Annotated in this window: 47 protein-coding genes (1 of these 47 cut by a window edge); 27 read left to right on the forward strand and 20 right to left on the reverse strand. The window is 69.1% G+C overall.

All coding sequences use genetic code 11. The features are described from left to right. Positions 1-157 carry the 5' end (the start) of a magnesium transporter CorA family protein gene (locus ACFY36_RS18880; RefSeq protein WP_499747255.1) on the reverse strand. It extends 833 nt beyond the left edge of the window, so only the first 157 of its 990 coding nucleotides appear in the window; the start codon lies at positions 155-157; its stop codon lies beyond the left edge, outside the window. A gap of 47 nt (positions 158-204) precedes the next feature. Here ACFY36_RS18880 and ACFY36_RS18885 point away from each other — a divergent pair, with 47 nt between their 5' ends. From ACFY36_RS18885 to ACFY36_RS18905, 5 genes are all read left to right on the forward strand, one after another. Further along, the gene (locus ACFY36_RS18885; RefSeq protein WP_499747256.1) at positions 205-903 is read left to right on the forward strand and encodes a nicotinamide mononucleotide transporter family protein; all 699 of its coding nucleotides are present in this window, start codon (positions 205-207) and stop codon (positions 901-903) included. Between the two features lie 43 nt (positions 904-946). Beyond that, positions 947-1,258: a hypothetical protein gene (locus tag ACFY36_RS18890; RefSeq protein ID WP_499747257.1), complete on the forward strand. Its 312-nt coding sequence runs from the start codon at positions 947-949 to the stop codon at positions 1,256-1,258. Next, positions 1,255-2,070, forward strand: a complete 816-nt coding sequence (locus ACFY36_RS18895; protein WP_499747258.1) for a hypothetical protein — start codon at positions 1,255-1,257, stop codon at positions 2,068-2,070. The genes ACFY36_RS18890 and ACFY36_RS18895 overlap by 4 nt, the downstream gene beginning before the upstream one ends. A gap of 85 nt (positions 2,071-2,155) precedes the next feature. After that, positions 2,156-3,646, forward strand: coding sequence for a DUF222 domain-containing protein (locus ACFY36_RS18900; RefSeq protein WP_499747259.1), 1,491 nt, complete (start codon positions 2,156-2,158; stop codon positions 3,644-3,646). After that, the gene (locus ACFY36_RS18905; protein ID WP_499747260.1) at positions 3,609-5,132 is read left to right on the forward strand and encodes a recombinase family protein; all 1,524 of its coding nucleotides are present in this window, start codon (positions 3,609-3,611) and stop codon (positions 5,130-5,132) included. Before ACFY36_RS18900 ends, ACFY36_RS18905 begins: the two co-directional genes overlap by 38 nt. Positions 5,133-5,754: 622 nt before the next feature. Here ACFY36_RS18905 and ACFY36_RS18910 read toward each other — a convergent pair. Further along, positions 5,755-6,669 (reverse strand): replication-relaxation family protein, encoded by a 915-nt coding sequence (locus ACFY36_RS18910; RefSeq protein WP_499747261.1) that lies wholly within the window; start codon positions 6,667-6,669, stop codon positions 5,755-5,757. Positions 6,670-7,674: 1,005 nt separating this feature from the next. On the opposite strand from ACFY36_RS18910, the gene ACFY36_RS18915 reads away from it, so the two are divergent. The 7 genes from ACFY36_RS18915 to ACFY36_RS18945 all read left to right on the forward strand — a co-directional run bounded on the left by ACFY36_RS18915 (position 7,675) and on the right by ACFY36_RS18945 (position 15,280). Further along, the gene (locus ACFY36_RS18915) at positions 7,675-7,917 is read left to right on the forward strand and encodes a GntR family transcriptional regulator (RefSeq protein ID WP_499747262.1); all 243 of its coding nucleotides are present in this window, start codon (positions 7,675-7,677) and stop codon (positions 7,915-7,917) included. Between the two features lie 387 nt (positions 7,918-8,304). Beyond that, complete coding sequence (locus tag ACFY36_RS18920; RefSeq protein WP_499747263.1) at positions 8,305-10,128, forward strand: KAP family P-loop NTPase fold protein; 1,824 nt, start codon at positions 8,305-8,307, stop codon at positions 10,126-10,128. A gap of 250 nt (positions 10,129-10,378) precedes the next feature. After that, positions 10,379-10,921, forward strand: a complete 543-nt coding sequence (gene qatB, locus ACFY36_RS18925; protein ID WP_499747264.1) for a Qat anti-phage system associated protein QatB — start codon at positions 10,379-10,381, stop codon at positions 10,919-10,921. A gap of 89 nt (positions 10,922-11,010) precedes the next feature. Continuing rightward, positions 11,011-12,195: a Qat anti-phage system QueC-like protein QatC gene (qatC, locus tag ACFY36_RS18930; protein ID WP_499747265.1), complete on the forward strand. Its 1,185-nt coding sequence runs from the start codon at positions 11,011-11,013 to the stop codon at positions 12,193-12,195. Further along, entirely contained in the window at positions 12,192-12,929 is a 738-nt protein-coding gene (gene qatD / locus ACFY36_RS18935) for a Qat anti-phage system TatD family nuclease QatD (protein ID WP_499747266.1), read from the forward strand. The genes qatC and qatD overlap by 4 nt, the downstream gene beginning before the upstream one ends. A gap of 529 nt (positions 12,930-13,458) precedes the next feature. Next, the gene (locus ACFY36_RS18940) at positions 13,459-14,766 is read left to right on the forward strand and encodes an HAD family hydrolase (RefSeq protein ID WP_499747267.1); all 1,308 of its coding nucleotides are present in this window, start codon (positions 13,459-13,461) and stop codon (positions 14,764-14,766) included. A gap of 274 nt (positions 14,767-15,040) precedes the next feature. Next, positions 15,041-15,280, forward strand: a complete 240-nt coding sequence (locus ACFY36_RS18945; RefSeq protein WP_499747268.1) for an HNH endonuclease signature motif containing protein — start codon at positions 15,041-15,043, stop codon at positions 15,278-15,280. 81 nt (positions 15,281-15,361) lie between these two features. On the opposite strand, the gene ACFY36_RS18950 is transcribed toward ACFY36_RS18945, so the two are convergent. Then, positions 15,362-17,224, reverse strand: coding sequence for a caspase family protein (locus ACFY36_RS18950; RefSeq protein ID WP_499747269.1), 1,863 nt, complete (start codon positions 17,222-17,224; stop codon positions 15,362-15,364). Further along, positions 17,221-18,540 carry a hypothetical protein gene (locus tag ACFY36_RS18955; protein ID WP_499747270.1) on the reverse strand — a complete coding sequence of 440 codons (1,320 nt, stop codon included), beginning with the start codon at positions 18,538-18,540 and terminating at the stop codon, positions 17,221-17,223. The genes ACFY36_RS18950 and ACFY36_RS18955 overlap by 4 nt, the downstream gene beginning before the upstream one ends. A gap of 222 nt (positions 18,541-18,762) precedes the next feature. On the opposite strand from ACFY36_RS18955, the gene ACFY36_RS18960 reads away from it, so the two are divergent. From ACFY36_RS18960 to thrS, 3 genes are all read left to right on the forward strand, one after another. Beyond that, positions 18,763-19,119 carry a hypothetical protein gene (locus ACFY36_RS18960; protein WP_499747271.1) on the forward strand — a complete coding sequence of 119 codons (357 nt, stop codon included), beginning with the start codon at positions 18,763-18,765 and terminating at the stop codon, positions 19,117-19,119. A 410-nt stretch (positions 19,120-19,529) separates the two neighbouring features. Beyond that, positions 19,530-20,597, forward strand: a complete 1,068-nt coding sequence (locus tag ACFY36_RS18965; protein WP_499747272.1) for a hypothetical protein — start codon at positions 19,530-19,532, stop codon at positions 20,595-20,597. A gap of 379 nt (positions 20,598-20,976) precedes the next feature. Then, positions 20,977-23,031 carry a threonine--tRNA ligase gene (thrS, locus tag ACFY36_RS18970; RefSeq protein WP_499747273.1) on the forward strand — a complete coding sequence of 685 codons (2,055 nt, stop codon included), beginning with the start codon at positions 20,977-20,979 and terminating at the stop codon, positions 23,029-23,031. Here thrS and ACFY36_RS18975 read toward each other — a convergent pair. Then, positions 23,007-23,255 (reverse strand): SCO4226 family nickel-binding protein, encoded by a 249-nt coding sequence (locus ACFY36_RS18975; RefSeq protein ID WP_498690453.1) that lies wholly within the window; start codon positions 23,253-23,255, stop codon positions 23,007-23,009. The two genes, thrS and ACFY36_RS18975, sit on opposite strands and share 25 nt — an antisense overlap. 82 nt (positions 23,256-23,337) lie before the next feature. Between ACFY36_RS18975 and ACFY36_RS18980 the strand changes: the two genes are divergently transcribed. Further along, positions 23,338-26,154 carry an ATP-binding protein gene (locus ACFY36_RS18980; protein WP_499747274.1) on the forward strand — a complete coding sequence of 939 codons (2,817 nt, stop codon included), beginning with the start codon at positions 23,338-23,340 and terminating at the stop codon, positions 26,152-26,154. Positions 26,155-26,427: 273 nt separating this feature from the next. On the opposite strand, the gene gap is transcribed toward ACFY36_RS18980, so the two are convergent. Next, the gene (gene gap, locus ACFY36_RS18985; RefSeq protein ID WP_499747275.1) at positions 26,428-27,429 is read right to left on the reverse strand and encodes a type I glyceraldehyde-3-phosphate dehydrogenase; all 1,002 of its coding nucleotides are present in this window, start codon (positions 27,427-27,429) and stop codon (positions 26,428-26,430) included. A 64-nt stretch (positions 27,430-27,493) separates the two neighbouring features. Beyond that, positions 27,494-28,456, reverse strand: coding sequence for a GlxA family transcriptional regulator (locus ACFY36_RS18990; protein ID WP_499747276.1), 963 nt, complete (start codon positions 28,454-28,456; stop codon positions 27,494-27,496). A 27-nt stretch (positions 28,457-28,483) separates the two neighbouring features. On the opposite strand from ACFY36_RS18990, the gene ACFY36_RS18995 reads away from it, so the two are divergent. Then, positions 28,484-31,015 (forward strand): NACHT domain-containing protein, encoded by a 2,532-nt coding sequence (locus ACFY36_RS18995; protein WP_499747277.1) that lies wholly within the window; start codon positions 28,484-28,486, stop codon positions 31,013-31,015. Between the two features lies 1 nt (position 31,016). Here ACFY36_RS18995 and ACFY36_RS19000 read toward each other — a convergent pair whose 3' ends face one another. Genes ACFY36_RS19000 through ACFY36_RS19045 form a run of 10 tightly spaced genes read right to left on the reverse strand, consistent with a single transcriptional unit; the run spans position 31,017 to position 40,872 of the window. Further along, positions 31,017-31,931, reverse strand: coding sequence for a helix-turn-helix domain-containing protein (locus ACFY36_RS19000; protein ID WP_499747278.1), 915 nt, complete (start codon positions 31,929-31,931; stop codon positions 31,017-31,019). A 9-nt stretch (positions 31,932-31,940) separates the two neighbouring features. After that, positions 31,941-33,287, reverse strand: coding sequence for a glycoside hydrolase family 1 protein (locus ACFY36_RS19005; protein ID WP_499747279.1), 1,347 nt, complete (start codon positions 33,285-33,287; stop codon positions 31,941-31,943). Continuing rightward, positions 33,284-34,447, reverse strand: coding sequence for an alpha/beta hydrolase family protein (locus ACFY36_RS19010; protein WP_499747280.1), 1,164 nt, complete (start codon positions 34,445-34,447; stop codon positions 33,284-33,286). Before ACFY36_RS19010 ends, ACFY36_RS19005 begins: the two co-directional genes overlap by 4 nt. Positions 34,448-34,455: 8 nt before the next feature. After that, positions 34,456-35,391 carry a fumarylacetoacetate hydrolase family protein gene (locus ACFY36_RS19015; RefSeq protein ID WP_499747281.1) on the reverse strand — a complete coding sequence of 312 codons (936 nt, stop codon included), beginning with the start codon at positions 35,389-35,391 and terminating at the stop codon, positions 34,456-34,458. After that, complete coding sequence (locus ACFY36_RS19020; protein WP_499747282.1) at positions 35,388-36,110, reverse strand: SDR family NAD(P)-dependent oxidoreductase; 723 nt, start codon at positions 36,108-36,110, stop codon at positions 35,388-35,390. The genes ACFY36_RS19015 and ACFY36_RS19020 overlap by 4 nt, the downstream gene beginning before the upstream one ends. Then, positions 36,110-37,057 carry a VOC family protein gene (locus ACFY36_RS19025; RefSeq protein ID WP_499747283.1) on the reverse strand — a complete coding sequence of 316 codons (948 nt, stop codon included), beginning with the start codon at positions 37,055-37,057 and terminating at the stop codon, positions 36,110-36,112. Before ACFY36_RS19025 ends, ACFY36_RS19020 begins: the two co-directional genes overlap by 1 nt. A 12-nt stretch (positions 37,058-37,069) precedes the next feature. Beyond that, positions 37,070-37,816 carry an SDR family NAD(P)-dependent oxidoreductase gene (locus tag ACFY36_RS19030; RefSeq protein ID WP_499747284.1) on the reverse strand — a complete coding sequence of 249 codons (747 nt, stop codon included), beginning with the start codon at positions 37,814-37,816 and terminating at the stop codon, positions 37,070-37,072. Continuing rightward, a complete protein-coding gene (locus tag ACFY36_RS19035; RefSeq protein WP_499747285.1) occupies positions 37,813-39,588 on the reverse strand; it encodes an aldehyde dehydrogenase family protein in 1,776 nt (591 codons plus the stop codon). The genes ACFY36_RS19030 and ACFY36_RS19035 overlap by 4 nt, the downstream gene beginning before the upstream one ends. Before the next feature lie 4 nt (positions 39,589-39,592). Further along, on the reverse strand, positions 39,593-40,576 hold the full coding sequence (locus ACFY36_RS19040) for a fumarylacetoacetate hydrolase family protein (protein WP_499747286.1): 984 nt from the start codon (positions 40,574-40,576) through the stop codon (positions 39,593-39,595). Positions 40,577-40,581: 5 nt separating this feature from the next. Then, entirely contained in the window at positions 40,582-40,872 is a 291-nt protein-coding gene (locus ACFY36_RS19045) for a putative quinol monooxygenase (protein WP_499747287.1), read from the reverse strand. A 187-nt stretch (positions 40,873-41,059) separates the two neighbouring features. On the opposite strand from ACFY36_RS19045, the gene ACFY36_RS19050 reads away from it, so the two are divergent. The 5 genes from ACFY36_RS19050 to ACFY36_RS19070 are packed head-to-tail and all read left to right on the forward strand — an operon-like array spanning position 41,060 to position 46,324. Then, complete coding sequence (locus tag ACFY36_RS19050; RefSeq protein ID WP_499747288.1) at positions 41,060-42,028, forward strand: sugar ABC transporter substrate-binding protein; 969 nt, start codon at positions 41,060-41,062, stop codon at positions 42,026-42,028. A 1-nt stretch (position 42,029) separates the two neighbouring features. Next, entirely contained in the window at positions 42,030-43,082 is a 1,053-nt protein-coding gene (locus ACFY36_RS19055; RefSeq protein ID WP_499747289.1) for an ABC transporter permease, read from the forward strand. Between the two features lies 1 nt (position 43,083). Then, on the forward strand, positions 43,084-43,869 hold the full coding sequence (locus tag ACFY36_RS19060; protein WP_499747290.1) for an ATP-binding cassette domain-containing protein: 786 nt from the start codon (positions 43,084-43,086) through the stop codon (positions 43,867-43,869). Beyond that, positions 43,866-44,987 carry an FAD-dependent monooxygenase gene (locus ACFY36_RS19065; RefSeq protein ID WP_499747291.1) on the forward strand — a complete coding sequence of 374 codons (1,122 nt, stop codon included), beginning with the start codon at positions 43,866-43,868 and terminating at the stop codon, positions 44,985-44,987. Before ACFY36_RS19060 ends, ACFY36_RS19065 begins: the two co-directional genes overlap by 4 nt. Beyond that, positions 44,984-46,324 carry an FAD-binding oxidoreductase gene (locus ACFY36_RS19070; protein ID WP_499747292.1) on the forward strand — a complete coding sequence of 447 codons (1,341 nt, stop codon included), beginning with the start codon at positions 44,984-44,986 and terminating at the stop codon, positions 46,322-46,324. The genes ACFY36_RS19065 and ACFY36_RS19070 overlap by 4 nt, the downstream gene beginning before the upstream one ends. Here ACFY36_RS19070 and ACFY36_RS19075 read toward each other — a convergent pair. Then, on the reverse strand, positions 46,264-47,184 hold the full coding sequence (locus ACFY36_RS19075; protein ID WP_499747293.1) for a LysR family transcriptional regulator: 921 nt from the start codon (positions 47,182-47,184) through the stop codon (positions 46,264-46,266). The two genes, ACFY36_RS19070 and ACFY36_RS19075, sit on opposite strands and share 61 nt — an antisense overlap. Before the next feature lie 39 nt (positions 47,185-47,223). Between ACFY36_RS19075 and ACFY36_RS19080 the strand changes: the two genes are divergently transcribed. Beyond that, the gene (locus tag ACFY36_RS19080; protein WP_499747294.1) at positions 47,224-48,147 is read left to right on the forward strand and encodes a LysR family transcriptional regulator; all 924 of its coding nucleotides are present in this window, start codon (positions 47,224-47,226) and stop codon (positions 48,145-48,147) included. Here ACFY36_RS19080 and ACFY36_RS19085 read toward each other — a convergent pair. Then, positions 48,050-49,252, reverse strand: a complete 1,203-nt coding sequence (locus ACFY36_RS19085; RefSeq protein ID WP_499747295.1) for a multidrug effflux MFS transporter — start codon at positions 49,250-49,252, stop codon at positions 48,050-48,052. The genes ACFY36_RS19080 and ACFY36_RS19085 overlap by 98 nt on opposite strands. A 134-nt stretch (positions 49,253-49,386) precedes the next feature. On the opposite strand from ACFY36_RS19085, the gene ACFY36_RS19090 reads away from it, so the two are divergent. The 4 genes from ACFY36_RS19090 (at position 49,387) to ACFY36_RS19105 (ending at position 53,981) form a co-directional block, all read left to right on the forward strand. Further along, the gene (locus ACFY36_RS19090; protein ID WP_499747296.1) at positions 49,387-50,316 is read left to right on the forward strand and encodes an MBL fold metallo-hydrolase; all 930 of its coding nucleotides are present in this window, start codon (positions 49,387-49,389) and stop codon (positions 50,314-50,316) included. Next, a complete protein-coding gene (locus ACFY36_RS19095) occupies positions 50,313-50,849 on the forward strand; it encodes a cupin domain-containing protein (RefSeq protein ID WP_499747297.1) in 537 nt (178 codons plus the stop codon). Before ACFY36_RS19090 ends, ACFY36_RS19095 begins: the two co-directional genes overlap by 4 nt. Positions 50,850-50,858: 9 nt before the next feature. Then, positions 50,859-51,296 (forward strand): hypothetical protein, encoded by a 438-nt coding sequence (locus ACFY36_RS19100; RefSeq protein WP_499747298.1) that lies wholly within the window; start codon positions 50,859-50,861, stop codon positions 51,294-51,296. Between the two features lie 63 nt (positions 51,297-51,359). Further along, entirely contained in the window at positions 51,360-53,981 is a 2,622-nt protein-coding gene (locus tag ACFY36_RS19105) for a family 78 glycoside hydrolase catalytic domain (protein WP_499747299.1), read from the forward strand. A gap of 273 nt (positions 53,982-54,254) precedes the next feature. Here ACFY36_RS19105 and ACFY36_RS19110 read toward each other — a convergent pair whose 3' ends face one another. After that, entirely contained in the window at positions 54,255-55,016 is a 762-nt protein-coding gene (locus ACFY36_RS19110) for a TetR/AcrR family transcriptional regulator (RefSeq protein ID WP_499747300.1), read from the reverse strand. Between the last annotated feature and the right edge of the window lie 251 nt (positions 55,017-55,267).

The following is a 55,267-nucleotide window of genomic DNA, read 5'->3' on the forward strand; positions in this document are numbered from 1 at the left end:
TCGACTCGAGGTCGGCCGCCTCCGGGTGGAGCAGGTCGAGCCAGAGGACCGCGCCCGGATGCTGATCGAGCATGGTCAGGGCTTCATCGCACGGGAAGTCCTGGGCGACGACCTTGCCGTCCTCGTAGAGGCGCGTGGCAGTGGCGGGGGAGGTCACACTGCCACTATGCCCCGGCCGTGCCGGATTCCCACTTACCATGAGCCGTGACCTGGCTCGATCATCTGCTGACGTCGTTCTACACCGCCACATGGCAGGTGACCGCCGACCAGGCGATCTACTACCGTGAGATCGTCGGAAACGCGTTCGGCCTGGGCTCGGCCCTGTTCGGCCTGCGCCGGAGCGCGTGGGCGTGGCCGGTCGGCATCGTCGGCAACGTGCTGCTCTTCACGGTCTTCGCGGGCCAGGCGATCGGCAACGATCAGGGCACCCCGCTCTACGGCCAGGCGGCCCGGCAGGTCTTCTTCCTCATCGCCAGCGTGTACGGCTGGTGGCGGTGGCACAGCAACCGGGTCCGCACCAACGGCACGGCCGTCACACCCCAATGGGCAACACCGAGACAGAGGCTTCTGTACGGGGGTGGAGCGCTCATCGCGGTATTCGCCTGTTTCTTCGTCTTCCGCGCGGTCGGTGCCGGGTTCCCGGTCCCGTGGTGGTACTACCTGGCCGACTCCTGGATCTTCGTGGGCTCGGTGCTGGCCACGTACGCGATGGCCCGCGGCTGGGTCGAGTTCTGGCTGTGCTGGATCGCCGTCGACCTCGTCGGCGTCCCCGAGTTGCTGCACTTCAGGTACTACCCGTCGGCCGTTCTGTACGCCGTCTACGCCGTCTTCGTGATCTGGGGCTTCGTCGTCTGGCTGCGCCTCACCCGCACCGAGCCGAGACCCACACCCGTCCTGGCATAGCCCTTGTACCTTCCGTAGTGACAACGACACGGAGGGTGATGTGATGACCGGCATGAACGTGCCCGCGCTGATGGACGACGGCGACGAGGTGGCCGAGGTGGGCGACCGGCTCGCCGCCGACGCCGCCGGCATCTACGGGTGGGCCATGCGCGCGGGCGAGGCCGTCGAGGGCTCGCTCATGTGCCCGTCGCGACTGTCCCAGTCGGGCTTCGGCTGGGAGGTCACGCTCGGCCAGCTGGCCGGCGAGGTCCGGGCGTACGGCGTCGAGCTGCGCACCGCCGCACTGGCCTACCTGGTCGCCGACGAACGGTCGGCTCTCCTCGTCCACGAACGGCCAGCCGGGAGGATGCCATGACCATCAGCTTGCGGGGACTTCTCCGGGCCGACCTGGCGGCGGTCCGGAATGTCGCCGAGCAATGGATGCGGCTCGGCCTGCGCATCGACCGGGCGGTGGAGGACCTGACCCTGCGGACCAGCGACCTCGAGGACCACTGGTTCTCCGGTGAGGCCGCCCAGGCGGCGAGAGACAAAGGCGTTCGTTTGCGTGTACGCCTCGGCAACGCCCACGACAACTGCGTCGCCACCGGAGTCGCCGCGCGCGAGTTCGCCGACGACCTCGACCAGTGCCGCCGCCTGCTCGACCAGCTGGTCGCCGAGGCGCGCGGCCACGGCCTGGAGATCGACCTGGCCTCGGGCGAGATCACCGTCCCCCTCGCCCCGGCCGGCACGGTCACCCAGGAGACCATCGACTCGTACGCCCAGCAGATCGCCCAGGTCCTGGCCCGCGCCGACGAGGCCGACCAGCGGGCGGCCGCGATCCTGACCCGCAACAGCTACCGCGAGGACTTCGGCCCGGCCGACGAGCTGCCGGACTATCCAAGGATCGACGGCCCGTCCCTGGCCGCCTGGACCCCGAGGAACCGCGCCGAGTGGTGGCTGGGCCTGCACCCGATGATCCAGGACCGGATCATCACCGAGCAGCCCGACGTCATCGCCGCCGCCACCGGCCTGCCCACCCACGACCGCGAGACCGCGGCCCGGCTGCTCCGCACCCGCGCCGAGCAGTCCCTGCTGGCCTCACGCGCCCAGGACGAATCCCTCCGCGGCGAGGCCGGCGGCCGAGCCCGCACCGAGCGCGAACAGCACCTCTCTGCCCTCGATCGCTAGGCCGCGGCCACGCTTTCGCAGATGGTGGCAGTAGATCTCGTTCCGGCCGTTCGGCAACCCGAAACTGTCGTACAGGTGTTCGAACATGGCCGTCGTGATCGAAGAGCTGAACCAACTCAATGAAGACGCGGCGCGACTGGCCTCGGCGCCCGTGTGGCCGCTGGACGACGACGAGATCGTGACCTGCCTGCGGGCGGCCTACCGGCTGGAACAGACCGCCACCGCCCTGCAGGCGCGACTGGTGCGGCAGGCCGGCGTGGGCGGCCTGCCCGCCCGGCAGGGCTCACGAACCACCCGAGCATGGCTGCGCGCACAAGTGCGGTGCGACCCGCGGCCCGCCCGCGACCTCACCGACCTGGCCACCGCCCTGACCAGACATCCCGACCTGGAACAGGCCCTGCTCGACGGGCGGATGGACGCGCGGCAGGCCACGGTGGTCGCCGACACGATCGACACCGTCGAAACCGGACTGGCCGACCTCGACGACGTAGGCCCGGCCGAGGCCGCCACCATCATGCGGCAGGCACAGGACACCCTGATCGAAATGGCCGGCCAGCTACCCGCGTTCCAGCTCCGCCGGGTCGGCGGCCGCATCCTCTTCCACGTCGCCCCGCACATCGCCGAGAGCGCCGAGGAGGCCGCCCTGGCCCGTCAGGAGGCCCGCGCCTACAGGGCCCGCGGGTTCACCCTTTCCGCCCCGCGCAACGGCCAGGTACGCCTGTCCGGCACCCTCGGCCTGGAGGACGCGGCACTGGTGCAGGCCGCCCTGGAACCGTTGTGCCGCCCCATTCCCACCGACCGCCCCGTTTCCGACGGCCGACCCCTTCCCACCAACGGCCCTCTCTCCAGCAGTGGGCCCGTCTCCACTAGCGGACCTCTCTCCACTAGCGGACCTCTCTCCACTAGCGGACCTCTCTCCGCCAGCGGACCTCTCTCCACCAGCGGACCTCTCTCCACCAAGGGGCCCTTCTCCACCAGCGGACCCCTTCCCACAGGCCACCCCCGTCCCTCTAGCGGCCCCCATCCCTCCAGCGACCCCCATCCCTCCATCGGCCCCCGTCCAAACAGCCGGCCCCTCTCCACCGGAAACCCACTTTCCACCGGCCACCCACTTTCCGCCGACCGCCCCCGCCCCGCCGCCGATGACGAGCAGCCTCGCCCGGCGCAGCGACGCGCCGACGCGCTGGTCGACGTGTGCCGACTCGCGCTGCGGACCAACGAACTTCCTGCCAGCGGCGGGGAACCGGCCCAGCTCGCCGTCACCCTTTCCTACGACCCGCTGACCCAGGCGCTGGGCGCGGCGACCACCGACACCGGGGCCAGGCTGTCCGCCGAGACCGCGCGGCGTCTGGCCTGCGACGCCCGGATCGTGCCGGTCGTGCTGGGCGGCAAGAGCCAGGTCCTCGACCTGGGCCGCACCACCCGGCTCGTCACGGGCCCGCTGCGCCGCGCCCTGAACGTCCGCGACGGCGGCTGCGCCTTCCCGGACTGCGATCGCCCGGCCCGATGGGCTGACGGTTTATTTGTAACATCCGGGCATGGGACGCATCGATGCAGCTCATTTAGGCCAGCGTGACAGTCAGCGGCCGGTGATCGACGTGTATGCGCGGATCAGCTACGCGATCAACGGCGAGACGATCAAGACGGACGACCAGATCGAGCTGTGCGAGGAGAAGATCCTCGCGCGTGGTGCGGTGGTCGGTGAAGTCTTCCGGGACGACTCGTTGTCGGCGTGGCAGCCGCGTGTGGTCCGCCCTGACTGGGAACTGATGATGCGCCGTCTCGAAGCAGGTTTGTCGGACGGGGTGATGGTTTACGACGTGACCCGGTTCTCCCGCAAGGTCATGGAGGGCGAACGCTTGGTCGAGGCCGCCGCACGCGGCGCGCGGGTGTGGTCGTTGTCTGGCGAGTACGACTTGACCACCGCCGACGGCCGGCGACATTTCCGGGAAGCGATGGTCGCTGCGGCAGCCGAATCGGACAAGATCAGTGAACGGGTGAAGCGCGGGAATCTCCGCCGCGCTCGCAAGGGCAAGGTCCAAGGCGGTGGGCGCGGTTTCGCGATGCCGGGTTGGCAGCCGAAGCCCGAGGGCTGGGAGCCCGGCGATCCACGCGTCCCGGTGCCCGACGAGGTGGTTCAGGCCGAACGGGAGGTCGTGCGCGAGTGCTATCGGCGGTTGCTGGCCGGAGAGCCGCTGGCCGTACTGGCGAGGGACCTCAACGCCCGTGACATCCGCACGGTCCGAGGTGAGCGGTGGACGCGGGCGCGTCTGGCGCGCTCGTTGTGCCGTCCCGCGATGGCGGGCCTGCTGGCCTACAACAACGAGGTCGTGGGTGAACTGGCGGGTATTGCGCCGGTGGTGAGCCGGGAGGAGTGGGAACGGCTGTCCGGGTTGTTCGCGGCCCGCCGTCGCGGCCGTCCACCGGGCCGGGTGCACCTGCTGTCCGGGATCCTCTACTGCGGGCGTTGCGGATCGAGGATGTCAGGCGTGCCGCGCCGGATGACCACGCCGTATCCGGACGGTTCGCCTCGGCGGGAGTACCGGTGCCGCTCGCACGCTGACGGCGGCGGGTGCGGCCGCAACTTCATTGATGCGCTGCTGGCCGAGACGGCGGTGGCGGAGGCGGTCAAGACGCGGCTGGGTGATCCGCGACGGGCGGAGCGGATGGCGGCTCGGTTGGCGGCTGTCAAGCAGGACCGTGCCCGCATCGAGCAGGAGATCACGATGCTGAACGAGTCGGCGGACACCCTCGCCGAGAAGACCGCCGAGTGGGGCGCGGCACGGGTGGACAAGGCGATGGCCCCGATCCTGAAGCGGCTGCGGGTGCTGGAGTCCGAACTGGCTGGTCTGGAGCAGCCGGAGGCCACGCGGACGGCGGTGCGGGACGCCGCCCGAGAGTGGGACGCGGCGAAGGCGGCCAGTGATTTCGACACGTTGCGGGCGATGGTCAAACGCGCGTTTCCCCGGTTGACGTTGATGCCGCCGCAGCGGCGGATGGATCACCGGGTGGAGCGTTTCGACTGGGACGGCGCGACGCTGCCGAGTGGAGATACCAGGTGATCCCCACTCGGCAGTTGCGGTCGTCGACCGGTTACGCCGCACGGCGCGCGGTGTGATTCGGGGTGGTGGTGTCTGTCTGTCGGCGGATCCGGGCGTTGGTGATCACTTCGCACAGGGCGTCGATCTGCTCGTCGGTCAGTGGAGGCAGGGCAAGGACGGCCTGCCGGATGTGTTCTCGTTGCTGTTCTGTCAGGTGACCTGGCGGTGCGGGCTCTGACGGATCAGCCATAGGCGTCCGGCGGGCAGGCGGTGTTCAGGCGCCTCGCGACCGAGTTCGCCAACGTCGATGTCGTCATCGTCATGGTGCAGGGCCTTCCTATTGGTTAAGTGCGCGCGAAACGCCCGCCGTCTGGGCGGGGCGTGCAAGCCAAGCGGCCTGTCGGAGGTGTTCGGTCGTTGGCACGGGCGGGATGCTCGGGCAGTGCGTGCCCGCGCGCGTTAGCCCGATGCCGTTGGGCTCACCAGTTGGGTGCGTTGGATTTCTGTCAGGTGTCCTGTCGCGGCCTGACAGGGCAGCTCAGCGGCTACTTGTTGGGCGGTGCGCGGCTCCCGCCCGCTTGCCGGTCGGGGCGACCTGTCAGCCGGGTGGGTTCGGGTTCTGTCGCACGTGTCCGGCGGCCGGTCATGCGACGTCCCGGACGTTTACGGTGACGGTCGCGTGCAGGGCGGCCAGGGGCAGCGTGGGTCCGTTGTGGCGGTGCAGCCACCAGACCGGACCGGCCGGGCTGTCCGCGACGGCCGGCGGGCCGCTGACGGACGCGGGACGGCCGGGACGGCCGTGCACGGCGGTCGCGACGGGGTAGCCGACACGGGCCTCGGTCAGCGCGGCGTGCAGATGCCGCTCCCGGGCGGCGGTGGGCAGCCAGAACAACACCGGCCACACGTTTTCGGTGACGTGGGCGAGTTGCCGGTAGCCGTCGACCTTGTCGACCAGCCGGGCCAGGGTCTCCGTGCCCGTGTCGTACTCCAGGAAGAACGCGGTCGACTGGCCATGCTCGGTGAAGATGCCGTGCCCGTCCGGGCGCACGGCCAGCCGGTAGGCCAGCAGAGTCGCGCTCACCGGGCCGGTGGGATCGGCGAACGCGCCGAGCTGCTGGCAGCGGGCAGCCGACCACCAGCGGGCCAGGCGCGCGCCGGGGTGGATGCGGGCGTGGGCGGCCAGCCCGGTGAAGAAGCCGTTGACACCCAACAGGTGAGGCAGGTTGGCCCGACTCGTCAACTGCCAGCGCCGCGCCCGCGCGACGTCGCGGCGCGGCACCGGCTCGCCGCGCTGCATGGCGATGATGTCGGTGCCGAGCTGGGTGAGCAGCCAGTGATACGGGAACGAGCCGCCGTCGGCGCGTTGCGGCCGGAACCGGTCGATCACCTCCCGCTCGTCGCGCAGCACGCGCAGACGGCGTTGGGCGAAGTTGACCGACGGGAACAGGGCGGCGGCGATCTGGTCGGTGGTCAGCACCCCGTGATCGGCCAGCCAACCCAACAGCACCAGGTCCCGGTCGGTCAGTCCGGACTGCACCCGCAGGATCGGCTCCCTCACCGCTGGCCACCGCCTCGGGCCGGGACCGCCGGCCAGCCGCGGATAGCCGCATACACCCCACCGGGGATCCCCAGGAGGGGATCAGTCGCAGCACCAGGTTCGACAGCGAGACGGGCGCTGAGCTGGGCTGTCAGGCCCCACGGCATGTCCGGTTGGGGGTCCTGATCAAGCAGGACCCCCAACCGCATCCTCGCCGGGACACCCGGCAGGACGACGAGACCACCCGGCACCCACCAGCGGTGGCAGTGCCGGTGACAGACACGATCCGAGAACACAGAAAGACTCCGTTAGGCAGCGGCAGCGGCGGTAACGGCCCTGAACCCGCGCCCGCCAGCACTCGCGGCGCGGATACACGCCAGCAAGGCCGGACGAGTGACACGGATATGGGCCGCGAGGAGCAAGGCGCCGACACACGCGCACACGTGCCACCACACCCGGCTGTCACCGGGCGCGCGTGGTACGTGTATCGCGGCGTGTGCCGGACACCGGGGCTCAACTCACCGGTGTGGGTACCTGATTGGGGGTCTGCCCGATCACCGGAGCCGCCCGATGCCAACCAGCCGCCGACTGTCCTCAGACCCGTCAACCGGCTTGCTCACTCAAGGCTGCTTAGGCACGGGTCCCAGCGGACCAGGCGACCGGCCACACGGGATACGCCTTCCAGAAGAGACCGCTCAGGACCCGACGATCAACCCCTTTTCCGGGGTTTGGCAGATGCCGAACACTTCAAGGGGCAGGTGTTCGGCAGATCCAACCAGTGGAGCAGCAGCATCAAGCTGGCAGCACTCGTCCGAAACCTACGAGCCCCGCGCCCTACCACCGGGCACGGGGCCACGCTGCCAATGGCAACCAGCAGGTCACCGCTGGTTCTCGCCGCCGACTAACCATCGTCGCCGGCAAGGTGTCGCAACCACCAAGCTACTCATCTTGTCTTCTCTTGTCTACCTATGTATCGCCTCGTAGCTGCCGATAAGCATACGTGACCCGCTTCGTAGGTTGGCGCTCGTGAGCCAGCGACCGGTACGCACCGACGGACCCGTACCGGTCTACGTCCAGATCGCCGACTACATCGAAGCCGACATCAAAACCGGCCGGCTCCAGCCCCACGACCGCATCCCCACCGAAAACGACATGCACGCCGAGTGGGGCGTCGCCAGAACAACGGCCCGCCGTGCAGTGAACCTGCTACGCCAACGCGAACTCGTCTACACCGTCCCGCAACGAGGCACCTTCGTAAACCCGAACTGAGTTCGCCTTTCCCTGCCGATTGGTGTCGATAGCGGGGATCCGGGGACTAGCGTCGTTCCGAGTTGTCGGCATAATGAACTCAGCATGACCGGCGGTTGGTCTTCGCGGTGATCCAGGAGATGCCCCGCTCCAGCACGACATAGCAGCCATATTGCGTTACCCGAGCCGAACGTCCAGGTAGCAGATTGCTGATGCTGATGTCATCGCCGCGCCGAGCCTGCGATGAGCCGCCACGCGCACGACAGCAGCGCTCATCCCACTGGACAAACTTTTGCGATCGCTGCGAACTCTTCTCACTGCCCAGAGGCAGCTTCTGCGTGACCAGAAAGGCGGTCGCATATGTGGCCCGACAATGAGACAAACAGAGACTTCCTCAACTTCGAGGGTGTGGCTGACACGATCGCGGAGATGATCGTCCGAGCTGACGGCCGGCCAGTGTCAATCGGAATCTCAGGCGATTGGGGCGTCGGAAAGTCGTCCATGATCCAGCTAACGAAGGCTTCGCTGGTAACGCGTCAGCCGGAGAACGGGCCCGCGAAGTATCTTTTCGTCGATTTCAATGCCTGGCTCTATCAAGGATATGATGATGCGCGCGCGGCGCTCCTCGACGTTATAGCGGATAAGCTGAACAGCGAGGCGACCGAGAGAAAGACCGGTGTGAAAAAGGCTGGCGAATTTATGCGCCGCGTCAAGTGGTTTCGGCTCGCCAAATTGATGGCACTACCGGCGGCTTCAATGGCCTTGGGCCTCCCTCCCGTAGGTCTGCCTGGCGAAGTATTTGGAGTAGTCAAAGATGTGACAGACGGGGATGTCACTGAGAAAGATTTCAAGAGCGCAGGCGCGGCCGCCTCATCGATCGCGGCTGCAGGCAGTGCGCTTCTAGACCCGAAACAGGAGTTCTCCCCGCCGAAGGAGATACAAGCGCTTCGTGACTCCTTCGAAGAAGTGCTGAGTGAAGTCGGCGTAACCCTGGTCGTGCTCATTGACGACCTTGATAGGTGCTTGCCAGACACAACTATATCGACCCTCGAGGCGATCCGACTGTTCTTGTTCCTTAAGAACACCGCCTTCGTGATTGCTGCTGACGACGGAATGATTAAGCATGCCGTCAAGAAACATTTCCATGGACTTGATGACGAGAATCTGATCACGAACTACTTCGACAAACTGATTCAGATTCCTATTAGAGTCCCGGCGCTTGGCACCCAAGAGGTGCGCGCATACATGATGATGTTATTCATAGAAAACAGCGAACTGCAGAGTGAGCAGAAGGATGAGTTGCGGAGCGCGATCGCTTCACAACTTCGAGAGTCTTGGAAGGGGAAGCGGGTCGACAAGAACTACATCGCAAGTTATGGCGTGGCTCTACCTCCTGCTCTAACCGCGCGACTGGATACTGCCGAGCGCCTTGCTCCTCTTATGACCACATCTGAGCGAATTGCGGGCAATCCTCGGCTTGTCAAGCGATTCCTCAACGCGCTGTCGATCCGTATGGCGATCTCGGCCGCGCAAGGGGTCGGGGTAGACGAGGCGATCCTAGCGAAGCTTCTCTTGTTTGAGCGGCTCGCGCCAAAGACCGCCTATGTAGCGCTAGCCTCTGCTGTCAACGTTGATCCTGATGGCAAACCGAGATTCCTTGCCGAGTGGGAAGACGCCGCAGCAGCCGGCGAGAGCTACCAACCAACAGGTGTCTGGGATGTAGAATTTGTTCGTGAGTGGATTGCGTTGCCTCCAGCGCTCGCGGACCATGACCTTCGAGGTGCCCTCTATGTCGGGCGTGAACAAGCACCACTAATCACGTCAGCCGATCGACTGTCTTCGGAAGCAGCAGCACTTCTTACTGCACTATTGGATAGCCCTGAAGAAGCGGAGGTGCTAGAACACGAACTTCAGACTCTCCCGCGGTCCGAAATAGCGATCATTATGGAACGCCTCCTGGCTCGTGCTCGGCAAGAGCAGGGGTGGGGGGTTCCGCCTATCCTTCAAGCATGTATTGCCGTTGCTAACGCTGACCCCTCGCAGGGTTCCGAATTGGCGGGATTTCTTATCGAGCGGCCGGGTAAACAAATCGAGCCAAGCATCGTGCCCAGAATCGCGTCTCTTCCATGGGCGGCTGATGTGCTCGCACACTGGACGAAGTCGCTAGATGTCGCAACTCCCGTAAAGAAGGTCATTGAGAATCGGGCGCAGCGTGGGAACCTCGCAGAGTAGTAACGGTCCAGGCCCGGATGTCTTACTGGTGCCGCCTTGGGCTGATCCGGTCGACCCCCCGGCACCACCCGACGAAGAGCCACCGCCTGACGACCCAGACGAGGAGGAGGATCAAGAACCTCTTGCACCTCGTGGGCGGTTCCGTGATACGCGCCGCAGCGCCGGTAGGTTCGTGCGTTCAGGCGACAACCGCCATCTGCGGCGAGCGCTGGGCCATTACGTAAAAACTGGTTACGGCGGAAGCGGAACTATGAGCCGCCGATTCGGTGGCACAGGAGCCACGGCCGGTCGACTCAACGGGGTACTTAGATCAGGAGAAGCGCCTGACGGAAGCTCACTAAGGGACGCCGCACTCGCGGGCGCTGGCGACGTCAATATTGTGTTGGATGCCATCGTTGACGCCGCGAGTCCAGCGAACGGGACGCAGGACGGAGAATCCTCGCGACGAGCGGTTCGAGATGCGCTTACCGATCTTCTGGACCGCTACCCGGATGCAGACCTGCTCGCGCTCACTGACGTGCAACGAGAGTTCGTGATTGAGCGATACGCGGCCCTTGACGTATACGGCCGCTTTTGTCTCGACGTTCAAAAAACGATCATGGCCAAGGCGCCAGATCCGGCAACAGGGTTGCGGCGCCTGCGCCAGGTTCGAGAGTTCATAAGCCAAGAGATATCGGCGGCCTTCAGATCAATCCGCAAGAGAAGCGGTCCGACTACAACGGCAAATGTTTCGCGTCTCACCGCACGAGCACTCCATCAAACGCTCAGCGTGTTCGAGGACTACATCAGATGAGATACATAAGCGGCCCCAGGTCGGCTCTTCCGGTCTCCGATGAACTGTTCACGCCAGTCCTACTTTTCGGACGCACCTCGTCGCCGAACATGGCAAGTGCCGGCGCCTCGGCTGCCTCAACGGTGCAACGACGAGCGCTAGTACCGTATGCTGCTGCGTGGGATCTGTTAGCCATCGCCCTCTCTGTCGTCGTCGCAGACGGGGCGACGAAGCGTTCCGCAAGCCCGGACGGTTGGACCCGCGAGATCCGACTCGACGTTGCTCTGCATGAATCGGCACGCTGGAGTCCTTTCGCGGAGTCTTTGTCTGCGGCGCTCGCCTTCCTGACGACCGATCGTTGGCAACTCACGTTCCGTGACGGAGGTCTGAAACCGGATGCTCCGAGGGTGCCGCGCTATCCCGACGCTGATGCAGTCGTACTGCTGTCAGGAGGGTTAGATTCGCTGATCGGAGCCATCGATCTCAACTCCGAAGGACATCGCCTTTTCGCTGTCAGTCAGACGGTACGTGGAGATGCCGATAAGCAAGACAGATTTGCGCGTATTATCGGTGGCGGCCTTGAGCATCTAGCGGTCAATCACAACGCCAGCATTCGGCGCGGCCTCAAAGAAACTTCTCAACGCGCGCGGTCGCTTATTTTCCTGGCATTCGCGGTGTTGGCTGCTACAGCCACCCAGCGCTACCGCGACGGCGATACAGTTCCACTCTATGTCTGCGAAAACGGCTTCATCGCTATCAATCCCCCACTCACCTATGCTCGGCTCGGAAGTCTTAGTACACGCACCGCACATCCGGATTTCCTTGGGCGTATGCAGGATATATTTGATGGTGTAGGACTCCGAATAGAAATTACAAATCCTTACGCCGAAAAGACCAAGGGTGAAATGCTACGTGAGTGCCTGGACCAAACCCTCCTAGCAGCTGAAGCTGCTGCCTCGACGAGTTGCGGACGTTTTCAACGATTCAACTACAAACACTGCGGACGATGCCTTCCCTGCCAGATCCGCCGCGCGGCCTTCCAGGCATGGGGCAGGCATGATTCCACAGAATATGTTTACGAGAATCTCGGTCGACTCGACGAGGACCACGCCGCGTTCGACGATGTGCGCTCTGTAGCCGTGGCTCGACTCGTAGCAGCCGAGGACGGCTTCGATCGGTGGCTCGGTCCGACACTGAGCTCACCGCGAATCACGAATAGAGTTGCAGTGCGCGAGATGCTTCATCGGGGCCTTGATGAGCTGGGCCAATTGCACGCAAGGTACGGCCTGGCGTGATCGACTTCCACTGTCACCTTGACCTCTACGCTCATCCGCACAAAATTGTCGCCACGGCCCAGCGTAGGGGAATCGGCGTATTGTCCGTAACAACCACTCCGTCTGCGTGGCCAGGAACGTCGCGTCTGGCGCAAGGGCATTCGTTTGTTAGGACTGCCCTCGGCTTGCATCCGCAGTTAGCGGAGGAGCGTGGGCACGAGTTGAAAGTCTTTGAAAAATACCTCGGCGACACTCGCTTCGTTGGAGAGGTAGGCGTCGACGGATCTTCTGAGCTTAAATCGACATGGGCGCAGCAGGTAAAGATATTTGAGCATATCCTCCACGCCTGTGACGAGGCCGGAAACAAAGTTCTATCAATTCACAGCCGGAGGGCTGCAACGGCAGTTCTCGACTTGCTCGATAAGTTTGACGGTGTAAATTCTCCGATTCTTCATTGGTTCTCAGGAAGTCCCGTCGAACTTCAACGAGCAGTTGACCGCGGTTGCTGGTTTAGCGTAGGACCTGCAATGCTCGGCGGTGTCAAAGGAAGAGCGCTTGTAGGCGCCATGCCCCGCGACCGAGTGCTGCTTGAAACCGATGGCCCATTCGCGCAACATCGACGAGCTACGCTAAATCCATGGGATATCGGACTGGCGAGCCAGTCACTCTCGGAAGTCTGGGCCACAGATCTCGAAGAGGTGGAGCGCATCATTCGAGCTAACGAGATGTCGGTTTTATCGACGTCAATCGAGTAGTCGCCTTACCGCGATCAGGGCTCCGAATCTTGAACCGACGGTCGACATGCAGAGTGTGATCCGTGCATGTCGTCTGCCGCCGCGCTGGTCCTCCCGCCATCTCCGACTCGGACGGGCATGAACCTTCGGCGGGTTGGAGTCATGGCAGCAACGAGTCGCACGGTGAGATCTAGATTCGGTCTGACGTCAACGCAGCTGTGTGGATGTGACAAATGAACCGCTTGACTGGAGGGAAGAGCACCATTTGAAGGTTCACGATTCTGGCTTTCGGGACGCCGGCCGACCGGCTCGAGGTCGCCCTTTGGACCAGCAACTGGCGACCGGCTGTTGTCGTGACCGTCTGGTCACTCGGCGCGGGCTCACGGGATTGCACCTCGTTAACGCCGGCGCACATGGCAGTTGCCTGCTCCCAGGTTGAGCGATCACCATGCGCCCTACCGAAGCGCGGGCGGCGCAAGGCCCGACACGCGGATCCGCCGACGAGAGTATGCCTGTCGATTTCCCGGCAATCTGGGCTGAAAATTGCCGGATGGTGATCACGCCGCGCCCGCCAAACCGTCACCTAATATGGATCGCGACCCGACGGCGTTTCCTCCCGATGGCTGGAGAAGGCATGAGTGATAGGGCTCGCAGGCTCATCGAAAATTCTAAAGTTGTAGTTTTTGAGTTCGAGGGGACGGTGGCACGGTATACGTCGGGCGGGCGTGATGTGTCCAAAATCCTTTCTGTTTTAGCGAACAAGACGGCGCTAAAACTCAACCTTCTGGCATCACAGGACATTCCGGAATTGCTGAGGGCGCTGGATTTCACATTCACTGAGCTCGCAGAAGCTGGCGAACGTGAAATACAGAAGCGCGAGGTTGAGGTCGCTGGCCGGTCACCTGCAAAACCTGGACTAAGGTTTCTACTAAAAAGTCTTCGCAATTCCGGTATTAAGACAGCGTGCGTAGGAACGACTTCACACGCCGGAATCAAATCTTTTCTTGCCTCAGTCGGCCTGTCTGAGGAATTTGATGTTGTAGTCGGACGCCCTAGCGCACTTGCTCACATGCTGCCGCAGCCGCACATGTTGATTACAGTCTTACAGCGCACTTCAATCTTTGATACCGATCAAGTCTTCCTGATTGCCTCTTCCGGGAGCGCCGCCAAGGCTGCCGACAAGATTCAGATCAAATACTCATTCCTGAAATGTGAAGAAAATAAGTTATCGCCCGACCTGGCGGAGCGTTCGGACCTCTTCGTAGATAGTTTGGTGGAGCTGGGAAGCTATTTTGGAAAGGCAGAACTCGACCAAGAAGAGCAAAAGTCCTTCCGAATTGATGAGTTGCACCGGAAGGGTCAGGCGCAGGGTCTGACATGGGCGGAGTTGGTTGAGATGATGCGCCTTGGCGGTGCGCAGGGTTATCAATCGATGGGGAACGTATCCGCCTTCGGCTATGTTAACTCTGAGCATGCGCGCGAAAATTTGTCCATACTGGAGATGTCGAGACGCGAAGCGGCAAAAAATAATTTAGTTCTAGAGGTCTTTGCCGCCACCGCGATCATGGTTGAGATGGAACTGAGAACCTGGTTCATTTCTTGCAAGGGTCGGCGATTTGCGACAACTGATAGACATACGTTGGGGCAGCTCGTCAGCGATGCCAAGCGCCAAGAATTTGACGCCGATCTAATCGCGCGCCTCCAGGCTTTTGTCAGTTTACGAAATCTTGGCATCCATCGTGTAATTAGCGGTGAGGGCCGTTATTTTTCCATCGGATCCGACTTTATGAAGGATCCCGCTATTGTAGAGGATGTTCGCGACTGGGTACGCGGCCAGTTGCCGACCACTCCAATATAGGTATCGTAGCCCGATCGCCAATCCGCGTATGGATATATTCAAAGCGGAATTCCTATCTACTGAGGCCAGTCAAAGCAATGCTGGCCGCGTCGCGCCATGGCACGATCGAGACGTACTGATCTGCCGCGATCCGCGTGTAGTTAGGTCGAGTGGCTCAGGGCGTCCTACCGGTCTGCGTGCGGTGACGACACCAAGATTGCTTGGTCAGGACGCGGTAGTCAGCCACGCGGTGAATGTGACAAAAGAACCGCTTGACTGGGCGGACGCCCACCACATGAAGCACTGGACGAAGGGAGGCAAGACCACCTTGGACAACCTTGTCCTGCTCTGCCGCGCCCACCACCGGTTGCTCCACCACCCCACCGCGGGCTGGGAGATCCGGCTCAACGCCGACGGGCGTCACGACTTCATTCCCCCGGCCACGCTCGACCCGGCCCGACGGCCCCGCCGCAACGTCCTGCACCATCCGTTCAGGCCCGCGGCCGCCTTTGACCAGCTCCGCGATGCGGCGTAGCGGGAACGCGCCCGCGTCCCCGCATGCCGACGCCTTGTCGTCCGACCGCGATCACAGCTGCCTCGCGGTGGCCGGTCGCTCTCACGACGGCACAGCGGTCACGACGGTGAGGGAGGTGGTCGTCCAGTCGTAAGCGTCGTCGGGATCGGCGGCGCCGGCGTCACGCGTCATCGCCACCCGTGGCAGGACGCCGCGCCGGGTGAGGTCGTCGAGTGGGCCCTGCTCGAACGGGCGGGCGCCGAACTCGTCCTCGGCGACGATCAGCTTGAGCCTGTCGTGGACCTGCGCGCCGGGCGAGGCCGGCGTGCCCGTCGGCAGGCTGAACCGCACCGGGCGGCCGTTCAATGCCGCGCCGGCTCGACCGGCGCCGACGAACGCGCCGGGGAAGAGCGTGGCGTGGACGCGGTAGCTCTCGGTCAGGTTGAGCAGGACGCAGTAGAGCGAGCGGCCGGTCGTGTTGTGCAGGCGGATGAACGCGGTCGGCGCGGCCCACATGCCGTCACGCCGCTCGTAGTCCAGCTGGATCACGCCCTCCGGGCCGGGCCGCAGCGGGAGGCGGTGCAGCGGCGCGGTCGTGTCGCCGGGCATCCTCGCCACGATCTCCAGGCGGACCGCCCCGGCCAGTGGCGAGCCGGGGTTCTCGAGCGCGCCCACCCGCCGCCAGCGGGCGATGTGCTCACCGGCCCGCACCGCCTCGTTCGCGCCACGGAAGTCGGCGGCGACGGGGAGGCCACCGGAGCCGAGGATGCGGATGCCGCCGTCGGGCAGCGGGCAGAAGCGCAGATCGGGGACCTCACGGCCGTCGGGGTGGGCCGGCCGCAGGAACGGGGACCGGCCGGTGAGCTCGGCCAGCTCGGCGGGCCCGTCGACGGCGACGGTCAGCGTAGGGCGGGGCAGCTGGGTGACGACCACCGGATATTGGCGGCTGGGATCGGGCTGCCAGCCGTCGGGCTCGACCACCGAATGGTCGACCGACACCGACGTCACCCGCGCGGGGCGCGACGGGCCGGGACCGGCGACCGCGACGCGCAGCGGTCCGGGCCACGAGGGCGGCATGCCGTGGCAGGTGCCGGCGTCGATCTCCCATCGGGAGTCGTGGTGGCGCATGGTGATCGCGGAGGGCTGGGCGCGGAGCGTGCCGCCGAGGAAGGGCTGGTCGGCGGGAAGGTCGCCGGTCAGTTGCGGGGCCTGGAACTGGGTCTTGTCCTCGACCGCGCAGCGGGCGGCGGCCAGCAGCTCGCGGTAGGAGGCGTGCGGGCCGAGCTGGTTGAGCGCGCGCAGCAGGGCCCAGCTGAAGACGCCGCGGCTGAGGCCGTCGAGGGGGCGCTCCTGCGCGAGCTGGTCGGGGCGGCAGGCGGCCAGCAGCACCAGGCGGCTGCTCATGGGCAGCGCGGCCCAGCCTGGCCGCAGTTCCGGGATCAGGAGGTGGGGCTTCGGGGCCCGTACGGCCGGTTGGACGCTCCGGGGGCGGGCCGCAGCCTCCGGGATCTCGCCGCGCAGAGCACCGGCCGAGTGGCAGCTGTCGAGGACGGCGGCGACGTGGCAGCCGGTCGCGGCCACCTGGTCGAGGAGGACGGAGAGCTCCTTGTCGTACAGGTCGGGGACGTCGCCGTCGCGGGAGTCGGCGCAGACCAGGGTCTGCATCATGCCGTCCGGCTCCAGGGCCCACAGCTCGGGCGGCGCCGGGGCCTGGGAGCCGTGACCGGCGTACCAGAGAATCGCGGTGTCGCCCTTGCCCGCGCGGCCCAGGTGGTTCCGGATGCCGTCGATGACGGCGGCCCGAGTCGCCTGGCCGTCGTGCAGTTCGAGGGCGTACAGCCGGTCGTCGCCGACACGGGAGCGCAGATAGGCCAGGGCGGCGACGGCGTCGTTGCGGGCGCCGGTCAGCGGGCCGACCGCGCGATAGGCGTCGATGCCCACGACCAGGGCGTAGACGGCGCTCACGCGGCCGGCTCCGGCACGAAGATCCAGCCGCGTTCGAGGAAGCCCTTGGCCGGAATGTCGACGGTGACCGGCCGGAACGCCGCCGGCGGCGGATCGTCCCCGCTGGACAGCACGTCGGCGAAGAGCACATCGGGCACACCGAGCACGTAGTCGGCGGCCGGATGCTCGGCGGCGGCGGCACGCAGCGGTCCGCAGTCGAGGAGACGGTGCACGGCGGTCGCAGCCCGGCCGACCCAGCCGTTGTCGGCCTCGCGGACCAGGCCCCGGTGCAGAGCGAGGCGCAGCCGCATCCGGTCGCCGGCACCGGCGGCCGTGGCGTCGGGGGCTGCATGGGCCGAGGTGTTGCGGGGGACCTGGCGCGGGACGTTGCGGGCGGCCACGGCCGAGGCGTTGCGGGTGGCGAGGGCGTTGGCTATGCCTCGTATCAGGCGGGGCACGGCCGTGGACTCGTCCAGGCCGACCGGTAACACCGTGAACTGGCCGTCGCCCTGCGGCTGGGGGGTCACCTGGGTGGGCGCGATGCCGGCGGCGGCGCGGCCCTCGGCCAGGATTCGTACGAGGTCGTGTTGCAGGCGGGCGGCGGCCTCGGGGCCGTGGTCGCTGTAGCCGACTATGTCGGCCGCCATGCACAGGCGTACGGCCGCGGTCTTGTCTGTCGCAGCGCCTGGCATGAGGGCGGTGAACGGGATGCGCTCGGTGGTCGAGACGCCGCGGCGCACGCGGCCGGCCAGGTCGAGCTCGGCCTCGAAGGCGCCGGACAGCTCAGCGAGCGCGGCGGGCGCCTCCAGCAGGGCGTGGACGCCGTACGTGCGGGGAAGCAGCGTGGCGCCCCGTCGGTCGTGGTAGCGCCAGCCGAAGCGGGCGCTACGGACGCCGGTCGTCCAAGCCGGCGGCCGGTCCTCGCGGGAGCGCAGGCGGTCGAGCAGTGCGGCCGGGGCGGCCCGCGACGCCCGGTCGCCCAGCGGTGAGGCTATGCCGTCGGCGAGCACGCCGAGTTGTTCGGCACCCGTGTGGACGACCACGGCCGTGACGTCGGCGGCGCCGAGGTCGACCGTGAAGCGGGCCGCGGCGTACCGGTAACCGGCCGGCGCCGGGTCGAGGTCGAAGGCGAACAGCGCGCCGATGTAGCGGGCCGCGGCCGACCTCGGCAGGGCCGGCGGCAGATCGTCCGCCTCCACCGGATAGAGCAGCGGCCGGCCGATCCGGACACCGACACTCAACCGCTCGTCACCGCGCGAACCAGAATCGGTCAGCTGTGCGTCGGTGAGCGCCTCATCCGTTCGTAGTAATTCATCCTGATGAAGGTCGACCGTCAATTCCCCACTCTTTCCGGGTACGCATTACCGGGCTTCCAAGGTCCACAGTGATCACCATCTTTACCAGGAACTACAGCATCATCCCCCGGCGCACGGCGCACTGGCCCGTTCGGACATGAGGGCTCGGCGATCATCGCGGGCACCGACTGGAAAGGATCTGTTGTGCTCCGTTTTCGCGGCGTTATGCTCCGCCTCGAATTCGACGTAATCCCGGGGAGCGGAATGGAATTCGCGCGACGGCGCCGGGTGGAGATCGCTTTCGGCGCGCAGCAGCCGACGTTCACCGCGCCGAGCTCACAGGAGCAGAGCCGGCAGAGGCGGAAACCGGGCCTGTCGGAGGGCTTCGGCCGGGCGGCATTGCTCGAGGCGGGCGAGCGTGTCCATCTCAACGGCCCCGGATTCCCGCGCCCGGAGTTCGTGATGGACACACCCGCCACCACGATGCCGCTGAGCCCGGAACAGATCGGGGAGATCCGCGGCTGGGGCCACGACCGGGCCGTACCGGCCGGCCGCCGGACCGCGAAGACGACAAGCGCGACCGGCCACTGGGGCCGGCGAGTGATGGTGTTCGGGGACTGAGAACGATGACCGACGACAACCGTACCGGCGGCCTCTGGGACCTGGGTTCCCTGGTCAACAACGAGCCCACCGCGGAGACACCCGCGGCCGGTCCGCCCACACCACCACCGCCGCCGTCACCGCAGACGTCCGCTCAGCCGGGTTCTCCGCGGCACCTCTACACCCAGCCGGAACCCGCGAGCGAGTACGCCCGGCCGGAACCCGCGGGTGAGTACGCCCAGCCGGAACCCGCGAATGAGTACGCCCGGCCGGAGTCCGTTGGCGAGCCGCGGCCTCCGGCTCAGCCCTTCGCCCAGCCTTCGGCGCAACTACAGTCATCCACGCAACCACAGCCATCTGCGCAACCACAGTCATCCGCGCAACCACAGCCTCCCACCCAGCCACCGGCCTTCTTCCGGCCGGAGCCTTCGGTGCAGCCGTCGGCCCACGCCGAACCCACGCTGCCCTTCGCGCAGCCGGGACCGTCCACCCTGCCGTACGCCCAAGTGGAGCCCACCCCGCCGTACGTCCAGGCAGAACACACCCCGCCGTACGTGCAGGCAGAACCCACGCCGCCGTACGTCCAGGCGGAGCCCACCCAACCCTTCGGCCAGCCGGGGCCTTTCAGTCCCCCATTCGTTCCCGCGGAGCCTCCTACCGAGCCGCAGCCCTATGCGCAGGCGCAGGCGGCCTGGACGATGCCCGGGGTCGCGGCGGGGACACCGGGGCCGGTTCCCGGACCTCCGCCGCCCCGCCGCGGCGTCAACGGGATGATCGTCGCGCTGGCCGTCGGGGTGTTCCTGCTTCTGGTCACCGGCGGCACGATCGTGGCCCTGCGGTCGGACGACGGCACCGGCGGGACACCGGCCGCCCAGCAACAGCAGGACACCGGGCAGGCCGCGAACGCTGACCCGGGCGTGCCGGTCACGCCGGAGCCGGAGGCCACCTTCACCGACCCGGCGCCGACCGCCGGCGAGCCGGAAACGACCTACGGTGAGGCGGGCCCGGCCGGTGCCCCGCCGGCGGGGGCCGCCCCGGAGGAGACCTCGCCGACCGCGGTGGCGACCACCCCGCTCGGCGCCGGTTCGGAGCAGGCGGCGGTCGCGCAACTGGAGCAGATCTGGCGGGACGACGCGTCGACGATCTCGTTCCAGGGGCAGTACGCCGCCCAGATCGCCACCAAATATCCCGGCATCGTGGACAATTTGCAGACCACGGTCGACGGCTCGCACACGTTCATGGCGAGCGACATCCTGGCTGAGCACCGCGGCCTGCGGGACGCTCACGGCAGCGCCGGCCATCCGGTTGTACTGATCAAGAGCACCGACTACGGCAAACGGCAGAAGATCAACGGCCACTTCCTGTGGGGCACCTTCGCCGTGGGCCACTTCGCCGACGCCGGCGCCGTCCATGCCTGGTGCGAGGCGCAGTTCGCCGAGCTCACCGCGGCCAAGCGAGCCAACCAGTGCGTACCCCGCCGCCTGAACCCGGGCCGATGACCGCGCCCGAGCTCGCCGGGGTCGTGGCCTGAACCCTGGCGGCGCGGCGGCGTGCGGCATGTCACTGTGCGCCCGCCGAGGTCCGTTAAGAGATCCGCCCACGCTCCGCGGCTCAACGACTTCGTTAGGGTGACGGCCGGCCGGCTCTGACGTGCGGCGGCTCGACGTCCGCAAGGGCCACGGGAAAGCCGGGTGGGTGGCCGCGTCGCGACCGCCATCCTGGTGATCGACGCCGCGGCGCTGCTGCTCGGTCAGGGATGAGGCCGTGGATGAGGCCGAGCGTCAACCGGTGGGGTAAAAGGTTGCTGCTTCAACGCGGGAATTTCTGGGCGGATAGCATCGTCAAGGCCTACGCATGCTTTTCGTAAAGGAGATCACCGTGTCCGCACCCCGTACCCCCGCTGTGGCCGACCCTCTCGTCGTCCCGGCCGGGACTACGGCCGCCGACGCGGTGGCCGCAGCCGGCCTGCCGACGAACGGCCCCAAGGCGGTCGTCGTCGTCCGTGACGCGTCCGGCCGCCTGCGCGACCTCGACTGGCAGCCCGAGCTCGACACCGATGTGACCCCGGTCGCGATCGACGAGCCCGACGGGCTGAACGTGCTGCGCCACTCGGCCGCGCACGTGCTCGCCCAGGCCGTGCAGGACATCTTCCCCGAGGCCAAGCTCGGCATCGGCCCGCCGATCGAGAACGGCTTCTACTACGACTTCGACGTGCCGAAGCCGTTCCAGCCCGAGGATCTGCAGAAGCTCGAGAAGCGCATGCAGGAGATCGTCAAGGCTGGGCAGAGCTTCCGCCGCCGGGAGTACAGGTCGCTGGAAGAGGCCAAGGTCGAGCTGGTCGACGAGCCGTACAAGCTGGAACTGGTCGATCTCAAGGGTGACGTCGACGCCGACGAGGTGATGGAGGTCGGCCACGGCGAGCTGACCCATTACGACAACGTCGACAAGGACGGCAAGCGCGTCTGGGGCGACCTGTGCCGCGGCCCGCACCTGCCCACGACCCGGCTGATCCCGGCCTTCAAGCTCATGCGGTCGGCCGCCGCCTACTGGCGCGGCAGTGAGAAGAACCCGCAGCTCCAGCGCATCTACGGCACGGCGTGGCCGTCGCGGGACGAGCTGAAGGCGTACCTCAATCGTCTCGCCGAGGCCGAGCGCCGCGACCACCGCAAGCTCGGCACCGAGCTCGATCTTTTCTCGTTCCCCGACGAGATCGGCAGCGGTCTCGTCGTGTTCCACCCCAAGGGCGGCATCATCAAGCGCGAGATGGAGGACTACGTCCGCGCCCGTCACATCGAGGAGGGCTTCCAGTACGTCTCCTCGCCGCACATCACCAAGGAGGGGCTGTTCCACACCTCCGGGCACCTGCCGTACTACAAGGACACGATGTTCCCCCCGATGGAGCTCGAAGGGGCGAACTACTACCTCAAGGCGATGAACTGCCCGATGCACAACCTGATCTTCAGGTCGCGCGGGCGGTCCTACCGTGAGCTGCCGCTGCGGTTCTTCGAGTTCGGCACGGTCTACCGCTACGAGAAGTCGGGTGTGGTGCACGGCCTGACCCGGGTGCGCGGCCTGACCCAGGACGACTCCCACTCGTACGTGACGGCCGAGCAGGCCCCGGGCGAGATCAAGCACCTGCTGAACTTCGTCCGCTCGCTGCTCGACGACTTCGGCCTGGACGACTACTACCTGGAGCTGTCGACCCGCGACCCGAAGAGCGACAAGTTCATCGGCTCGGACGAGCAGTGGGCGGTCGCGACCAAGGTCCTCGAGGACGTGGCCGCCGAGTCCGGTCTCGAGCTGGTGCTCGACCCGGGCGGCGCCGCCTTCTACGGCCCGAAGATCTCGGTACAGGCCAAGGACGCGATCGGCCGTACGTGGCAGATGTCGACGATCCAGTACGACTTCAACCAGCCGGCCCGTTTCGGTCTGGAGTTCCAGGCGGCCGACGGCACCCGCCAGGAGCCGGTGATGATCCACTCGGCGAAGTTCGGCTCGATCGAGCGCTTCTTCGGCGTACTCGTGGAGCACTACGCGGGCGCGTTCCCGGCCTGGCTGGCGCCCGTGCAGGTGGTCGGCATCCCGATCCGCGACGACCACGCGGCGTACCTGGAAGAGTTTGTTCAGAAGCTGCGCAAGCAGGGCATCCGGGCCGAGGTGGACCACTCGACCGAGCGTATGCAGAAGAAGATCCGCACCGCCCAGCAGCAGAAGATCCCCTTCATGGCGATCGCCGGCGACGACGACGTCAACGGGGGCACGGTCTCCTTCCGCTACCGGGACGGCTCGCAGCGCAACGGCGTCGCCATCGACGACGCCGTCGCTCACGTGGTCGAGATCGTCCGCTCACGGACGAACGTCAGCCCGTCGTTCGCGGCCCCGAGCGAAGCCGATCAGAGCGAGGCCGCTCAGACCTCGGCCGTCAGCTCGTAGACCTCGGTGGTCGGGTGGCCGGCGCGTTCGTGCACGCGCATGACCGCCTCCTTGCTCGGCCCGGTGCTCAGGCAGAACACTTTGCCCGACTCCGGGTCGAGCCAGGCCCGCTCGAAGTGCACGCCCTCGTCCCCCTCGATCTTGAGGTCGGCGTCGTGCGCCTCGCTCAGCTGCTCGGCGGTGACGCCGTGGAATCCGCTGTGTACATCCATGAATTTCGCCATGCCCCCAGATTCGTCGCGGGCGGGCGGTCGGACATCGGTCAGAGCACCTAAGAAGGCTTGGGCGGCGACCTAAAGTCGCGGGGTGACGCTCAGCAGCCCCGTGCTTGTCGGGCGCGACGACCTGATCGCGCTGGCCGACCGGCGACTGGCCGCCGCGACCGGCGAGCTGCTCTTCCTGGCCGGTGAGGCCGGCATCGGCAAGACCCGGCTGCTCGGCGAGATCGTGCGCCGGGCCCGGGAGGCGGGCTACACGGTGCTGGCCGCGGGCGCCTCGCCGGGCGACACCGAGATCGCCGGTGGGCTGCTGGCCGACCTGGGGGCCGAGATGCGCCGCGACCCGGCGACGCGGGCGGCCGGCGAACGTCTCCAGCAGCGCCTGCACGAGCTGGCCGACGGCGACCAGCACCGGCAGCGCCGCCTGCTCGTGGCCGACCTGGCCGACCTGATAGCCGCGCCGCCGCCCGAAAATCCACCCTCCGAAAAGCCGCACCCCGACGGGCCGCACCCCGACGGGCCGTCCGGCGCTGTGCTCGTCGCCTGCGAGGACCTGCACTGGGCCGACGACCTCACGCTCGACGTGATCGGGCGGCTCGGCGCCCGCGCCAAGCAGACGCGGCTGATCGTCGTCGGCACGTACCGCAGCGACGAGCTCTACCCCCGCGTGCCGATGCGGCAGTGGCGCACCCGCCTGCTCACCCAGCGGCTGGCCGAGGAGGTGCGGCTCCCCCGCCTCGGCCCTTCGCAGACCGCCGCCATGGCCGCCGCGATCGCCGGCGCCGAGCTGCCCCGGGCCGTCACCGCGTCGGTGCACGAGCGCAGCGACGGCATTCCCCTGCACATCGAGGAGTTCCTGGCCGTCGAGGGGCCCGATGACGGCGTTCCGGAGACGCTGGCCGATGCCGTGCTCGCGCGGGCCGCGCAGCTGTCGCCGCCGGCGCGGGCGCTGGCCGAGGTGGCCTCCGTGCTGGGCCGGTCCTTCGATCTCGGGCTGCTCACCGCGATCACCGGCGAGGGGACCGACGCGGTCGACAAGGGGCTGCGCGAGCTCACCTCGCTGTTCTTCGTCACCCCGAACGGGGACCGCGACGGGTACGACTTCCGGCACGCGCTGATCCGGGACGCGCTCCACGCCGACATCACCCCGCACCGGCGGCGCGACCTGCACGCCCGGGCCGCCGCCGCGGCCGCGGCGGCCGGTTTCCCCGACGCCTTCCTCAGCGACCAGTACGAACGGGCCGGCCTCACCGGCCAGGCGTTCCGGCACGCCCTCGCCGCCGCGGCCGAGGCGGCGGCCATGTCGGCCCACCGGGAGGCGGCCCGGCTCTACCGGCGGGCGCGGCGCACCTGCCCGTCCACTCTGCCCGCGGGTGAGCGGGCCGATCTCGTCGCCGCGCTGGCCGCGGAGCTGGCCGCGGTCGACGACAACGTGGAGGCGGCGGCCGGCTACGAGGAGGCGTACCGGCTGCGGCTCTCGCTGGGTGACGGTCCCGGAGCGGCGGCGCTGATGCCCGACTGGGTGGCCGTCCGGCATCTGCTCGGCGCCGACCTGGAATCGCGGACCGCGTCGCTGCGGGAGGCGCTGCCGCTGGTGGCGGGCCGGCCGGCCGAGCGCAGCCGGATCCACGCCGCGCTGGCCGCCGCGTACATGCTGGACCGGTGCCTCGACGAGGCGATCGCGGACGGCGAACAGGCGCGGGCCCTCTCATCCGATCACGGCGTGCAGTGCGACCTCGACGCGACGCTCGGCTCGGTGTTCCTGTTCGCCGGGCGGAGGGACGAGGGCGAGGAACTGCTGCGGCGGGCGATCGACCGGGCCGCCGCGCTCGGGATGGAGGCGCAGGCGGCCCGGGCCTACCGGATGCTCGGTTCGAGCATGTCCGTGCTGGTCGACTACGAGCCGGCGGCGGAGGTGCTGACCGCGGGCATCGCCTACGCGGCGCGGGCCGAGCGGGTCAACGACGAGCACTACATGACCGCCCACCTCGCGCACGTGCGCTGGGCCACCGGCTCGTACGGCGAGGCCGCCGGCCTGGCCGAGCGGGTGCTCGCGGACGGCGGCGGCATCACCACGGAGATCACGGTGCGGCACGTGCTGGGCTATGTGGCGCTGGGCCGCGGCGACCTCGACGGGGCCGGGGCGCATCTCGGCGCGGCCGAGCGGCTCGCGTCCGGGATGCGTGAGCTTCAACGGCTGTCGCCGGCCTGGTGGGGGCAGGCCGAGGTGGCGCTCGCCCGCGACGATCCGGCCACGGCCATCGGCCGCTGCGAGCAGGGCTTCGCCGCTTCGGCGCCGGTCACCGACGCTGCTTATCTTTTCCCGTACGTTGTCACGGGCACCCGGGCGCATCTGGCCGCCACCGGGTCGACGGCCGCCCGCGACTGGCTGCGGCGCGCGTCGGAGCCGCTGCGGGAACGCGGCATCCCGGGCACGCTGGGCGCGATCGACCACGCCGAGGGGCTGATCCTGATGCATGAGGGACAGACCGGGAAGGCCCGGGCGGCCCTGGAGGCGGCGGCCGCGTTCTGGTCGGGGCGGGGACGGTTCTGGGAGGGCACGGCCGTGCTGCTCGACCAGGCCCGGTGCGCGACCCGATCGCGCCGTCCGGCGGAGGCTGCGGCTTTCCGCGAGGCCGCTCTGACGGCGTACGCCAAAGCGGGTCTGAAAGGTCTTGACCCCACGCCGAACTCACCGAACTCGCCGCCGGCCCTGCTGTCGGCGCGGGAGATGGAGGTGGCGCGGCTGGTCGCGGAGGGGCGCACGAACCGGGAGATCGCGGTGGCGCTGACCATCGCGCCGAAGACGGCGGCGGCGCACGTCGAGCACATCCGCACGAAGCTCGGGGTCTCGCGGCGGGCCCAGATCGCTACGTGGGTGGCCGGTCGAGTGGCAGCTCCATGAAGAGCATGAGCCGTTCCAGGCCGGACAGGCCGGCCTCGTCCCAGCAGATGCGGAAGCTCCCGCGCGAACTCGTGGTGGTGGGCGGCCCGCGTCGCGTCCATGTCGCCGAACGTCACCCCGTGCTCCACGGCGAGCCGCTCACCACACCACGTCAGATATTCGTCGAGGATCTCCCCGGTGACGGCTTCCGCCTCGTCCGGCGTGCCCCCGAGCCGCTCGATGGTTGCCATCCCCGGGACGCTACGCCGGGGCGGCCCGGCGCACTGTCGCCCGTCAAACCGTCGCGGCCAGCAACTCCAGCGTGTCGATGACGCGGTGGGAGAAGCCCCACTCGTTGTCGTACCAGGCCACGACCTTGATGTTGCGGCCCTCGACGCGGGTCAGGGCCGAGTCGAAGATGGACGACGCCGGGTTGCCGACGATGTCGGAGGAGACCAGGGCGTCCTCGGAGTATTCGAGGACGCCGGCCAGCGGGCCGTTCGCGGCCGCGCGGTAGGCGTCGAGCACCTGCTCGCGGGTCACGTCACGGGCGACGACGGTGTTCAGCTCGACGATCGAGCCGACCGGCACCGGCACGCGGATCGAGTCGCCGGACAGCTTGCCGTCGAGGTTGGGCAGGACCTTGCCGATGGCCTTGGCGGCGCCGGTCGTGGTGGGCACGATGTTGACGGCGGCCGCCCGCGCCCGCCGGGCGTCCCGGTGCGGGCCGTCCTGCAGGTTCTGCTCCTGGGTGTACGCGTGGACGGTCGTCATGAAGCCGTGCTCGATGCCGGCCAGCTCGTCGAGGACGTGGGCGAGCGGGGCCAGCGCGTTGGTCGTACAGGAGGCGTTGGAAATGATCGTGTGGGCCGCCGGGTCGTAGGCGTCACTGTTGACCCCGACGGCGATCGTCACGTCGGCGCCGTCCGAGGGCGCGCCGACCAGCACCTTCTTCGCGCCGGCGGCGAGGTGGGCCTTGGCCGCCTCGGCCGAGGTGAAGCGCCCGGTCGCCTCCAGCACGATGTCCACGCCGAGTTCTTTCCAGGGCAGATCGGCCGGTACGCGCTCGGCCAGCACCTTGATGCGCCGTCCGTCCACGACGATGGTGTCCCCCTCGACGCTCACCGGGCGGCCCAGGCGGCCCGACGTGCTGTCGAAGGCGAGCAGCCGGGCCAGCGCCGCCGGTTCGGCGAGGTCGTTCACGGCGACGATCTCGAGCTTGCTGTCCCGTTCGAGCAGGGCGCGCAGCACGTTGCGCCCGATGCGGCCGAAACCGTTGATCGCGATGCGTGTCATGCCCTCAAGACTGTTCGCTTCCGGGAAAACGTGACAGCGGCGCGAGCGCCATGGTCCGCAAGGATCACGCCAACTCCCCCTGGGCGAAGGTGTGCCGATATTCGCTCGGTGTCGTGCCCAGGATCTGCCGGAAGTGCAGCCGCAGGTTCGCGCCCGTGCCGAGCCCGACGTCGGCCGCGATCTGCTCGACGCCGCGCTCGGAGCGTTCCAGCAGTTCGCGTGCCACGTCGATGCGGGCGCGCATCACCCACTGCATGGGGGTGTAGCCGGTGTCCTCGACGAAGCGCCGCGAGAACGTCCGCGCCGAGACCCGCGCGTGCCGCGCCATGATCTCCAACGTCAACGGCTTGTCCAGGCGGTGCAGCACCCATTCCCGCGTCGCCGCGAAGCGCTCGCCGAGCGGCTCGGGCACGCTGCGCGGCACGTACTGCGCCTGGCCGCCGCTGCGGTACGGCGCCGCCACCAGCCGCCGCGCCGCGTGATTCGATGCGGAAACGCCCATTTCGCCCCGCAGAATGTGCAGGCAGAGGTCGATTCCGGACGCGGCGCCGGCCGACGTCAGGACGCTGCCCTCATCCACGAACAGCACGTTCTCGTCGACGCGCACCCGCGGATATTTCGCCGCCAGCTGCCGCGTGTAATGCCAGTGCGTGGTGGCCCTTTTGCCATCGAGCAGCCCCGTGGCCGCCAGCGCGAACGCGCCCGTGGAGATCGCCGCCAACCGCGTCCCGCCGGCGTGCGCGTGCTGGAGCGCCGCCACCACCGCCGCCGGCGGATCCTCCTGATCCGGTCGCCGATATCCGGGGATGAATGCGATATCCGCCCATTCGAGCGCGTCGAGCCCGTCCGCCACGTGATACGACAGCCCGTCCCCACCGGTGACCAGCCCCGGCCTGGCCCCGCAGACCTTCACCTCGTACGGCATGCTGGCCCGGGTCGTGAACACCTGAGCCGGAATCCCGACGTCAAGAGGTTTCGCCCCTTCGAGCACGAGCACGGCAACACGGTTCAGGCGGGTGGCGGCCACGCATGAAAGCTAACTACGGTCCTGCGCATGGCCAAAGCCAACCCGCTGAGCTATGAGGGCGCCCTCACTCTGCTCGGCCCGGAGTCGCCGGCCGCCGAGGCCCTGGAGTCGGGTTTTCTGCTGGGAGCGGTCGTCTTCCCACCGGCGTACGACCCGGATCCTCTTCTCGAGCCTTCTGCCGTACGCCTGCGTAACGCCCACGGCCGTGAAAGGTACGAGCTGATCGCCGCCGCCCACACGGCGATCACCGTCGCGAGCCTGTTCGGCGCCCTCCGAGAGACGCTCGGCCCGATCTACGCGTCGATCGAGGCCGCCGACGAGGAGAAGGTACGCCTGGCCCGCTCCCCCGGCGAGATCATGTCGCAGGCGGCCTGGATCGACCAGCTCGCCGGGACCGATCTGCCGCTGCCCTCGCCGGTGGCCGGCTTCGAGCACAACCTCGACAACGTCCTCGCCCCGCTGATGGCCGACCTCGCGAACGGGGCGCTCGCCTTCTTCGAAGGCCTGCGGGCGTGGCCGCCGACCCCGCCGGACGTCGTCGCCCTCATCGTCGGCCGGTGGCGGCAGCACTACCGCCGCGCCTACCTGCGCCTCGGCGTCGACCTGCCGGAATTCCTCGTCTGGGCGTCATTCGACCGGCGCCCCGCAGCCCGTGAGGAACTGAGAAGAGCCGATGCACGCCTCGTTGAGATCCTCGACCGGGCCTCCGAGGCGATGGGCCAACTCCACGACATCCTCGCGGCCGGCACCGGAACGGCGAGACCAAGGCGGGGAACGATCCGCGCGAACCTCGCTCGCGCGGCTGCGGCTGTGCTCGACCAGCCCTTGCTGCGGTCGTCGAAGCCGCCGGGCGGATTGTCGTTGCCGACCGTGGCAGAAGGCTTTGTGACGCCGCGTTTCCGCAGTGCGGTCGCCTCCGCCGAGTCGTCGCCGCAGATGTCGGAGGAGCATTGGTGGACCGCATATTCGATCCGCGACGACCTCGACCTGTTCCTCGCCGCCTACCTGGATCACCCGGACGCCGCCCGGCGCCCGCTGGTGGTGCTGGGACACCCAGGCGCGGGGAAGTCGCTGCTCACCGAGATCCTCGCGGCTCGGCTGCCGAGCGAGCGCTACGCCGTCATCCCCGTACAGCTGCGGCGGGTCAACGCGGACGACCGCCTCCTCGACCAGGTGGAGACCGCACTCCGTGACATCCTCCACGAGCAGGTGTCCTGGGGGCAGTTGGCCGAGGAGTGCGCCGGGGCGACCCGGGTGGTGCTGCTCGACGGCTTCGACGAACTGGTGCAGGCGACCGGCACGACGCAGTCCAGTTACCTGACCGAGATCGCCCGGTTTCAGGCCGAGGAGCTGGCGCTGAGTCGCTCAGTCACGGTGATCGTCACCTCGCGCACGATCGTCGTTGACCGGGCTCGGGTCCCCGAGGGTTCTCTGGTGATCAAATTGGAGGAGTTCTCGGACACGCAGATCGAGCAGTGGACCACCGCTTGGAACAAGGCGAACGCCCGAACGCCGTCCTTCCGCGCCCTGCAGGCCCAGGAGATAGCACGGCACGGCGAGATCGCACGGCAGCCGCTGCTGCTCACCCTGCTCGGCATCTACCACGCCGACCCCCACGCGGCGCGCCTGTCCGATCGTGCCCTCTCCAGCGCGACGCTCTACCGCACGCTGCTCGACAATTTCATCCACCGGCAGGTCGCCGACAAGCCCGACCGGCCACCGGGCGACGACGAGTTGCCGCGCCTGCTCGGCGATCTGCGATGGCGGCTGAGCATCGCCGCGTTCGGCATGTTCAACCGGGGACGCCAGCATGTCAGCGACCGTGACCTGGAACGCGACATGGAGGTGTTCCTCGGCCACCGCGAGCACGAGGTCCGCGATTTCGGGTCACCGTCCGGGCGCGCGCGCCAGACTGTGGCCGGATTCTTCTTCGTGCACGTCTCCCGCGTCGACGAGCACACCGCCGACCCGAGGCGGACGTACGAGTTCCTGCACGCTACGTTCGGCGAGTTCCTCATCGCCGAGCGCGCTCTGCTGCTGCTCGACAGCTACGCCCGCGGCTACGCCGCTCACCGGTCGGATCCGTCGTTTCCCGACGCGCCCGACGACAGCCTGCTGCGAGCCTTGCTGTCCTATCAGCCGCTGACGCTGCGCCGCCCGATCGTCGACTTCGCCGCCGGCCTGGTGTCACGCTTCCCCGAGCCCCGGCGCAAGGAGATGCTCACCGCGGCCGTCGCGCTCCTGACGCGGGCGCGCGTCCGGGCGTTCGGCCGGTACGAGAGGTACGCGCCGACGCCGCCGGACGTCGTGGCGGCCTGTGCCGCCTACACGGCCAACCTGGTCGTGCTGGCGCTCCTGCTGACGGGCGGCGAAATCGCGGTCGCCGCACTTCAACCCCGGGGCGCGGAGACCGGCGGCTGGTGGACCCGAGCGAACTTGCTTTGGGGCGCGGGATTGGACGAGCAGGCCTTCGACAGCTTGGGCACCGCGTTGACGGTGCTCTCAGCGCCGGGGCATCCGGAGGAAGTGGAGCGCTTGCGCCTGCTCGTACGGTTCTGAGTCACTGCCACAGCCACGGCCGCGGCTCATCGCCCGCCGCATAGACCTCTGCGACGCGATGGAGCAGCTGACCGGTTCGATCAGCGTCAAGAGAGACGGCCCTGAGACCGTCGAAGTGGTCGGCCAATCCCGTGGCCAGGACGCCGCCCTCCCAAAGCCAGTCACCGTTGAGCAGGTCGGTGTAGACGAGGTGCCCGATCATCTCGTCGGACACCACCACGAACCCGTGTTTGCGGACGACCCGGCTCTCGATCGGCAACACCCTCAGCTCGACCTGCGGCCGTCGGGCCGCCTCGGCCAGCCGGCGCACCTGCTCGGCCATCACCTCCGGCGCGCCGACCCGGCGGTAGAGGACGGCCTCGTCGATCACCACCTGGAACTCGGGTGGGTCGGAACGTTCCCAGAACCACCGCTGCCGCTGCAACAGCAGATCCAACGGCACAGGAACGGGGCGGCCGGCTTCGGGATTCCAGATCGTCTGCTCGTACTCCGGATCAACGTGCATACCGAGCAAGGCCACTTCGGCGTAAGACTCGGTCTGCAACAGGTCCGGCATCAGCTCACAGGCGTACTGCCCGATCCGGTCGGCCTCCATCTCCAAGCCCAAGAGGGTCGCCAACGCTTCGGAAAGTTGATTGCGCCTGCCGTGCCACCACCCCCGCTGGTGTGCGCTGTCGGCCCGCTTCTCGAGCTCCCGGATCACCGCGCTGCCGAGGCCAAGCGCCTTCGCCAGCGCTCGGAGGTCATCCCCGCTGATCCCGACGCCACCATTCTCGATGCGCGCCACCTTCGAAACCGACCAGCTGAGCACCTGGGCGAGCTCGGCCTGTGACAGCTCGACTGCCTCGCGCGCACGCCGGAGGTCGGCGCGGAGCAGGCGGTCGGCCCGGATCGGGCCGAGCTTCGGCGTCTCCACAGCCGAAGCCTAAGCGTTCACCGGGCCCTTCGGATTCGCCCGCGCGACTGATCCCAGCCACTCCAGGCTGGGCTTCGGCCTGCGGTCGAAGGTGTCGCGATCAACTTCGATGAGGCCGAATCGCGGCTTGTAGCCTTCGAACCACTCGAAGTTGTCCAGCAGGCTCCAATGCAAGTAGGCGCGAACGTCGACGCCGTCGGCCATCGCGGCGGCCAAACCCGTGAGGGCGTCCCGGGTGTACGCGATGCGGCGCGGATCGTCCGTCGTTGCCAGGCCGTTCTCGGTTACCAGGATCGGGGTGTTGTCGCCCAGCGCCCACGCTCGGCGGACCATCTCACCCAAGGCCGCAGGGTAATACTCCCAACCGTTCATCGTCGACTCGGCGCCGGGCGGGGTGGGCAGGGCGCCGCCCTTGCCGAGCCAGATGCGGGAGTACGCCTGGACGCCGACGAAGTCGTCGTCTCGCGCCGCCTCGAACCAGGCGTCCTGTGCGTCCTGCCGCAGCTTCCGGGCCTCATCGTCGGCCTCGGAGGTCTCCTGCAGGTTGAACGAGGCGATGGTGAAACCGGAACGGACGCCCGACACCGAACGCAGAACCTCACGCGCGCGGCGGTGGGCGGCCAGCAAAGCCTCAGCCAACTCCGGATCGGGGGCCGGCGGGAAGGCCATCGAGCCGTCGTGGCGCATGTTGACGATGACCGAGGTCAGGTTGGGCTCGTTCAAAGTGCAGACCCACGGTACGCCCTCGCGAACGACCGGCAGCGACTTATCCACAAAGCGTTCGAAGCGGCCGAGGTTATCCACAGATCGCCAACTGCCGCTTTCCTCGAACCATCGCGGCACGGTGAAATGGTTCAGCGTCACGACCGGGGTGACGCCCCGCGAGAGACACTCGTCGACCATGCGCCGGTAATGGTCGAGGGCGGCTCTCGAGAACTGTCCGGGGGCCGGCTCGATGCGGCTCCACTCCAGGCTGAAGCGATAGGCGTTCAGGCCCGCACCCGAGAGGAGAGAGATGTCCTCGCCGTAACGGTGGTAGCTGTCGCAGGCGTCACCGCTGGGCTGGAGGCCGAGCGCGTGCTCACGCGCCCACCAGTCGTTGTTGACATTGCCACCCTCGACCTGGTGCGACGCCGTGGAGGCGCCCCAGAGAAAGGGAGTCCCATGTTTGGCACCAGATACTTTCATCCTTGATCCAATCGGCTGATTGATCCTTGGGTGACCGTTGAAGGCGGATCGGCCCCCGTTGTCGGCACCGCCCGCGCGAAGTCGTGCACGCCGAAACGGGCGCGGCTGATCGCTTGGTGCCGCCTGATCGCCGATGCCGGAGGCTGGGCGGGCCGTGCGTTGGTTCATGGGCGGGCGTCGAGCCAGGCGAGCGTGTCCTCGATCCAGTCGGCAGTAAAGGCGCCCACGTGCGGGAGGTGGTCGAGGCCGATGTGCTCGGTGGCACCCTCGTCCGGGGTGAAGACGCGCAGTTCGCGGCGAGGACTGTTCACGGCCTGGTCGTAGGACTGGTAGGCGTCGGCCACCGGGATCTGGCGGTCGTTCTCGCCGTGGGTGATCAGGAAGGGGCAGGTGATCTGGTCGACGACGCCTTCGAGGGTCACGGCGGCGGCGTCCTGGATGAACGTGTCGATGTCGGGGGCGCCCCACACCCAGAGGACGTGCTCCCAGTAGTGCGGCACCGGGTTCTCGCCCTCCCGTTCGCGGCGGCGCTTCTGGATCTGGCCCCAGTTGTGGTTGGCGCCCCAGGCCACGGCGAGCGCGAGCCTCTTCTCGAAGGCGGCCGCCCGCGGGACGTAGAAGCCGCCCAGCGACCATCCGACCAGGCCGATCCGGTCGGCGCGGACGTCGGGCCGGCTTTCCAGGTAGGAGACACACGCGGCGGCCCAGTCCTCAGTCGTGACGCGGGAGGTCAAGCCTTCGAGGCGGAGCGCCTCGCCGCTTCCGGGGCAGTCGACCATCAGGGTGGAGATGCCCCGGGCGGCCATCTCGGCCGGCCAGCCCGAGGTGTACATGTGCTCCTTCGTGGAGTCCAGGCCGTTCCACATGATCATGGTGGGGGTGGGTGCGCCGTCGCGGGAGGCGTTCGTGAAGTACGCCGGCAGGTGTGTGCCCTCGAACGGGACGCGCACGCGGGTGGTGGCCGGGTCGACCAGGTCGAAGCTCTTCTGCATCAGGTACAGGCAGTGCTGATAGACGGCCTTGCGGCCGGGGGCGGAGGCGCTCTGCATCCGTTCGGCTTGGCAGAGGTACGCCGCGGCGCGCAGATATTTCTGCCCGGCCGTACGGAGGTGGCCGTCCTTCTCCGCGTCGGCCGCCTGGCCTTCGAGCTGGTCGGCCACGCGCTGCCAGGAGGCCATGAACTCGCGGGTGCCGACGTCGGAGCCCTGCGCGGCCAGGTCGCGGATCGGGCGGCAGGCCCGGTCCACCTCGTCGATCATGCCGCCGCTGTTGAGGGTCGCGGCCACGCCGAGGTTCCAGATGTAGTTGCCCGGGAAGTACTCGAACATGCGACGCCCTACTTTCTGAACGGGGTGAGAGGCGGAGCGGGGTGGCCTTCGGCCACGGTGGTGGTCAGGGTGCCGAGCCCGTCGACGGTGATGGCGACGACGTCGCCGGGCTGCAGCGGCGGCGGGTTCTGTTTGCCGGCGCGGCCCCACAGTTCGGCCAGGCAGCCGCCACCGCCGGTCGTGCCCGAGGCGAGCATGTCGCCGGCGGCGACCACGGAGTCGCGTGAGGCGTAGGCGATCATCGTGGGGAAGGTCCAGCCCATCGAGGTGAGGCGGTCGTGGCCTACGCCGGCGCCGTTGACCGACACGGTGCAGGCGAGGTCGAGAAAGCCGTCGGGGTCGTGCCGCGTGGCGAACTCGTCGGCGGTGACCAGCCATGGGCCGATCGACGTGCAGAAGTCCTTGCCCTTGGCCGGGCCGAGGCCGACCCGCATCTCGCGGCTCTGGAGGTCGCGGGCCGACCAGTCGTTGAAGATCGTGTACCCGAAGATCGTGGTGGCGGCGTCGGTCTCGGACAGGGACGTGCCGCCGGAGCCGAGCACGCAGGCGACCTCCAGTTCGAAGTCGAGCGCGTCGCAGCCCCAGGGCCGGCGCACCGGCGCGGACGGGCCGGCCAGGGTGTGCGGGTTGGTGAAGTAGAACGTCGGCGCGTCGTACCAGGCGTCGGGAACGCCGGAGGCGCCGTCGACGCTGCGGCGCACACCCTCGACATGAGACTCGAAGGTCACGAAGTCGCGTACGCAGGTGGGCCGCACCGGAGCGAGAAAGGTGACCTCGGAGTCGATCGGCGCCGACAGCAGCGCTTCCGCGCCGATCTCGAGCGCCCGCGACAGACCGAGCGCCACAAGTTGATCAACGGAAAGGGAGGTCGGGTGCAGGGAGCCCGACGGGGATACGACAACGCCGAGGGTTCGGGTGCCCGCGCGGACGGTGGCGAACTTCATGAAGGGCTCCCGATCGCGTCGGCTATTCGCTTGTGGGAGACGTGGGCGGTCATGCCTCCGTCGACGACCAGTTCGGCGCCGGTCATGTAGGACGACGCCTCGGACATCAGGAAGACCATCAGCGGGGCTATGTCGCCGACCGTTCCGGTGCGGGCCAATGGGATCTCGGCGATCGCGGCCTCGCGGAAGGCCGGCGAGGCCGATTCCATCAGCGGGGTCTCGATCAGGCCGGGCAGGACCGCGTTGACGCGGATGCCGCGGGCGCCCAGCTCCAGCGACGCCGTCCGGGTCAGGCCTCTCAAAGCCCATTTGCTTGCGGTGTACGCGGCGGCGACGTGCCCACTCAGAGCGGCCACCGAGCAGACGTTCACGATCGACGCGCCGGCCGGCATGTGCGGGACCAGGGCCTGTATGCCCAGCAGGGGGCCGGTCACGTTGATGGCGAACGTCCGCTCCCACGCGTCCAGCGGCACGTCGGGCAGGCGGTCGCGGCCGGCCACGCCGGCGTTGTTGATCAGGCCGTGGACCACGGGCAGGGACGACGCGAGTCCACGCCAGCCTTCCTCGTCGCGTACGTCCAAGGGAATGCAGTCGGCCGCCGGCATGACGTCCACAGCGACCACCGACGCTCCCGCCTCGGTGAGGGCCGACGCCGTGGCCGCGCCCTGACCGCGGGCGGCGCCGGTGACCACGATGGTCTTCCCGTCCAACACTCCCATCAGACCGGGGGCGCGACGAAGACGCCGCGGTCCTTGTCGTTGAAGGACTCCTTGGCGATCAGCTCGCTCATCGGGTCGGCCGTGCCCCACTGGTCCTGGGTCATCGGGTCGGCGATGTCGTAGACGCTCGGATGCCACTGGTCGGTTTCGAGGCGTTCGAGCTCGGTCGTGTATTCCATGGTGTTGCCGCTCGGGTCGATGAAGTACGAGAACGTGTTGTTGCCGGCCTTGTGGCGGCCCGGGCCCCACACCTTCTTGATGCCGGCCCGCATGACCCGGCCCGTGCCCCGCATGTATTCGTCGAGGCCGCGCATCTCGAACGACACGTGGTGCACCGACGTGTGCGGGCCCTGGGCCAGGGCGAGGCTGTGGTGCCAGTCGTTGCACCGCATGAAGTGCATCATCTCGCCCATGTGCTGGCTCCACAGGCTGTCGGTGAGCTTGAAGCCGAGGTACGTCTCGTAGAACTCCCGCGTCCGGTTGATGTCGTTGGAGTTCATGACCGCGTGTGAGATGCGTACGGGAATCGCTTCTCCTTCTTCGATCGCCCGGTGTTGCCGTGTTTCCACGCCGCTGGAGATCTCGATGGTGCGGCCGTCGACGTCGAAGAAGCGGAAACCGTAGCCGCCGCCCGCCGTCTGCAGCGTGCCGGGCTGGCTGACGAGCTGGATCCCCTGCGACGCGAGCCGCTGGGCGAGGGCGTCGACGTCGGCGCCGGAGGCGGCGCCGAACGCGATCAGGTCGAGGCGCTTCTCCTGGGCGCGGCGCAGGCGCACGACGTACTGCTCGGGTGAGCCCTCGGTGGCCAGGTAGGACAGGCCGCTGTCGGTGCCGACCTCGGTGAGTCCCCAGGTGTCCTTGTAGAAGGTGCGCTGGGTGTCGTAGTCGGGCACGGCCAGGTCGACGTGCCGCAGGTGGGTGATGCCGAACTCGTTCTGCTGGGACATGGGAGTGACTCCTTAACCGAGGGTGGAACCGCCGCCGTCCACGACGAGGTTGGCGCCGCTGATCCACGACGACTCGTCCGAGGCGAGGAAGACCGCGGCGTTGACGACGTCGTCGACGTGGCCGTGGCGGCCGAGGGGGATGCGGTCGAGCACGACCTGCTTGAACCGCGCGGGCGGATCGGCCAGCATCGGCGCGGTGTTGGGGGTGAGGATGAGGCCGGGGCTGATCGCGTTGGCGCGGATGCCGTGCGGGCCACCCTCGACGACCAGTTGCAGGGTCAGCGCGAGCACGCCGCCCTTGGCCGCGCTGTGCGCGTTCTGCGCCATGAACTCGACGCCGCGCATCGCCGCGATCGAGCCGACGTTGATGATCGAGCCGCCGCCGTGCTGTTTCAGGAACGGCCACGCCGCTCGCACGGTGTAGTAGACGAGGCTGAGCTCGTTGCGCATGGTGAAGTCCCAGTCGTCGACGCCGAGTTCGTCGAGGGCTCCGAACCGCTGCGCGGAGGCGTTGTTGTAGAGCACGTCGATGCCACCGAAGTGCTCGACCGCGCTCTGCACCCAGGCCGCCGCCTGCGAAGGGTCGGAGAGGTCGACCCCGCCGGTCACGAACATTTCCGCCGTACGCCTGGTCGCGACGGCGGTGAGGTCGCAGCCGGCCACCCGGGCGCCCTCGGCCGCGAACCGGCGCGCGGCGGCCGCGCCGATGCCGCCGCCCACTCCGGTGATCAGCGCGATCTTCCCGTTCAGCCTGCTCACCGCACGGCCCTCCGGTCGAGCAGCTCGATCAGGTTGCCCTCGGGGTCGGCGACGAACGCCATCCGGATGCCGGGCTCGGGTGACTGCCGCGGCGCGAGGCGGTCGGTGGCGCCGGCTTTCAGGAGTTGGGTGTACGTCTCGTCGACGTCGGCGACGTCCAGCGCGAGGTGCCCGAAGCCGCGTGTCAGTGCCGCTTCGACCGGGTCGCCGGCCTGGAGCCCGCCGGTGTTGCCGGCGCGGTGCAGCAACTCGATCCGGTGGCCGTCGCCGCGCAGCATCACCCCACGGAAGTCCACGTCGGGTAACGCGAACTCGAACTCGGTGCGCAACCCCAGCGTGTCGCAGTACCAGCCGGTCATGGCGTCGAGGTCACCGACTGTGAGGCCGACATGGTCGAGTTTCGGCGGGTGCCCGTTGTGCCCGCCGGGCCCGAGGTAGACCGTGCGGACGTTGGTGAACTCCCGCGTCCCCTCGGCCGACAGCTCGCGCCCGTAGCCGCTGCGCCCCACCCCGCCGAACGGCAGCCGCGGATCGGAGGCGACGATCGCGTTGACGAACAGCGCGCCCGACCGGATCCGCCGTCCCACCGCGAGGCCGCGGTCGGACCGGCTCCACACCGCCGCGCCGAGCCCGAACGCCGTGTCGCCGGCCAGGGCGATCGCGTGCTCGTCGTCGCGGGCCCGGACGACCACGGCCACCGGCCCGAAGGTCTCCTCGGCGAACGCGGCCATGCCCGGCTCGACGTGGTCGAGCACGGTCGGCGGATAGAAGTAGCCGGGTCCGCCGGCCGGTTTCCCTCCGGTCAGCAGCACCGCCCCTTGGCCGAGGGTGCGCGTCACCTGGCTGTGCAGGGCGTCCCGCAGGTCGGACCGGGCCATCGGCCCCAGCGGCGGCAGCGCCGCGACCTCGTCGAGCAGCAGCTGTACGAACTCGTCGGCCACCGCCGCGGCCACGATGAACCGTTTGGCGGCGATGCAGCTCTGCCCGGCGTTGCCGAAACGGGACCGGGCCGCCGCGGTCGCCGCCGCCGGCAGGTCGGCGTCGTCGAGCACCACGAACGGGTCGGAGCCGCCCAGTTCCAGCACCGACTTCTTCAGCGCGGCCCCGGCCGCCGCCGCCACCGCGCTTCCGGCCCGCTCGCTGCCGGTCAGGGTGACCGCGGCGATCCGGTCGTCGGCCACGATCCGCGCGGTCAGCGACGGCACGTCCGCCTCGGCGATCACGAGCGAGCGGAACAGCCCGTCGGGCGCGCCCGCGTCGGCGAACAGCTCCTGCAGGGCCAGCGCGCACCCGGTCACGTTCGGGGCGTGCTTGAGCACGGCCGCGTTGCCCGCGGCCAGGGCCGCGCAGGCGAAGCGCAGCACCTGCCAGAACGGGTAGTTCCAGGGCATCACGGCGAAGACCACGCCGAGCGGCTCGTAGCTGAGCCAGCTCCGGGCGGCCCCGCTGACCACGTCGTGGTCGGCCAGCCACTCGGGCGCCCGGGAGGCGACGACCTGGCAGTTGAGGGCGCACTTGTCGATCTCGGCCAGCGACTCGGCGAGCGGTTTGCCCATCTCGGCCGTGATGAGCTCGGCATAGCGGGTGCGGCGGTCGGTGAGCAGCTTGCCGACCGAGCGCAGCAGGAACAGGCGCCGCACCAGCGGCGTGGACGCCCAGAGCGCCGCCGCCTCGGCCGCGCACGAGAGGGCGTCGTCGATCCGGTACCAGTCGTCGGCCGGATAGGACGCGAGCGGCTGCCCGGTCGCCGGGTCGACGGTCACCACGGCCATCGCGTCACACCCCCTCGGGCACGCGCCGGCGGGCCGGGACGATCGACGGCACCTGCTCGGTGCCGGCGACGACCCGGTTGCGGATCGTCCCGACCCGCTCGACCGACATCTCGACGACGTCGCCCACCTCCAGCGGCGGCGGGGTCAGCAGCCCGCTGCGGCCCCACGACTCGGCCAGCGCGCCGCCGCCGCAGGTGCCCGAGGCCAGGACCTCGCCCGCTTTGACCCAGGAGGCCCGGGACGCGTACGACACGAGATGCTCGAACGACCAGCCCATGTGCGCGGAGCGGTCGCGGCCGACCCGTACGTCATTGACCTTGACCGTCATCTCGAGGTCGAGGAAGCCGTCGGCGTCGCGGCAGTCGTCCAGCTCGTCGGCGGTGACCACCCACGGGCCGATCGTGGTCGCGAAGTCCTTGCCCTTGGACGGGCCCAGGCCGAGCTTCATCTCGCGGCCCTGCACGTCGCGGGCCGACCAGTCGTTCATCACCAGATAGCCGCCGATCGCCGCGCGGGCCTGCTCCGGCGTCACGTTGCGGACGTCGTGGCAGATCACCGCGGCCAGCTCCAGCTCGAAGTCGAGCCGGTCGGTGTCGGGCGGCATGGCCACGTCGTCGTACGGGCCGGTGACCGCGTGCGGCGCCATGAACAGGAACGACGGCGCGGCGTACCACTCGTCGGGCACCTTCGGCGCACCCTGCATGCCCTTGCCGACGCCCTCGACGTGCGACTCGAAGGTCAGGAAGTCCCGCATCGCGACCGGGTAGACCGGCGGCAGCAGCACGACGTCGTCCGGGCCGAGCCCGTCGGAGCGGGCGGCCGCGTCGGCCGCCGCCTCCCGCTCGGCCGGGTCGGCCGCGAGCAGCGCGATCAGGTCGGTGCCGTCCGGGAAGGCGTGCAGCCACCAGGCCGAGCGGTCGCCCACGACCAGCCCGGTACGGCGGGTGCCGGCCGGGTCGGCCGTCCGGCGGAAGGCGGCGAGCTGCATTGCGGTCAGCCGATCGTGGTGTAGAAGGCGCGCTCACGCTGGGCGAGCACCGGGATCGCCTGGCCGTGGCCGTATTCGGCGAAGTGCTCGGAGGCGCCGTGTGCCGCGTAGGCGTCCTCGTCGGTGTAGACCTCGAAGAGCCGGAACACCGTGGGCTCGGCCGGGTCCTGGTAGGCCTGGTAGTAGAGGTTGCCGGGCTCCTGGCGCGACGGCGGGGTCAGCTTCTCGATCGCGTCGAGGACGACGCCCTCCTTGCCGGGCTGGGCGGTCCAGGTGGCGCTGACGACGTAGGCCATGGCGAGGCTCCTCGTGGTTCGGGTGGTTTCCTCACGCTAGGTGCGGACCCCGGTCACCGAGAAAGCGCGCACGGCAATGCCAGGCATGTTTCGGGCTGATGGCAGCCATGTGTATCGCGAGGTTCCAGTGGCCCTCGCGGCCGTGCTCTTCTGTGGCGAACGACACACGCCCTCCCGAGGAGATGCCGTGACACCAGCTCAGAGATCGGCCGTTGCCCTCGTCGCGGCCGGGTGCCTCACCTTCGCCGCCGCCGCTTGCTCGGGCGACACCCAGCCCGCCACCGGAGCTTCCGCCGAAGCGAACAAGACCGTCGTCTTCTCCCCCTTGGCCCTCAAGATCCCGGCGATGAAGGGGCTCTCCGAGGGCGTCACCGGATACGGCAGGAGCAAGGGGTACGAGGTCATCGTCCAGGACCCGAACCAGGACCCGCAGAAGCAGCTCCAGCAGCTGCAGAGCGTGATCGAGACCGGCCGCGCCGGCGGCGCCTGGGTGATCGCGAACCAGCCCGCCTCGCTGTCCGCACTGGTCAAGACCGCGCAGAGCAAGAAGGTCCCGATGATCCTCAACGGGGTGCCGTCCGACTACGGGCTCGCCGCCCCGGAGGCCGGCCTCTCGTTCTCCTCGATCGACTACAAGGCGCAGGGCCAGGCGATCGGCCAGGAGCTCGGCAACTGCATCAACGAGAAGCTCGGCGGCAAGGCCGAGGTCTTCGACGTCAACAACGCGGCCGGCGTCGCCGGCAAGGAGGAGCTGGAGAGCGCGGCGAAGGAGGCGCTGAAGGCGACCGCGCCCGGCGCCACCATCGTGCAGACCGTGACCACCACCGACCGGGCCGCCACGCAGACCGGCGTGAGCGGCGCGTTGCAGGGCCACCCGAACGTCAAGGCGGTGCTCGGCGCGAACGACGAGTCGGCGCTGGGCTCGCTCGGCGCGTTCGACGCGGCCGGCAAACAACTGTCCTGCCTCACCGAGGCCGGCGGCAACGACGAGGTGCTCGGGCTGGTCAAGGACGGCAAGATCTACGCCTCGGTCGTGCTCCAGTTCGACGCGGACATGGCGCAGTCGTTCGACACCCTGACGAAGATGATGGGCGACCCGTCGGCGGCCGGCGTGCAGCTCACCGTGCCGCAAAAGGTCGAGAAGGCCGGGAGCTGACGTGGCCGTGTCCGCACAGCCGTTACCCGTCACCGAGACCGCGGTGCCCGCCGGCCGTGACATGCCCCGGGCCGTGTCCGTGCTGGTCTTCGCCCGCGACCGCGGCATCTTCGTCCTCTGGGCCGTGATCATTCTGGTCTTCTCGTTCTGGTGCGCGCCGTACTTCGCCACCCTCGACAACGCCATGCTGGTCGCGAACGCGGCCGCCCTGACGGCGATCTTCGCGGCGGGCGTCGGCTTCGGCGTGATGACCGGGGTGCTCGACCTGTCGCTGCCCGGCACGGCCGCGTTCGCCGCCTGCGTCACCGGCTGGCTGATGACGCACGGGCAGCCGGTGTGGCTCTCGCTCGCCGCCGGTCTGGCCGGCGGTGTGCTGGTCGGCCTGGTCAACGGGCTGATCGCGCTGCGCGGCTTCAACCCGATCATCGTCACCATCGGCAGCCTGTCCGCGCTGTCCGGCCTGGCCGCGGTGATCGCCGGCGGCTACACCTTCCCCGGCCTGCGCGAGCTGCAGTTCATGGGCACCGCGCGCTACTTCGGGGTCCCGGCCCCGGTCTACATCGTGGCGGCGCTCTTCCTCGTCGGCACGCTCTTCCTGACCCGGACGCGGGACGGCATCCGCCTGATGGCGGTCGGCGGCAACAGCGAGGCGGTCCGCCGCTCCGGCATCCACGCGAACCGTTACCGGGTGCTCGGCTTCGTCCTGTCCGGACTGTGCGCCGCGCTCGGCGGCCTGGTCACCACGGCCGTGACCACCGAGGCCACCCCGGAGGCCAGCCCCGGCATCATCTTCAGCGCGCTGACCGCGGTCGCCCTGGCCGGGGTCGCGCTCACCGGCGGCCGCGGCTCGCTGCCGCGGGTGCTGGTCGGCGCCCTGATCCTGGCCACCATCGCCAACGGCCTGACCATCCGCGGCATCCAGCCCTACTGGGCCACCGTCGTGACCGGTCTGCTGCTGCTCGCCTCGCTCGGCCTCGAACGGGTGATCCAGCGCGGGGTCTCCAACAGACTGATGTCGGTCGCCAACCTGTCCGTGCACAACCGGAGCGTGTGACATGCCTTCCGCCTTGAGGCTCAGCGGCATCGAGATGCACTACGGCTACGTGCGCGCGCTGGCCGGCATCGACTTCCACGTGGAACCGGGCGAGGTGGTCGGGCTGCTCGGCGACAACGGCGCCGGCAAGTCCACCCTCCTCAAAATCATGTCCGGCGCCCACCGGCCCACCGCGGGCACGATCGAGGTGCACGGCCGCCCGGTCGACTTCCACCAGCCCAGCGACGCCGCCGCGGCCGGCGTCCAGATGGTCTATCAGGACCTGGCCCTGGTCGACGCGCAGGACATCTCGACCAACCTCAACATCGGCCGGGAGATCCTGCGGCGCGGGCCGCTGGGCTGGCTCGGCTTCGTCGACCACAAGGCGATGCGCCGCCGCTCCGAGGCCGAACTCGACCGGCTCGGCGTCCGTACGGCCCCGATGACCCGGCCCGTCGAGATGCTCTCGGGCGGGCAGCGGCAGGTGGTGGCGCTGGCCCGCAGCGCGATCCGGGTCAGCGGCGACGGCAACGGCGTGCTGCTGCTCGACGAGCCGACCGCCGCCCTCGGCTACGAACAGACCAGGCAGGTCGAAGCCCTGATCCGGCGGATGGCCGGGCAGGGCGTGGCGGTCGTGCTGGTCACCCACAATCTCCCGCTCTGCCACGAGGTGGCCGACCGGGTGACGATCCTCAACCGCGGGGCGAAGGTCGCCGACGTCCGGCTCGACGAGACGGACAACGACCACATCGTCGGCTGGATCACCGGCGCCCGCGCACCGCAATCGCAGCTGAAGGAGACCTCATGACCAGTCGCGTCCTCGTCGTCGGCGGCGGCATCACCGGCAGCGTTCTCGCCCTCGCCCTGGCCCAGCGGGGCGTGTCCGTCGTCCTGGCCGAGCTGCGCGGGAAGTGGGGCGGCGCCGGGCACGGGATCACCCTGCAGGGCAACGCGCTCAAGGCGTTCGCCCAGGTGGGCGTCTTCGACGAGATCGCGGAGCGCGGGCACTGCTTCGGCAACCTGCGGATGCGTACGGCCGACGGGAATTTGATCATGGAGATCCCGACACCGCCGATGGGCGGGCCGGACGTGCCGCCGACCATGGGCGCGCTGCGGTCGGACGTCGCCGAGGTCCTGACGAACGCCGTCGTCAAGGCGGGCGTCGACGTGCGGCTGGGCACTACGGTCACCGGGATCGAGGACCACGGCGACGGGGTGACGGCGACGCTGTCGGACGGCTCGGCCGAACGCTTCGACCTGCTCGTCGGCGCGGACGGCATCCATTCGAAGGTGCGGTCGCTGATCGGCATCGACGCCCGGCCGCGGCGCACGGGCATGGGAATCTGGCGCGTGGTCGGGGCACGGCCGGCCGAGATGGAGTGCTCCGAGCTCTACTACGGCGGCCCGAAGTACAAGGCCGGATATACGCCGATCTCCAAGGACCTCTGCTACGCGTTCCTCCTCGAGGGCGAGCTGGATCAGTCCTATGTGGGCGAGAAGGTCAACGGCAGGACCTTCAAAGACCATGGCCGGGGGTACGGCGGAACGTGGGGCCAAGTGCGCGACGGGCTCCCGGACGACGCGCTGGTCAACTACCAGTACATCGAGTCGATCCTGGTCTCCGAGCCCTGGTACCGGGGTCGGAGCATCATCATCGGCGACGCCGCGCACGCCTGCCCGCCGCTGATCGCGCAGGGCGCGGCCATGTGCGCGGAGGACGCGGTGGTGCTGGCCGAGATGCTGACCAGCGGCGCCGACTTCGACGCGGCCCTGCGCGGGTTCTGGGAGCGGCGGTTCCCGCGCGTGAAGATGGTGCTGGACAACAGCCTGCAGCTGGCCGAGTGGGAGATGCACCCGGAGACGCCGGGAGCCGACCCCGGGCGGGTGATGGGGCAGACGCTGCACGCGCTCTGCGCTCCGGCATGACGGTTTTCGAGGGGGACCCGGGCTATGAACAGGCCCGGGTCGATCGGATCTTCAACCGACGGCTGCCCGCGCGGCGGCCGGCGGCCATCGTGCCAGCGTCGACCGAGCAGGACGTGATCGGGGCCGTACGGCTGGCACGGGAGCGCGGGTGGCAGGTGGTGGTCCGGTCGGGCGGGCACAGCTGGGCGCAGTGGTCCCTGCGCGACGAGGCGGTGGTGGTCGATCTCGGCGGGATGCGCGAGATGACGTACGGCGATGGGGTTGTGAAGGTCTCGCCCTCGATTCAGGGCGGCAGTGAGCTGGCGCCGTTCCTGGCCGCGCGCGGTCGGTTCTTCCCGGGCGGGCATTGCCCGACGGTGGGGCTGGGCGGCTTCCTGCTGCAGGGCGGTCAGGGGTGGAACGCGCGGGGCTGGGGATGGGCCGCCGAATACATCGAGGGCGTCGACGTGGTCACCGCGGACGGGTCGCTGGTCCACGCGTCGCCGTCCGTCAACGAGGATCTGTTCTGGGCGGCGCGAGGGGCCGGGCCGGGGTTCTTCGGGGTGGTGACGCGGTTCCACTTGAGGACCATTGCTGCTCCCGCGTACGTCGCTCACACCGTACAGGCGTACCGGCTCGAAGATTTTGACGAAGTGATGACCTGGTTGCAGGGCATGCACTCCTCGGTCGCGCCCTCGGTCGAGATCGTCGCGCTCACCAAGACGGTCGAGGGTGTGCCGGCCCTTCTCGTGACGGCGGTAGCCCTGGTCTCGACGGCGACGGAGGCCGCCGTTGCCCTGGCGCCGTTCCGGGGGAATCCCGCGTTGCCACGCGCGCTGATGGTGATCGACGCGCAGCCGACGACGCTCGAACACGAACGCGCCCGCCAGCTGGCCGACAACCCCCCGGGACATCGCTGGGCGGTCGACAACGCCTGGCTCTCGGGGCCACCTGACGAGGTCGTTCCGGCCATGCGACGCGTGTTCACCACGCTGCCGAACGAGAAGTCGTTCACCATCTGGTTCAGCATGGCGCCGCTGCGCACCCTGCCGGACATGGCGTTCTCGTTGCAGTCGGAGATCTACCTGGCCAGCTATGTGCTGTGGGAATCCCCGGCCGACGACGCCCTCTTCAGCGGCTGGCAGCGCGACGCCATGGCCGGCCTCGACCCGGTCAGCGCCGGGCAGTATCTGGGCGACAGCGACCTGAGCCGGCCGATCCCGTTCCTCGCCGGCGAGAACGCCCGGCGGCTGGCCCTCCTGCGGGACAAGTGGGACCCCGGCCGGATCTTCCCCGGCTACGGGTTGTCGGGCGCGAGCACCTCGCCCACCTCGTCGAGCCGGGCGAACAGCCACTGATGGGCCGGGTCGCCCAGCCGGTCACGGGCGAACCAGTAGCCCTCGGCCAGCGGCACATGCCCGAACGGCGGCTCCACCACCACCAGCTTGCCGGTGGCCGTGTGCAGCCGGGCCTGGCGCTCGGGAACCACGGCCACCAGGTCGGTGCCCTCGATGACGAACGGGAGCGGAAGCCAGCCCCGTACGGTCGCCTCGATCCTTCTCTCCATGCCCAGCTCGCCGAAGATCCGGTCGACCGGGGTGAGCACGGCCGGCCCGAAGCCGGCCACCGCGTGCGGCAGATCGGCCAGATCCTCCAGCGTCAGCCCCGTGCCGGTCAGCCGCGGATGCCGGGCGTCGACCAGGCAGACGAAGCGGTCGCGCCACAACGGCCGTGACTCGCCGGGAAAGCCGAGGCCCAGCGGCGCGATCACCGCGTCGTACTTGAGCATCGTGCGCTCGGAGGTGCGCGCGTCCGGCCGCATGTGGTCGATGCTCAGGCTCACCCCGGGCGCCAGCTCGGTCACCCGGGCCAGCAGCGTCTCGTGCACCACGGCGATCGCGTAGTCGCTCATCGCCAGCCGGAACGTGCGCCCGCTGGACGCCGGGTCGAACTCGTCCTCGACGCGCAGCGCCGTGCCGATCAGCCGCAGCGCGTGCTGCACCTCGGGCAGCAGCTCGACCGCGAACGGGGTCAGCTCGTAGTCGCGGCCGCTGCGGGTCAGCAGCTCGTCGTTGAACTTGCGCCGCAGCCGGGCCAGGGCGGTGCTCATCGCCGGCTGGCCGAGCGCCAGCCGCTGCCCGGCCCGGGTCACGTTGCCCTCCTCGAGCAGGACCTTCAGCGACAGCAGCAGGTTCAGATCGGTGCCACCCAGGGTCACGGGCTTACTTTCGCAGGCCAGCGGCCTAACATCAACGACGTGCCCGAGGGACTGCGTGACGTCGACGCCAATCTTCTGCTCTCGCTGCACGCGCTGCTGGAGGAGCGGAACCTCACCCACGCCGGCGCCCGCATGACGATGAGCCAGTCCGCGATGAGCGGCGCGCTGGCCCGGCTGCGCAAGCATTTCGACGACGAGTTGCTGACCCGGACGGGCCGGGAGTACGAGCTGACCCCGTTCGCCGTACGACTGCGGCCGGCCGTGGCCGCGGCCGTCGAGGCGGCCGAGAGCCTGCTCGGCAACCACCGCGAGTTCGACCCGGCCACCAGCGGCAAACGCTTCGACGTGAGCATGAGCGAATACGCGATGACCGTGCTCGCCGAGCCGCTCATGCGCCTGCTGCGCGAGCAGGCGCCGGGCTGCTCGATGAACTTCGACAGCGTGCCGGAATCACGCGAGCAGTTCGAGGTGCAGCTGCTGCGCCGCGACCTGGTGGTGGTGCCGCTCGGCTTCGACCTGCCGGGGCGTACCCAGGCGGTCTTCACCGACGAGCTGGCGTGCGTGGTCGCCCGCACCAACCCTTTCCTGAAGGACGGCGCGCTCACCCTGGACGACCTCCGCTCGATGCCGCACGCGGTGGCCGAGTTCCTCTCGGCCGGCGAGCACCGCCGCCCGCTCGAGGTCGAGCTCGAGGCCAAGGGCCTGGCCGACCGCACCGTGCTGGTGCAGGTGACCAGCCTGCTCACGCTGCCGTTCGCGGTGGCCGGCACGGGCATGTGCGCCTTCGTGCCGGCCCGCATGGCCCACCGCTGCCTCGACATGCTCGACCTGGTCATCGCCTCGACCCCGCTCGGCACCGTGAGCATCACGGAGGCGGCGCACTGGCATCCGCGGCACGCGGCCGACCCGGCCGGGGTCTGGCTGCGCCACCTGCTGCACGACGTAGCCGTCGATATCCTGTGAACGCGGCCGCGCTCGCCACGAGCGCGGCCGAGGCCATCACCACGGCCGGGGCGATCCCGCTGTCCTCCCCGCCGAGTCCGACGAGCGGGGCGACCAGCGCGCCCAGGCCGAACTGGCTGAAACCGAGAACAGCGCTCGCCCGCCCGGCCACCGACCGCACGTGACCCATGGCCAGCGCGGCCGACGGGCCCATCACGCCGCCGTGCGCCGAGACCGCGAAGAAGATCGGGATGGGGTACGCCCACGTGGGGCTGTCGGCGATCACCAGGATCAGGAAGGTCAGCGTCGCCGTCACTTCCAGGGTCAGCGCCCCCGCGACGACCCGCCGCGGGTCGAGGCGGCTCGCGATCAGGCCGGCGCTGATCAAGCCGACGGCGTTGACGCCGAACGCGACGCCGTACGCCACCTCGGAGAGACCCACCACCCGCTGATAGAGAAAAGGCGAGGCCGAGATGTACGCCATCATGCTCGCGAAGGAGAACGCGAAGACCGCGGTGTCGGCCCAGTAGCCGGCGTTCCTGAGCGATCCCTGCTGCCCGCGCGCCGACGCCGAACGCGTCTCGGGCACGTTGACCGCCACCGCGATCAGCATCAACGCGCACAGCCCGGCCACCGTCCAGAGCATGCCGCGCCAGCCGACCGGATCGGCCAGCAGGCCACCGATCAGCGGCGCCAGCACCGGGGCGACCCCGCCGACGGTCATCATCAGGGTCGTGGCCCGCGCGGCGGCCCGGCCGGTGGTCAGATCGGCGATGATCGCCCGGCCGATGACCAGGCCGCCGGCGCCGGTGAAGCCCTGCACGAGCCGGGCCACGACCAGAACGGCCAGGCTGGGGGCGGTGGCGGCGACGACACCGGCCAGCACGCAGACGGCGGCGCTGACCAGCAGCGGCCGGCGGCGGCCGTAGCGGTCGGAGACCGGGCCGGTGACCAGCTGCCCGACGGCCAGGCCGGCCAGGAACGCGGTCAGGGTCAGCTGGATGCCGCTGGCGTCGGCGCCGAGATCCTGGGCCATGGCCGGGAAGCCGGGCAGGTAGAGGTCGGTAGCGATCGGCCCGAACGCGGCGAGCAGGGCCAGGGTGAGCAACAGGGGTGGCCCTAACACGTTCGAAGTCAAACATCCCTCGCGGGTATGGGGAACATGCCGAACCGAGATGCCTCGGATGTGCAACGCCGATGCCCCGCCGATTGTCTTCAAAGGCATAGTCGGTGGAAACCTGCTCGACACCTGGAGGACCGGTGACCTGGAGCGAAGGCAAGCCGTACGTCGACGAGCTCGGCGCGGGCCTCTACGCCTACGTCCAGCCCGACGGCGGCTGGATGGTCAACAACACCGGCGTGGTGGTCGACGGCGCCGGCGCGGCGGTGCTGGTCGACACCACCTCGACCGAGCGCCGCAACCGGGCCGTCCTGGCCGAGGTGGCCCGGGTGTCCCGGGGCGCGCCCAAGGCGCTGGTCAACACCCACCACCATCCCGACCACACGTACGGCAACGGCTTCCTGCCGGCCGAGACGACGGTGATCGGCCACGACAAGTGCCGCGAGGAGGTGCTGGCAGCCGGCCTGGAAGCGACGAAGGTGATCAGCGAGCCCGACTACGGCCACCTGACGCTGCGCCCGCCGGAGCTGACCTTCGCCGACCGCCTCACCCTGCACCTGAGCGACTTCCCGGTCGAGCTGGTCCACGCGGGCCGCGCCCACACCAGCAACGACGTGCTGGTCTGGCTGCCCACCCAGCGCGTCCTGTTCTCGGGCGACCTGGCCTTCGCCGGCGGCCAGCCGTTCCTGCTGGAGGGCTCGGTGTCCGGCTTCCGCCGGGCGATCGCCCAGATGCGCGCCTTCGCCCCGGAGATCCTGGTGCCCGGCCACGGTCCCGTTCGCCGGGGTGACGAGGTGCCCGACCTGCTCGACAAGATGGACGCGTACGTGGCTTACGTGGCGGAGGTGGCCGCCGACTCGTACAAGGAAGGCCTGTCCCCCTTGGCGGCCGCCCGTAAGCACCGCGACAACCCGTACCAGACCTGGGCCGAGACCGAACGTTTCGTGGGCAACCTGCACCGCGCGTACTCGGAGCTGGCCGGCAACCCCATCGACACCCGGCTGACCGTCCCGTCGGTCTGGCCCGACATGGTGGCCTTCCACGGCGGCCCGATCGCGTGCCACGCATGACGGCCCCCGCCCCGCGCCGCGTCGTCACCGGCCACACTCCGGACGGCGTCTCCGTCGTGCTGTCCGACGGCCCCGTTCCGGTCAGCCGCGATCTCCCCGCCGACGGCGTCAGTTTCCACGAGATCTGGAGTACGGCAGGCGCCCCGGCCCCGCTGACCGCGACGGAGGACGAGCCCACCACCGGCCCACTGGCCGTACCGCCCCCGCCGCTGGGCACCCGCCTCCGCGTCAACGAGTTCCGCCCCGGCCACCTGGACGAGCGCGGCCTCCAGTCCCCCGTCCACCGCACGGCGTCGGTCGACTACGGCATAGTCCTCGAGGGCGAGATCACCCTGATCCTCGACGACTCGGAGGTGACCCTCCACCCGGGCGACGTGGTCGTCCAGCGCGGTACCGACCACGCCTGGGCCAACCGGGGCTCCACAGTGGCCCGCGTGGCCTTCGTCCTGATCGACGCCGCCTTCACCCCCGACCTGGCCGCGACCCTGCCCGGTGGTCTGGACGGCCTCATGCGGGCCGGCCCGCGGGGTTAACGTCTCCCCATGGCCTTCCGTGCCGCTGGTCTCGCCGGGTTCGCCGCCGCGCTGTGGACGGCGCTCGTGCCGGCCGCCCCCGCCCTCGCGACCAACGTCCTCGCCGGCTTGATCAGCAGCGTCGCGGCCGGCGTCGTCACGGCCGTGCTGTACCGCCGTGTCCGCCCGGCGCTGCTCGCCTCGGCAGTCAGCGCCCTGCTGACCGCCGCGGTGATCTTCTCTGTGCTGCCCTCGATCCCGGGCTTCGTGAGCCACGACCACCCGCCGGTCCACACGTCCGTCACCCGCATGGCCGACCCGGTCGGCCTGGTGGCGTTCGCGGTCCTGCTCGCCGTGATCTTCGGCGCCGACATGCTCCGAACCCGGGCGCGGGCCCGCCGGGCCGTCAGGCGTTCCCCGCGCGAGCCCGGCCCGAACGAGATGGTCGTCGAACGCCCCACCCCGTGACAGCGATCGCTGGTATTCCGCACCGCGGGTTCCGCTCGGGCCGCGCCGGTGGTCGGATGGGCCATGCGCGTCCGTGTGGAGCATCTGGACCAGCCTTTCGGCCTCGGCGAGCGCCGCCCCCGGCTGTCGTGGCAGCCCCCGGCCGACCAGATCGCCTACGAGCTGCGCCTGGACGACGGAACCACCACCGGCCGCGTCGAATCCCACGACAACGTCCTCGTCCCGTGGCCCGGCCGCGACCTGGCTTCCCGCGAACGCCGCCAGGTGCAGGTGCGGGTCTGGACCGAACACGGCGTGACCCCATGGTCCACCCCGACCGAACTTGAGGCCGGCCTACTCGACCCCACCGATTGGCACGCGAAGTGGATAGGCCCGGACGAGACCCACCTCGCACCGCCCGCGCCGTCGCCCGCACCGCCCGCACCGTCGCCCGCACCACCCGCGCCGTCGCCCGCACCGCCCGCACCGCCCGCGCCGTCGCCCGCACCGCCCGCGCCATCGCCTGCACCGCCCGCATCGCGACCCGCGCCGCCCGCATCGCCCGCACCGCAGAGCGAGACCCAACCCGGGCCACCCCCTGCGACGGGCGACGATTGGCGGCCCGCCTATCTTCTGCGCGGCCATTGGGATGTGGAAGGGGCGGTTGTCGCCGCGCGGCTCTACGCGACAGCGTACGGGATCTATGAGTTGACTTTGAATGGTCTTCGGGTCGGGGATCTGGAGCTGACGCCGGGCTTCACCGAGTACGGGCGGCGCACGCAGGTGCAGGCCTACGACGTCACGGGGCTGGTGCGGACCGGCCGCAACGATGCCGGGGCGCTGCTGGCCGACGGCTGGTATCGCGGGCAGGTCGGCATGCCGCGCTCGCGTGACCAGTTCGGCGACCGGACGGCGCTGCTCGCCCAGCTGCACGTCGATCATCCGGACGGCCGCACCACGATCCTCGGCACCGGGCCGGGGTGGCTGAGCGCCCGCTCGCCGATCCTCATGGCCGACCTCATCGAGGGCCAGACCGAGGACCGGCGGGCCTTCTCACCACAGTGGACGCCGGTCGTGCCGTACGACCACGGCTTCGGCCACCTCGTCGCCTCGCCTTCCCCGCCCGTGCGCGCCATCCGCGAGATCCGCCCGTCCCGCCTCCCGAACGGCGTTTTCGACCTCGGCGAGAACATCAACGGCCGGGTACGTCTCACCGTCCCACCCGGCGCCGACGTGACCCTGACCCACGCCGAGGCGCTCGGCCCCGACGGCAATGTCACCACCGATCACCTTCGCCCGCCCGACGTGCCGTTCATCGACCGGGAGCTGACCGCAGGCCAGGTCGACACCATCAGGACCGGCGACGCGGGCGTCTTCGAGCCCCGCTTCACCACCCACGGTTTCCGCTACGTCCAGGTCACCGGCGACGTCGGCGAGGTGACCGGTGTGGTCGTACACACCGCTCTGCGCCGGACCGGCACCTTCCACTGCGACGACGAGCGCCTCAACCTGCTGCACGCCGCCGCCGAGCGCGGTTTCCTCGGCAACGCCTGCGACATCCCCACCGACTGCCCGACCCGCGAACGCGCCGGCTGGACCGGCGACTGGCAGATCTTCAGCCCGACCGCGACCTTCCTGTACGACGTGGCCGGCTTCACCACGAAGTGGCTGCGCGACCTGGCGGCCGGCCAGTGGGACAACGGCGTGATCGGCAACATGGCCCCCATGCCACCCGCCGAGAAGTCCGGCTTCCTGGCCGACCTCAACGGCTCGGCCGGCTGGGGCGACGCGATCGTGCTGGTCCCGTGGGAGATCTACCAGGAGTACGGCGACCTCCGCCTGCTGGCCGAGATGTGGCCGGCGATGACCCGCTGGCTGACCTTCGTCGAAAACACGAACCCGGCCACCCGTTTCCACTGGGGCGAGTGGCTGGTCCCCGGCGAGGACATCACCGACTTCGCGGCCTTCGCCACCACCGACAAGTCGGACGTGGCGATCGCCTACCAGGCGCACACCTACGGGATCGCCGCCCGGACAGCCGCCCTGCTCGGCCACGACGAAGAACGGACCCGCTACCAAGAGCTGAGCCACGCGGCCCGCCACGCTTGGCGCACCGCTGTCATTCCGGAGACCCAGGCCAATTTGGTACGCGCATTGACGTTCGACCTGATTCCCGAGCCCCGACGACAGTCCACGGCCGACCGTCTGGCCACCCTGATCCGCGAGAACGGCACCCACTTGGCCACCGGCTTCCTGGCCACCCCGAACCTCTTGCCGGCCCTGGCCACACACGGCCACGCCGACCTCGCGTACGACCTGCTCTTCCAGAACACCGAACCATCCTGGCTAACCATGATCGACAGAGGCGCCACAACCATGTGGGAACGCTGGGACGGCATAGACGCCGACGGCACCCCGCACGACTCCTTGAACCACTACTCGAAGGGCGCCGTGATCAGCTTCCTGCACCGATACACGGCCGGCCTACAGCGTTTGACCCCGACGTGGCGCCGCTTCCGGGTACAGCCTCATCCCACACCCACCGTCACCCGGGTTTCGGCAACCCACGACTCCCCGCACGGCCAGATAGCCGTCGAGTGGAACAAGGAGGCATTGGAGGTGACGGTCCCGCCCGGTTGCGAGGCCGAGGTGGTCCTACCGAACGGCAAGACCCAGAATGCGGGCCCCGGCAAACACACTTTCTGACGCAGCCACCCACCACACACTGCCCCCTCACCGAGCGCCCATCACGCGGCCCGCCCATCACGCGACCCGCCCATCACGCGACCCGCCCATCACGCGACCCGCCCATCACGCGACCCGCCCATCACGCGACCCGCCCATCACGCGACCCGGCCCCGTGAAGCCCGCCACCGCGCCCTCGCCACCGCGCGACCCGGCATCGTGCGGCCCGGCCACCGCCATAAGGCCGCCGATTCCGCAGCTCACGGCAAGGCCCGTTTGCCGGGCGGCTTTGCCCTAATGGCGCCAGCGCCAGCCGAGTTCCTCGTCGGTCGGCTCGGGGCCCGGCAGGTCGTCGCCGGCGCGGATGCCGTCGAGGAGCACGGTCAGGTAGCGCTCGCGCAGTTCTTTGGTTCGTTCGGCATCGGGGACGCGGACGGCCGCGCACATCTCCAGCAGCATCGTCACGTCAGCCATGGCGAAGCCGGAGCGCAGCGAAGCTCGCGCCCGGTCGAACAGCACGGCGGCCAGGTCGTTGGCACGGGCGGCGTCGTCGTCCATCTCCTCGGTCGGCGTGAAGGTGCCGGCCAGGTGCACGGTCAGCGAGTGGACATCCGCGTCGACGACCGTACGCAGAAAGCCCTCGAAGGCAGCCCAGCCGTCCGCCTCAGCCGCGGCTTCCTCGGCCGCCGCGATGAAGGTCTTGAGCCCCGTGTGGCAGAGAACGCGCAGCAGTTCCTCTTTGCTCGGATACCGCCGGTACAGCGCGCTGATCCCCACCCCGGCCCGCTCGGCAACGTCAGAGATCGGCGCCCGCTTGTCCGCAATGAAGACGTCCCGGGCCGCAGCCAGAATCGCAGTGTCGTTCAGCGCAGCCTTGCGGGCCCGCTCAGAGATCGCCATACCCGCAGCATACCGGAACGGAACGTTCCGCTCCGCAACCCTCCACCAGCCCGCCGGCCCAGGAGTGACCCAGGCGACCACCCACGTCATCGCCACATCGACCGCGACGACGCGCGACGACCGCGACGACCCGCGACGACCCGCGACGACCGACACTCCGCCACCGCACAACCCGCATCACACAGACCGCCACCGCACAACCCGCCACCGCACAACCCGCCACCGCACAACCCGCCACCAAACAGACCGCCGCCGCACAACCCGCATCACAAGACCGGCACCGCACAACCCGCCACCACACAGACCGGCACCGCACAACCCGCATCACAAGACCGGCACCGCACAACCCGCCACCACACAGACCGGCACCGCACAACCCGCATCACAAGACCGGCACCGCACAACCC

It is taken from the genome of Actinoplanes sp. NPDC000266 (genome assembly GCF_042899005.1).
In the GTDB taxonomy this organism is placed as follows: Bacteria; Actinomycetota; Actinomycetes; order Mycobacteriales; family Micromonosporaceae; genus Actinoplanes.

Excerpts from the sequence above, each read along its gene's own strand:
- ACFY36_RS18890 (WP_499747257.1), top strand. The coding sequence starts at position 947 with ATGACCGGCATGAACGTGCCCGCGCTGATGGACGACGGCGACGAGGTG.
- ACFY36_RS18895 (WP_499747258.1), top strand. The coding sequence starts at position 1,255 with ATGACCATCAGCTTGCGGGGACTTCTCCGGGCCGACCTGGCGGCGGTC.
- ACFY36_RS18900 (WP_499747259.1), top strand. The coding sequence starts at position 2,156 with ATGGCCGTCGTGATCGAAGAGCTGAACCAACTCAATGAAGACGCGGCG.
- ACFY36_RS18905 (WP_499747260.1), top strand. The coding sequence starts at position 3,609 with ATGGGACGCATCGATGCAGCTCATTTAGGCCAGCGTGACAGTCAGCGG.
- qatB (WP_499747264.1), top strand. The coding sequence starts at position 10,379 with ATGAGCCGCCGATTCGGTGGCACAGGAGCCACGGCCGGTCGACTCAAC.
- qatC (WP_499747265.1), top strand. The coding sequence starts at position 11,011 with ATGGCAAGTGCCGGCGCCTCGGCTGCCTCAACGGTGCAACGACGAGCG.
- ACFY36_RS18940 (WP_499747267.1), top strand. The coding sequence starts at position 13,459 with ATGGTGATCACGCCGCGCCCGCCAAACCGTCACCTAATATGGATCGCG.
- ACFY36_RS18945 (WP_499747268.1), top strand. The coding sequence starts at position 15,041 with ATGAAGCACTGGACGAAGGGAGGCAAGACCACCTTGGACAACCTTGTC.
- ACFY36_RS18960 (WP_499747271.1), top strand. The coding sequence starts at position 18,763 with ATGGAATTCGCGCGACGGCGCCGGGTGGAGATCGCTTTCGGCGCGCAG.
- ACFY36_RS18975 (WP_498690453.1), bottom strand. The coding sequence starts at position 23,255 with ATGGCGAAATTCATGGATGTACACAGCGGATTCCACGGCGTCACCGCC.
- gap (WP_499747275.1), bottom strand. The coding sequence starts at position 27,429 with ATGACACGCATCGCGATCAACGGTTTCGGCCGCATCGGGCGCAACGTG.
- ACFY36_RS18995 (WP_499747277.1), top strand. The coding sequence starts at position 28,484 with ATGGCCAAAGCCAACCCGCTGAGCTATGAGGGCGCCCTCACTCTGCTC.
- ACFY36_RS19005 (WP_499747279.1), bottom strand. The coding sequence starts at position 33,287 with ATGAACCAACGCACGGCCCGCCCAGCCTCCGGCATCGGCGATCAGGCG.
- ACFY36_RS19010 (WP_499747280.1), bottom strand. The coding sequence starts at position 34,447 with ATGTTCGAGTACTTCCCGGGCAACTACATCTGGAACCTCGGCGTGGCC.
- ACFY36_RS19015 (WP_499747281.1), bottom strand. The coding sequence starts at position 35,391 with ATGAAGTTCGCCACCGTCCGCGCGGGCACCCGAACCCTCGGCGTTGTC.
- ACFY36_RS19020 (WP_499747282.1), bottom strand. The coding sequence starts at position 36,110 with ATGGGAGTGTTGGACGGGAAGACCATCGTGGTCACCGGCGCCGCCCGC.
- ACFY36_RS19025 (WP_499747283.1), bottom strand. The coding sequence starts at position 37,057 with ATGTCCCAGCAGAACGAGTTCGGCATCACCCACCTGCGGCACGTCGAC.
- ACFY36_RS19035 (WP_499747285.1), bottom strand. The coding sequence starts at position 39,588 with ATGGCCGTGGTGACCGTCGACCCGGCGACCGGGCAGCCGCTCGCGTCC.
- ACFY36_RS19040 (WP_499747286.1), bottom strand. The coding sequence starts at position 40,576 with ATGCAGCTCGCCGCCTTCCGCCGGACGGCCGACCCGGCCGGCACCCGC.
- ACFY36_RS19045 (WP_499747287.1), bottom strand. The coding sequence starts at position 40,872 with ATGGCCTACGTCGTCAGCGCCACCTGGACCGCCCAGCCCGGCAAGGAG.
- ACFY36_RS19060 (WP_499747290.1), top strand. The coding sequence starts at position 43,084 with ATGCCTTCCGCCTTGAGGCTCAGCGGCATCGAGATGCACTACGGCTAC.
- ACFY36_RS19065 (WP_499747291.1), top strand. The coding sequence starts at position 43,866 with ATGACCAGTCGCGTCCTCGTCGTCGGCGGCGGCATCACCGGCAGCGTT.
- ACFY36_RS19070 (WP_499747292.1), top strand. The coding sequence starts at position 44,984 with ATGACGGTTTTCGAGGGGGACCCGGGCTATGAACAGGCCCGGGTCGAT.
- ACFY36_RS19095 (WP_499747297.1), top strand. The coding sequence starts at position 50,313 with ATGACGGCCCCCGCCCCGCGCCGCGTCGTCACCGGCCACACTCCGGAC.
- ACFY36_RS19100 (WP_499747298.1), top strand. The coding sequence starts at position 50,859 with ATGGCCTTCCGTGCCGCTGGTCTCGCCGGGTTCGCCGCCGCGCTGTGG.
- ACFY36_RS19105 (WP_499747299.1), top strand. The coding sequence starts at position 51,360 with ATGCGCGTCCGTGTGGAGCATCTGGACCAGCCTTTCGGCCTCGGCGAG.